Below are 57,096 nucleotides of genomic sequence, written 5' to 3'. Positions count from 1 at the left end.
TCATAGCCGGGCAGATCATGCCCCGCAAGCCGCTCGCCAAGGAACGGGAAATCCTCGCACTGCGCCGTGACCTGACGCAGACGCTTATGCGCCGCAAATGTCGTCTCACTTGGCAGATAGCCGAATCCCGCAATCTCATCGTGCTCCGACTCCGTATGCAGCGGATCGCGTACCTTGCGCCCGAGCATCTGATAGCCGCCGCAGATGCCAAAGAGCGGCGTCCCGGCGGCGACCGCGCTGCGAATCGTCTCTTCCAATCCGCATTGACGGATATAGAGTAAATCCTCCGTCGTATTCTTCGAACCGGGCAGGAGGATGAGATCGGGACTGCCCAGCTCCGCAGGCGTGCTCACATAGTAGAGTGCGACATCCGGCTCGTCTGCAAGCGCGTCAAAATCGGTGAAATTCGACAACTTCGGTGTGCGAATCACAGCGATGCGGATTTTATCCGAATCCCCCGCGTCCGCATGGCGGCTCTTTTCGTCAAGCGATACCGAGTCCTCTTCGTCGATGCCGAGCTGCTCGATGTGCGGAATGACGCCGAGGACGGGTTTGCCCGTCTTTTTCTCTAGGAACTTCAGCGCGGGTGTCAGGAGCGTGACATCCCCGCGGAATTTATTGATCACAAGCCCCTTGACAAGCATGCGTTCCTCCTCGTCGAGCAGTTCGAGTGTCCCGACGAGGGACGCGAGCGCGCCGCCGCGGTCGATGTCCGCAATGAGGAGTACGGGTGCGTTCAGATGTTTTGCTACGCGCATATTGACAATATCGTTCGCCTTGAGATTGATCTCGGCGGGACTGCCCGCGCCCTCGATCACGATCAGCTCGTACTCATCCTGCAATCGTTTGAGAGCTTCTTCCACCGCGCCCCACGCCTTCAACGAGTATCCCGTATGATACTCGCGCGCACTCATATTGCCGACCGGCTCACCCATGATGACGACCTGCGACTGCGCGTTGCCCGTGGGTTTCAGGAGGACGGGGTTCATGTCGATCATCGGCGCGAGCCCCGCCGCCTCTGCCTGCGCGACCTGCGCGCGTCCCATCTCGCGCCCGTCGAGTGTGACATAGGAGTTCAGCGCCATATTCTGCGCCTTAAACGGCACAATGCGCCGTCCCTCCTGCAGGAAGATACGGCAGAGAGCCGTCGTCAGAATGCTCTTGCCCACATGAGAACTCGTTCCCATCAGCATGATCGTCTTTGCCATACTAAATATCCTCCGCCAATTTCTTGATGTCCACGGGAATGCCGCAGGTCACGAGATACACCTTATCCGCGGATGCGGCGAGCCGCTGATTCGCCAGCCCCGCCATATCGCGGTAAAGGCGCGCGAGCTTGTTCTCCGGCACAATGCCTGTCCCCACCTCGTTCGTGACAAAGACGGTCACGGCGTCGACGGACTGTGCGGCGTGAATCAGATCGTCCATCCGTGCGCGCACATGCGCGGCAAACGAATCCGCCTGCTGCTCCTCCTCCGAATACTGCAAAATATCATTGCTGAGAAACATTGTAATGCAGTCAAAGAGAATGACGCCGTGCCGCTCCCCCGCCTCTCGCAGAGCCTCGGGCGCCTCATAAGGCGCCTCATAGGTCATCCAGTCGGCGGGGCGGCGGGAGCGATGGAGACGCACGCGCTGCTGCATCTCGTCGTCATAGATTTGCGACGTTGCGATATAGGCAACGGACGTGCCATGCTCCCGCGCAGCGTGTGCCGCATAACGCTCCGCAAACGCGGACTTGCCAGAGCGCGCGCCGCCCGTGACGAGGATTATTTGTCCCATGTACGGCACGCCTCCACGAACGAAGCGGCAGCCGCGGGACAGCCCGCAAAATGCAGGTGGAGGTAACTGCCGAGCGTCCTTTGAACAATGCGCCCCGCAGGATACTGCGCCCCGTTGCGCATCTTGGTAAAGATAAAGGGACGCGCGGTCTCCCCGACGTCCGCTTCCTCCACGGAAAAATGGAACTCGTGCCCGTGCAGAGGAAGCCCTGCCGCACCAAATACGGTATCCATCGCCTGCACGGCGTCCACATAGCCGACCATCTGAAGTTTCTCAGTCATACGCGCCGTACCAGGGAATACGCCCGCCATCTCATGCGACGTTCCGGCGAAATCTACAAGGTGAGACATCAGATACATATAGCCGCCGCACTCGGCATAGATCGGCATTCCCCGCTCCGCCGCTGTGCGAATCGACGCGCGCATAGACGTGTTTGCCGCGAGCTGCGCGGCAAACATCTCCGGGAATCCACCGCCGATGATCAGTCCGTCTACGTCCGGAATCTCGGCGTCATGCAGGGGGCTGAACGGGACGAGCTGCGCCCCGCAGCCCTCGAGCTCGGCAAGACTCGCGGCGTAATAAAAGGAAAACGCATCGTCGCGCGCAATCCCGATGCGGCAGGACGCCGTCACATCCCGATGCACCGCCGGCACATATGCGAGTGGCGGCGCACTGCGCGCCAGTTCCAAGATGCGCGCGATGTCAAGTCTCGCCTCAACCTGTGCACCGATGGCGCGCACCGTCTCCGCCGCCTCGTTCTCCTCCACGGGCGTTAGCCCGAGATGTCGCTCAGGGAGCGCGAGCGCGGCATTGCGCCGGAGCGCGCCAAAGACGGGCATATCGATGCCCGCCATTGCCGTTCGAATCATCTCTTCATGCGTCTCGCTGCCAAGGCGATTGATGAGAACGCCCGCAAGACGGACGTCCTCGTCATACACACGAAAGCCGAGCGCGGTTGCCGCGGCAGATGCTCCTACCGACTTTGCATCAATCACGAGCAATACGGGCGCGTCGAGAGCCTTTGCAATCGACGCCGTAGAGCTGATGCCTTTGCGCCCGCCGTCGTAGAGCCCCATGACGCCCTCGATAACCGCAACGTCCGCGCCCGCACATTCACGCGCAAATATCTCCGTGAGCCGAGATTCGGGAACGAGCCAAGTATCGAGATTGTGTCCCGCACGACCGCTCGCCATACGGTGATAGCCGAGATCGATGTAGTCGGGTCCCACCTTGAACGACTGCACGGTCAGCCCCTTGGCGTGCAGCGCCGCGAGGAGCCCCGTGACGAGCGTCGTCTTGCCGCCGCCCGACTGCGTTGCCGCAACGACGATGCGCGGGATATTCCACTCCATAAGCGCTCCTCTCCCCGATCAGGGACGCGTATTGTCGATCAGATACATCATCGCATTGACCGCCGCCGCCGCAATGGGGCTGCCGCCCTTCGTTCCCTCTACCGTGATATAGGGAACGATACCGTTCGCCGCGAGCTCCGCCTTCGACTCCGCCGCACCGACAAAGCCGACAGGGATGCCGACGATGCAGGCGGGACGAATCCCCTCTTCGCGCACCATGCGAAGCACTTCAAAGAGCGCCGTCGGCGCGTTGCCGATGGCAATAATGCTGCCGTTCAAATCCTTACCGAATTGACGCATCGCGATCATCGAGCGTGTGATGCCCTCCTGCTTCGCGCGGACGGCGACGTCCGGATCGGCAACGAGGCAGTGTACCTCTCCGCCAAAGGACGCGAGCTTCTTCTTATTGATGCCCGTGCGCACCATTTCAACGTCCGTATAGATGTGCGCCCCCTTGCGCAGTGCGTCCATCGCAACCGCGATCGCCTCCGGATGCACGCGGATGATCGGCGCATAGCCGACGTCGCCGGACGCGTGGATGAGACGCGAATACACCTTCGTCGCCGCCTCGTCGAGCCCCAGCTCCGCAAGATGCGGTGCGATCAGCTCCATACTGCGGTTCTCAATAGCCATCGGCTCTTTGATAAAATCCATTGTGATTCTCCTATTCTTTCTTACGATTCGCACTTGGAATCGACAAATTTCAACACTTCCTCAAATGTATGCGCCAAATGCGGATAGTCCAGTACGGGGCGGTCGATGACGACCACGGGCAGACCGAGATCCTCCGCCGCTTGGAATTTCTCATCCGTACCGCCGACCATACCGCTGTTCTTAGTCACGATCACGTCGGCATCGTATTTTTCATACATACTGCGGTTCATTTCCCGCGAAAAAGGCCCCTGCATCGCGATGATCTGCGCGGGCGTCAGCCCGAGTTTTTCGCAGAGCTCCACGACCTCCGCCGTCGGCAGGACGCGCGCGATCAAGGTGCAGTCCTTCAGCGCCGGCGCCTTGACGAACCGCTCGAGATTACGGCTGCCCGTCGTTAAAAACACAGTTTTCCCAAGACGGGCGCACGTCTCGCACGCCTCCTCATAACCGTGCACGAGATGCACGTTCTCGTAGGAAATATCGGTCACGTCGCGCTCATAGCGGATGTACGGAAGCCCCGCCGCCGCACATGCCGTCATCGCGTTGCGCGACACATTGACAGCATAGGGATGCGTCGCATCGACAAAGATGCGAATGTCATGTTCCTTGAAAAAATCCAATAAGCCCTGCTCGTCAAGCGGCGTGTCGTTGATGATGAGCTTTCCGCCGCCCTCAGTGCGCTGTGCGGCAAGAAGCTGCTCGCCATAGGAACTGACGACGGACGCCGCTACATCATGCCCTGCGGCGCAGAGACGGCGCACGAGTTCGCGCCCGTCCTGCGTTCCCGATGCTACAAAAATCACAGTCCAGGCTCCCTCTTTTGATAGCCGCGCGGCGTAATCATCCAGTCGCCGATGGAGCGCGTCTTAGAGTTGCCGATGATGACGAGCGAGAACATATTGATGTCCTCATTCGTGAAATGACCAAGCGTCGAGATGAGCACCGCCTCATTGTCGCGGCTCGCGCCCGTCACGACGCCGACAGGCGTCTCCGGCGAACGATAGCGCAGGAAGATGTCCTGCACGGCGTTGATCTGACCGACGCGCTTGTGGCTGCGCGGATTGTAGAGCGCTGCGACAAAGTCGCCCTTTGCCGCAAGCTCCGCACGCTCCTGAATGATCTCCCACGGCGTCAGGAGGTCGGAAAGGCTGATGACGACAAAGTCGTGCATGATGGGCGCGCCCAGCAGCGCCGCCGCCGCACTCATCGCCGAGACGCCGGGAACGATCCCACCGAACTCGGGGCGCTCCGCCTCGTCGATCTTGACCAGCAGCTCGAGCACGAGCCCCGCCATACCGTAAATTCCGGCATCGCCGCTCGAGATGACGACGACCGTTTCCCCATCCATCGCTTCCTTGAGCGCCGCGCGGCAGCGATCGATCTCCTGCGTCATGCCCGTGTCGAGGACTCTCTTATCCTTGATAATATCCTCGATCAGCTCCACATAGCGCTTGTACCCGACGACCACCGTCGCCTCCTCAATTGTGCGCCGCGCGCGGTACGTCATATCGTCCAGACTGCCGGGGCCGATGCCCACAACGCTTATTTTTCCCATAAGAGTGCCACCGTCACTTTCCCTAATACCGTTCTGCCGAGCGCCATGCGCCCGCCGCTTTTTCCTGCCGCACAGAGCGCCGCCGCCTCGGAGACATTCCCGACGCCGATCGTCTGCTTGACAAAATTAGACTCTTTTAGTCCATATTGTTCCACCATCTGCGCGAGTTCTTCGCGCGCGTAAAAGATAATCTCGCGGTTCAGTGTGCGCGCCGCCGCGAGGAGTCCCGGCTCGTCACGTTTGACCTCGGTACTTGCGAGCACTGAGATCGCCGAGACCTCACGTCCGATCTGCGCGCACGCTTCGGTCAGCGCACGTATAATCTCCTCCTCCGGCACACCCGCGCGGCATCCGACGCCCGCAATCAGGCGGCGCGGCACGAGATAGAGCGTCCGCATAGGCATCTCCGACGCGTCCGGAACACGCTCCGCCGCAGTGACAACCACGCGGTACTGTGCCTCCTCCGGAGGCGGAAGAATCCCCTCAAACGGTGCAGCCGAAATCCCCTCGCCGCACAGTCCTGCCTCATAAAATTCATGCTGCGCTACCGCCCTATCGAGGAAGTAATCGAGCCATTTACCCTCCAGCAGTGCACTGTTCAGCACCTGTATCGCCGCCTTTGGCTCGGGGCGCAGTGCGAGCCGTGCCGCAATCGCATCGGGGGCGCGTACGCCTGTCACGTCCGTCGCCGTCGTGATGACGGGATCGGCGCCGATTACTGCGCAGAGCCGCTGCGTATACTCGTTTGCCCCGCCGACATGCCCCGATAACAGGCTGATTCCGTGCCGCCCCTGCTCGTCAAAGACGAGAACGGCGGGGTCGTACAGCTTGCTGTTGATATAGGGCGCGATCATGCGGACGACAATTCCCGTCGCCATTACACAGACAAGCGTGTCATAGCGTCCGAACGCGTCCTGCATGACATCTGCAAGCCGAACGAAATACCGTACCTTGCGCTCGGCAGGTACCTGCTCCCGCATCCGCTCAGGGAAAAAAAGCGTCCCTTTGCCGCCTTCAGCATCGTGGAGACGCAGTGCCAAGCGTACACCGCCCTGCGTCAGCGCAAAGAGCGCAGTTCTCATTTCTTTGCGTCCCGGAACATGTGCGAGAAACCGGAGTCATAGAGCCGTGAAAGCTCATATTCCGTATTGAGACAGTCGCCGACAACGATCATCGCCGTGCGGTCGATCTCCTCTTCCGCCACCTGCTTGGCAATCGTCTCGAGCGTACCGCGCAGAATCTTCTGCTCCGGCCACGTTGCCCGCTGAACAATGGCAATCGGCGTCGTGATTTCGTAGCCGCCTGCCGTGAGTTCCGCGACGACCTCTTCGATCATAGAGATCGAAAGGAAAATGCACATTGTCGCATGATGTGCCGCGAGACTGCGCAGCTTCTCACGCTCCGGCACGGAGGTACGCCCCTCGTTGCGCGTAATGATAACGGTCTGTGAGATACCGGGCAGCGTATACTCCTGCCGCAGCGCCGCCGCCGTGCCAAGGAAAGAACTGACGCCCGGCGTGACGTCGTATTCGAAGCCGCGCTTTTTCCACGCGTCCATCTGTTCCTGTATCGCACCGTAGATCGCGGGGTCTCCCGTATGGAGACGCACCGTCATTTTCCCCTCGGATTCCGCACGGGCAATGACCTCCACGACGTCGTCGAGGGTCATATGCGCCGAGTTATGAATCTCCGCGCCCTTTTTGCAGTAATTGAGCAGGGCAGGATTGACCAGCGAGCCCGCATAGATCACCACATCCGCCTCAGCAAGATAGCGCGCGCCCTTGACCGTGATCAGCTCCGGATCTCCGGGCCCCGCTCCAACAATATGAATCATCTGCTCTCCTCACTTTCTCTCTGCCGTAATGATATAGATGGGATTGAGCGCCTTTGCCATATCGTAGGGACCAACACGCTCCAATCGATTGATCTGCACCTGTATTGCCTCATAAGAATAGTCGTCCTTATGCGCGTGGAAATAATCGAGACACGCTGCAACCGTCTGCATCGTGATCGCATTCGCGACGATGCGCCCCTGCGGACGCAGACGTGCGCCGATGATGTCGAGAATGTCCGCAAGTTTCCGCCCGCTCCCGCCGATAATCGCAGCGTCGAGCGCCGGCAGATCCGCGAGCACATCGGGTGCCGTCCCCTCCACAACGGTAATATTTTCTGCGCCGAATTTCTTAGCATTCTCCGCGATGAGCGCGATCCCGTCAGGATTCTTCTCAATCGCATAGACGTGTCCCTGCGGCGCCATGCGCGCCGCCTCGATGGAGATCGATCCTGTCCCCGCACCGACGTCGTAGACGACGGCATCCGGCGTGATACGCGCCTTGACCAGCGTCAGGATACGTATTTCTTCCTTCGTCATGGGAACTTTCCCACGCACGAAGTCTTCGTCTTTGATTCCAATATTCATTCTATGTTCTCCTCATTTGCACAGACAATAATGACGCCGTGTCCAACGGCAGGCTCGCACACCGCCGCGCCGAGCGTCGTCGCAACGATGCGCTCGTCCTCGTAGGAAAGGCGCGTACAAATATACATGTGATCCGCACCGTGCCAGCCGTGTTGCAAGAGGCGCGCCGCAATCGTCTGCGAGTTATTTTTCCCGTCCGTCAGCATACCCAGCACCGCCGCCGGTGCATATGTCAGTTCCGCAGGCAGCGGTTTGCGCCCGTGAAAACTCAGCAGACGCGCGCCGTGCCACGGCAGTGCGAGCCGCGCAAAGGCAAGCTGAAGTGAGCTGATGCCGGGGACGACCTCGATCCGGTCGATCGGAAATGTCCGGCGCAGCGCGTCCAGCAACGAATAATAGCCTGGGTCTCCCGATACCATCACCACAACGTCGTCCTCAGAGAGCGAAGTTCGAATGAACTCCAGCACGGCGGGGATATCCGCGCCAATCGAACATTCCTTTGCGCGCCCGTCCGAATAATCCGCAAGCGCACGATGACCACCGACGAGTATACGCGCATTTTCGATATAATTCTGTGCTTTTGGCAAAAGATAGGAAGAATCCCCGGGCCCTATGCCCACCACAATGATCCGATGTGTCATCGTCAAAGTCTCCATCCGTGTTCCCGCGCAATTGCGCGCGCCGCGGCATCCACACCGAGAATATCCCCGGCAAAATTCACCATGATCGCGCCGACGCGCACCTTGCCAAAGAGGTACCGCTCCGCACGCACATGAACGCGTTCGGCGATCGCGGCACAGACCGCATCCGCGAGCCCTGCCGCCGCGATGCACTCCATCGCGTCCTCCGTCGTGTTCGAGGCGAGGATCGTCCGCACGCCCTCGGTGCTCATCCCCTCCGCCGCCGCATACGCCGCCAGTGTCTCAAGGCGCGCGTCCGCGACGCGGTTGTGCGTGTGGAACACGCCCGCCGCAATCTTCACGAGTTTTCCCGTATGTCCGAGAATGACCACATTTTTAACGCCGCGCTCCGCCGCGCTGTCGAGCATGAATCCAATAAAATTACTCGTCTCGACGGCAGCCTCCTGCGGCACGCCGATAGCGAGCGCGATGCGCTCGCCGATCTTGCCCGGCACGAATACCAATGTGTCAAGCCCTGCGGCAAGAGCGACGTCGATCTGCGGCACGAGGGAATCCTTGAACGCCTCCTCGGACATCGGACGGAGCACGCCCGTTGTGCCGATGACGGAGATCCCACCCTCAATGCCGAGCACGGGGTTGAGCGTTTTCTTTGCGAGCTCGACCCCGGCGGGAATGGAGATGGTAACAACGGCGCCGAAGTCCGCACTTCCTGTCATCTCCTCTACGACGCGGCGAATGAGTTCGCGCGGCCCCTTGTTGATGGAGGGCTCTCCCACGGGGAGACTCATGCCGCGTTTTGTCACCGTGCCGACGCCCTCACCCGCACGAAATTCGATGCAAGATATATCATTGCGCAATGTCAGCGTCGTGAACACGGATGCGCCGTTCGTGATGTCCGGGTCGTCCCCCGAGAACTTTACCACCTCTGCGCGTATGCCGTCCGGGGTCTCTTCTACCGCCTTCACAGGGATCGTCAGCGGCGTGCCGTCGAGCGCCATGAGTTCCACCTCATGCCAGTCCTCGCCCGCACGAAATAAAAATGCTGCCTTTACCCCTGCCGCCGCACACGCACCGGTCGTATATCCGCTGCGAAGTTCCGCCTTTGCCATAGTTCGCCTCATTCTGTCAGAAAAACAGAGATATTATAACATTCTTCCCTGAAAATGAAAAGGGAGCGCCGCGCTTTTCGCGCAACGCTCCCTCACACATCCTATATATGGCGGTAAAGTCCGATGACCTTACCCATGATCTGCACATCCGTCTCGTAGAACGGCTCCATTGAGTCGTTCTCCGGCTGAAGGCGAATGCACGTCTTTTCACGATAGAACCGCTTCACCGTCGCCGTCTCACCGTCGATCAGCGCAACAACAATATCGCCATTGTTCGCCGTCGGCTGCTGGCGTACCAATACGAAATCGCCGTCAAAAATACCAACGTTGATCATACTGTCGCCCTGAATCCGCAACATGAACACATCCTCCGCCGTGCCAATGAGTGCACGCGGGAACGAGAAAATCTCCTCCACGTTCTGCTCGGCGAGGATCGGCTCGCCTGCCGTCACCGTACCGACAAGCGGGATGGGAATCGTTCTCCCCCACGGGTTCTCTCCCATGATGTCGATGGCGCGCGGCTTTGTCGCATCACGGCGAATCGCACCGTTCTCTTCGAGCATGGCGAGATAGCGGTGCACCGTCGAGCTGGATTTGAGTCCGACCGCAGTGCCAATCTCGCGCACCGACGGCGGATATCCCTTGTCGACCAGGAAATCCTTGATGTATTGCAGGATCTCAGACTGTCGTCGTGTGGATATTCTTGTTTTCTTCACTGCCATACCCCCTTGTAGACTGACGTGCATACGTTTGAATCTATTGTATCATATGTACGTTCTAAAAAAAAGAGGTTTCCTGCAAAAAATTCAAAAAAACCTCAATTCGTATCAAATTTTTGCCCGGCATCGTGCAGAATACTGTCGCGACGCTGTTTTGATGCTGTGAAATAATCGTAAATTGCCACACGATCTCCCCGCTCGACCGCATCCGCGACCGTCCCGAGAATCGCCTGCATCTCATGCAGTGCGTCGACGATCGGCTTGCGGTTCGTCATGCAGATATCTGCCCACATGTCCGCGTTTGAGGAAGCGATGCGCGTCGTATCCTTGAACCCCCCGCCGATGAGCTTGAGACAGGAATCCAGATCGTCCCCGCTGCGGTTGAGCAGGGTCACGAGCGCCGCCGCTGCAAGATGCGGTACATGGCTGATGACCGCAGCACAGCGGTCATGACGCGCAAGATCGAGCGTCGTGAAGTTCGCCTCCGTGTACCGCAGGATACGCATCAGTCGTTCCATCACCTCCGGCGGCACTGAGGGATCCTCGATGATCACATACGCCTTGCCGCGAAAGAGATCCTTCGTCGCCGCCGTTACCCCGCTTTTCTCGCGCCCTGTCATGGGATGCCCTGCGATGTAGTAAATGGAGGGCGGCAGAATTTTTTTCAGTGCCTCGCACAGGAATCCCTTCGTACTCCCGGCATCCGTGAGAATCGTCCCCGGCTTTAGAGACGGCAGAATGCGCTCGACCATCGGGACGATTTGGAGCACCGGAGGGCTAAGGAACACGATATCCGCATCACCGACGACCGCTGCAATATCGGCGGTCGCCTCGTCTACGGCACCCATCTCCACCGCCCGCCGCATGGATTCTTCCGTGCGGCAGAGCCCCGTGATATGAATCGCATCGCCGAGTTTATTCTTCAGGCAAAGCCCGAGCGATCCGCCGATGAGTCCAACGCCGATGACGGCGAGGTTTATCCTGCTCATACCCTGCGTCCAACCGCCGGAGCGATCTGACGCACCTCGTCCATGAGTATCTCGAATTTCCGCGGAATGAGACTCTGATCGCCGTCGGAAAGAGCCAATTCGGGGTGACAGTGTACCTCAATGATGAGCCCGTCGGCGCCGACCGCGACCGAAGCGCGCGCGATCGGACGCACCATCCGCCAACGCCCCGTCCCGTGACTGGGGTCTGCGATGACCGGGAAATGCGTCAGCTCCTTGAGCGCCGCGACCGCGTTGAGATCCATCGTGTTGCGCGTGTAGGTCTCAAATGTGCGGATACCGCGCTCGCAGAAGATGATGTTCTCGTTGCCGCCCGATGCGATGTACTCAGCCGCGTTCAGCCACTCGCTGATGGTCGCCGAGAGACCGCGCTTAAAGAGAACAGGCTTCTGCGATTTTCCAATCGCCTTGAGCATTTGGAAATTCTGCATATTGCGCGCGCCGATCTGCAGGAGGTCGGCATACTCCGAGACCGCCTCGAGATCGTCCTTATCCACGATCTCCGTGACGACGCGCAGTCCCGTCTTGTCCGCAACATCACGCAGAATCTTGAGCCCCTCAAGCCCCAGTCCTTGGAAATCATAGGGGCTTGTCCGCGGCTTGAACGCGCCGCCGCGCAGGAACTGTGCGCCCGCCGCCTTAACCGCAACCGCGATTTCATAGAGCTGATCGTAGCTCTCGACTGAACAAGGACCCGCCATGATTGCAAGCTGCTCGCCGCCGACCGGAAAGCCTGCAACATCGACGATCGTATTTGCAGGATGGAAATCACGACTGACCAGCTTATATTTCTCCGTGATGCGGACTGTTTTTTCAACGCCTTCCATCATGTTCATCTCCAGCGCCGAGATCGCCTTCTTATCCCCGATGACACCGATAATCAGACGATCCTCGCCGCGCGACGGGTGAATGTGCAGACCTGCCTGCTCGATTTTTGCCATGACACGGTCAACATTCTCCTGTGTCGCACGGGGACTCATAACAATAATCATAATAGATTCCTCCTACTACCTTATCACAGCATATGCCGCGCAGAGGGGCAGCTCCCCCCTGTTAGGCGGCACTCGGACACACAGGCGCGATCGGGCACTGCCCGCACAGCGGCTTGCGCGCCTTGCAGAGACGCCGCCCGTGCAGGATCAGCCAGTGATGTGCATCACTCCAGTCTGCACGCGGGATCACCTTTTGCAGCCCCTTCTCAACCTCAAGCGGTGTCTTTCCGACAGCGAGATGCAGGCGGTTCGATACGCGGAACACATGTGTATCGACCGCGATGGCAGGGATGTGAAACGCCACGCTCATAACGACATTCGCCGTCTTGCGCCCGACGCCCGGGAGCCTTTGCAGCGCCTCAAAGTCCGCCGGAACCTCACCGCCGTATTCCCTCAGCAGGATATCGCAGGTCTCAATGATATGCTTTGCCTTCATGCGGAAAAATCCGCAGTCATGGATCGCCTCTTCAAGCTGCGACTGCCCAAGTCCCGCGATCGCCTCAGGTGTGTTCGCACGGGGGAAAAGCCGGCTCGTCACGATATTGACGCGGGCGTCTGTGCATTGTGCGGATAAAATCACCGCGACGAGGAGTTCGAACGGGGTGGCAAAGTGAAGTGCCGGCTGCGCGTTTGGATACGTCTCGCGGAGGATGCGGAGCTGTTCCGCCTTGATTGCTTTCGTTACTCTCATAAAATCACAGTCTAATATATATTAGTTCGTTAAGGAGCGCGTCGGCGCCGGAATGCGCCCGCCGCGCGCGATGAATGCCGCGGAGCTGAACGCACTCCGCACGGGCACGATCGGCGAATAACCGAGCAAACCGCCGAACGAGACGCCCTCGCCGACCTTCTTCCCCGGCACGGGGATCACGCGCACCGCCGTGGTCTTGTTATTGACCATGCCGATCGCCGCCTCGTCCGCGATGATGCCCGCGATTGTCGCTGCGGGCGTATCGCCCTCAATCGCGATCATATCGAGCCCGACCGAGCAGACGCAGGTCATCGCCTCGAGCTTTTCGATGGAAAGACTGCCGCGCTGCACCGCGTCGATCATACCCTCGTCCTCGCTCACGGGGATAAACGCCCCCGAGAGTCCGCCGACGTGGGAGCTTGCCATCAGACCGCCTTTTTTCACCGCATCGTTCAGGAGCGCGAGCGCCGCCGTCGTCCCCGGTGCGCCGCACGCCTCGAGCCCCATTTCCTCAAGGATGCGCGCAACGCTGTCCCCGACCTCCGAGGTCGGCGCAAGCGAGAGATCGATGATGCCGAACGGCACACCGAGACGGCGCGAGGCTTCGCGTGCAACGAGCTGTCCCACACGCGTGATCTTGAACGCCGTGCGCTTCACCGTCTCGGCGATCTCGGTGAAGTCCGCACCCTTGAGATCCTCAAGCGCATGTTTGACCACTCCGGGACCGCTGACGCCGACGTTGATCACACGGTCACCCTCGGCAACACCGTGGAACGCGCCCGCCATGAACGGATTATCCCCCGGTGCATTGCAGAACACAACGATCTTCGCACAGCCGATCGCTTCCTGCTCACGCGTCAGCTCCGCCGTCCGCTTGATCATATCGCCCATCTCGCGCACCGCATCCATATTGATGCCCGCCTTCGTCGAGCCTATATTCACCGACGAACAGACAATATCCGTCGCCGCCATCGCCTGCGGAATCGAGTCGATGAGCACGCGGTCACCGTGTGTAAATCCCTTCTCCACGAGCGCAGAGAACCCGCCGATGAAGTTCACGCCGACCGCCTTTCCCGCGCGGTCAAGCGCCTCAGCAACCGGCACGAAGGAATCTGTTTGACATGCGTCCGCCGCAATCGCAATCGGCGTCACGGAGATACGCTTATTGATGATGGGAATACCGTATTCCGCCTCGATGTCCTCGCCCGTCCGCACAAGAAACTCTGCCGAATGCGTAATCTTTTCGTACACGTTCCGGCAAAACTGTTCGATGTTCGGATGCGCACAGTCCCGCAGCGAAATGCCCATCGTGATGGTTCGCACATCGAGACGGTTCTCCGTAATCATTCGGTTGGTTTCCCGAATATCCTCAAAAGTAATCAATCTGCCGCTCCCCACCTAGATGCTGTGCATTACTTGAAAGATTTCCTGATGCTGCAACTTGATGTCAAGCCCGTACTCTTCACCCTTTTCTCGCAGCAGAGCTTGCAGTTCCTTCAGACGCATCCCTGCATCGTCGGGCATCTCGGCAATCATCACCATATTAAAAAAACCGTCCATGATATTTTGATTCACATTTACGATATTCACACGCTGCTCCGCGAGAATCCCGCTCACCATCGCCACAATACCGACTTGATCGCGTCCGACGATCGTTACAACCAGCTTCATGCGATTCACTCCTCATCAACAAAAATATGTCCCATTATAACAAATCCGCCGCATAAAAGAAAGATGTACAGCGCTAGAACACAAAAACCGACGCCCAAAGACGTCGGTCATTCATCGGTCATATTCTTTTTTTCGCCGTTCATTGAAGAACCGCTGCATGATCGCATGACATTCGTCCGCCATGACCTGCCCGTATACCTCCGGTCGATGATTGAGCGTCATGCAGCCGGGGATATTGAACAGAGACTCACATGCGCCCGCCTTGCTGTCGGCAGCGCCATAGACAACACGGCTGATGCGGCTCATCACAATCGCCCCTGCGCACATGGGACACGGCTCGATCGTCACATAGAGCGTCATCCCCGTCAGACGCCAACGCCCCAGTGCACGGCACGCACGACGGATGGCGATGAGCTCGGCGTGTGCTGTGGCATCATGTTCCGATTCGCGCAGATTATGCCCCGTCGAGACGATGTTCCCGGCGCCGTCCATGACGACCGCACCGATGGGCACCTCACCGAGCGCATAAGCACGCTCCGCTTCGGCAAGCGCCAGCCGCATTCCTTTCACGTCATCCGGCATTGGGGAGTTTTTCCTTTATACCGGAGAGGTCAACTTGCCCTTGATAAAAGAGAGATTGTGTCGCGCGCCCTACCTCAAGCGTATATGCGTCACTTTTGGGCTGCACGTCATCGTCCGATTTTTTTCGCTTTTTTTGCATCTCATCTTCGAAGATCGAAGCGAAAGCTCCACGTTCCTCTTTTTCCTCAAAGCCTTTTCTCCTCTCAAAAAGCTCATCATTGTTGAATTTCACCCGTTTGATCCCCATCACCCGCTCAACACGTTCAAGCACGATTCACACCTCCTTTTTACTATTAACAAACTATTCTCTATAAAGAAGATCGGTTTGTATTTCAAAAACTTAAATAAAAATGACCCCTGCAACACATGCAAAGGCCATTTTACCTCAAATTTTATGCAGTTTTTACTTCAGAGCATCGCCGAGCTGCGCGTTGACTTCGCGTGCCGCGACAACGCTCTCGTCGAACTTCGCCTTCTCTTCGCCCTCGAGCTTGACGTCGACAACCTTTTCGAAGCCATCCTTGCCGAGCACGATGGGAACGCCGACGCAGAGTTCTTTCTCGCCGTACTCCCCTTCGAGGTAGACACAGCAGGGAATGACCTTCTTCGCATCAAGTGCGATTGCCTCGACGAGCGCGGCTGCCGATGCGCCGGGCGCATACCATGCGGACGTGCCGAGCAGCCCCGTTAGTGTTGCACCGCCGACCTTCGTCTTTTGCACAACGTCGTCGAGTACTTGCTTCGAGAGGAGCTGCGTCACGGGGATGCCGCGGAGCGTCGCAATGCTGACGAGCGGAACCATCGTCTTGTCGTTGTGACCGCCGATGACCATACCGTCGACGTCCGTCGGCGTCGCGGGATGTCCCGCCTTGTTGAGCGCTTCCGACAGATAATAGCGGAACCGGCTGCTGTCGAGCATACCGCCCATGCCGATGACGCGGTTGCGCGGGAGCCCCGTAGCTTTCAGCGTAAGATAGGTCATCGCATCCATCGGGTTCGAGATGATGATAAAGATCGCATTCGGGGAATGTTTCAGCGCCTCTCCGACAACGCTCTTGACGATTTTTGCATTGACGCCGACCAGTTCCTCACGCGTCATGCCCGGCTTGCGCGGGAGACCGGACGTCACAACAACCACATCCGAACCTGCCGTTGCCGCATAGTCGTTCGTCACGCCGCGCACCGTCGTATCATATCCAAGGGCATGTGCCGACTGCATCATGTCCATTGCCTTACCTTCGGAGACGCCTTCCTTGATGTCGATGAGGACAATTTCACTTGCAAACTTCTTGATCGCGAGGACATTTGCTACCGTAGCGCCAACGTTGCCGGCACCAACCACAGTGATTTTCATAAGTATTTCCTCCTTAAGAAAGTACTCCTGCCGCCCATTTCATCAATAAGCGACATGATATAGAATGGACTATAATAATAGACATCATCTATTGAAATATTATAGCATTCTCATTCAGAAAAATCAATTATATTTGTGAAATTATTCACGAAAATTGCCCTAGGCAATAAAAAACGGAGCAAGAACATACTGCTCCGCCCGGTTCATCCAAAACATTTTTCGACCAGATCCGCGAGTTTCCCCTCCTTCGACGCCTGCGCCGCATCCGCCTCGACGAAATGCTGCGTCTCATCTTTTAGCATCTTGTCAAACCCGAGAATATAATTCGTCGCAATCAGATAGATGATCCGCGTCGGCGCCATCCCGTACACCTGATGCTGCAATATATGCCGAATGCGCGCCTTGTCATCCGGATATAGCTCCTTCATGCGCTGCGAGCGGAAGAGCCGCTTCACGACCTCCGTGATATACAGCCCCGACTTCATGTAGAGATCGGCGAACGTCGCCTCCGGATTGTCAAAGCATCCGGGATTGTTCTCCTCCAGCGCATCCGCCATCTGCACGACGACGCGCCGCGGCGTGAAGATCTGATTCGTCTTTTGCGGCGGGATATAATCGAAAATATCCTCCGTCTGCGTCTCGTCAAAATAATCCGCGAGTTCTTCCTTTTTCTTCAGAAATTCCCGAACAGCGTCGTTGAATACGGTTTCGTCAAATAGATGCCCGGCAAAGCGCTCTGTCTCCCCCGTCTCCGGATTCACATAGTCGCCGCCGTCGCGCAGGAAACGAAAATCCTCCTCCGTAATTCCCGTGACCTCGGCGAATACATCGTCCTCCGTATAATCGTCAATATTTTGCAGCGTGAGATTCTCATCCCCATATGCCATGATAAAGCTCGGAATCGTCCGTGCAAAACCGCGTAAATGCGCACGCACGCTGTCTTCGGCGGATTTTTTCACCGCCTCCGCCCTGTCCCGCTCCATCCGTTCGACCAATTCCTGCGGCTTTTGCGCGATCGTCTCCTGCACAACCGTCTGCACCGCATCCTTGAACTCTTGCAGCGCCTCTTCGATTCCCGCATGATACGCCGCATCGGCGGCATCCGTTTCCGACTGTGTCTCAGCCGTTCGACGTTTTTCATTGAGCTGTGCCGTAACGATATTTGTCTTCCGGTTGTAGTCCGCACGGATGCGGTCGATGCTGCGTTCGACGTCGCTCTCCACTTGGCGCTCCACTTTTTTCAGCGCGCCCTTTTTTACCGTATAGGCATCTGCGAGCGGCGCAACGACACGCTCCTTGAGCTGTGCCTTCATCGCCTCCGCGAGCCTGTCCACCGATTGATTCACGGCGGCATAGTCGCTTGCCGTATCCGCGATTTCTTCCATCTCGGTGGAAAGCTGTGCCTCTATCTCCTCATAGATCTTCTTGCCGAAAATATCCTGCGTCTTTCCGATGACGATCTCGCCCGGAACCTCTACCGCGCCGTCCGCATCCACGGACACCTCCGACAAACGCTCTAATCCGACTTGCCCCTTCCTTTTCGGCTCTTCCTGCGCGGGGGCGAGCTTTTCTACAATCTCGTTCACGATCCCCGGGGCGCCGAACACATTGGCAATGTTCTGAAAGAGGAAATTCGACATAAAACCGCGCCGTACAACCTCCTCGCTCTTCAATTTACGCGGGATCGAGAGCACCTGCGCGGCGTCCAGCTCCACCATGCGCCCCTCGTCGTCCTCGCCGAGCACGGGGAAGAAGTTCAGCAAGCGGCGTATATTTTCCTTCCGATCATCGCTCGTTCCCCCGCCGTCCGCCGTGCGGGGCGACAGATTATTCGCAAACGCATCAAAGATGATGAGCGTCCGCGCGGGATCAAAGTCGAATACATACGCCGTCTCCTTGCGCAGGCGACATCCGTTTTTCGTCACGGCACAGGGATTTTGCGCGCGGAACGCCGCCTGCATATAGGACGAAGCGCTTTGCAGATTGCACAGCATCAGCACGCCGCTCCACTCCGGAATCGTAACACCCACCGTCAACTGCCCCACGCTCAGCGTGATCGTCTTATCGTGGTCGCGTATGGCATCCTTTACACGGTCAAACGCAGCCGTGCTCTCGTCATCCGACTCGATGATCCCATCTCCCGCCGCCAGTACGACCTCGTAATCACAAAATACGGGATCTTCCTTGAGGAGTTTCGCGAGCGCCTTCGCGCTCGCCACACGATTCAGCAGCCATAGCGTGTGGCACAGCTCCTCCCGCAAGTCCTGTGTCGAATACGGATATTTCTCATTCGTTACGAGCGCCCGGAGGAACTTCTTGACCTCCTCCTCGTGAACAAAACGCTTTGCCTCATTCGTGGCAAAGAACTCATTGAGATCGAACGCATAATCGACACGCTCGTCCTCCCCGGAGAGGTCAATCCCGCGCGCCGCTTCCTCGGCGATCATCGGCGAGAGACGATAGGTATACATCGCCATACGCGGCAGACGCTCGTACGGATTATATTCCTCTCCCTTCCATGCCTCCTTTGCCGCCTGCTCGTCCGCATATGACCAGTTAAAAATCTGCTCCGACGTGAATTGATCGCTCGCAAGCGCCTTGAACGGCGTCCCCGAAAGATAGAGCGTGTACTTGCGGTTGATAAACTCAAACGCCCGATCCGTACGGAACGTATCGACGCCCTCCTGCGCCTCATCCACAATGAGAAGGTCAAACGTCAAATCGCTGATCCATTTGAGCTTATCATGTTCCCCGCCAAAATAAATAGAGCCTTTGAGCCCCTGCAGGGATTCAAACGCCACCATGCACGCGGGCGCATCGTCCTCATCATCGAGACGATTCATATACTGCGCGCGCGAGAGTACGCCGGGCTTTCCCGCGAGCGCCGCCGTGTCCGAGACAAAGAAGTAATGATCGCGCCATCCGAAAAACGTGCGAAAATCATCTGCCCACGAGTTTGCGATGCTCGGACGATTCGTCACGACAAGGACGTTTGTCAGCTTCATGCGGCGAACGAGGTCATAGGCAGTCAGCGTCTTGCCAAAGCGCGGTTTTGCATTCCATAGGAATTTACTGCCGCCGCCGTGGAAATATGCCGCCGTCATCCGTACCGCCTCCGCCTGCTCGGCGCGCAGCGTATAGTCGCGGCGTTCCGCAGCAACCGCCTGTTTGCGTGTGGCAAAGCGGTTAAAATGAATCAGCAGTGCATCCCCATCCGCGTGAAACCACTCCGTCCCCGGCTCGCGCTCCACATCAATTTGTTCGAGATAGTCATGGAAATGACGATCCGTAAAGTATTCGCCCGATCCGTCCTTGAATATCGCGTTGTCCGTCCACGCGAGTTCCCATCGGATATTTGCCGTATGCGTCTGCTGTGCGATGCGATGCTCGACGGACTGCCGCTCCGTATAGCCGACCTTCGTCCAGCCGTCATGATAGGGAATCCCCGGCGTATTGTAGGCGTAGATCATCGGCACAACGCGCCGGAAACTTTGAATCTGCACCGCCATCATGCCATCTCCTTCACATGCGACTCGATAAACAGGGTCTCTTCCTCCGTCAGCCCGTACTTCGCATAGAGCTGCTTATCGATCTCCGCCACGGATACCGACCAGTCAATATCCGAGGCGGACGTAAAATCTTGCAGAGGGACGTATTTCCATTTTTCGGGTGTTAAATCCTGTGTAGTTTTCAAAACACCTAGCAAAGATCTAGCAAATTTGGACTTGATATACTTAATAACCGCCTTTATCTCAGTTTCCATATCGAACATTCCAATGCTCAAAAATGTTTCTGTTGCGCCTATCCCCGGCTCTGCTGTAATAGGCGATGTTAGAACTTCACCAAAACGCCCTGTTCCGTTTGCTTTTGGAATAAACACTTTATATTTATCAAGATTTTTTACCTTACTAACATAATCTCTGCGTAAATACTTATACACACGCTCATTATTTTCTCTTCCAAGAATCCGAATATAGCTCTTTCCGTCTGTCGGCTCCTCCTCGAAGAAAATCTGCGGCAAGCGGTCAAAAATATTCGTCGACATATCGTAGGCATGACCTTTGCTTAATTGCCGGATTGCTTCCGGATGATCTTTATGCATCGCGTCCGTCAGCCTGTATGCCGTTCGTGTCACAACAATATCGCTCATGCTTTTGAAATCAGCGGCGTTCATGACCTTATGCAAAATATCATTCAGTTCGCCGTACTTTGTAAATACTTCAATCGCGCCAAAGTCCCGGCTCCGGTCACGATACGAGATCGCAACACCTCCTTTAATATCCGTATTGGGGAATATCTTGCTTGCATCCGCTTCATAGTGCAGAATCTTAAAATGCGCATCGTTTAATATCTTTTGGTTCCACGCCTTCGGCGTACTTCCCGCATTGAACAGGAATCTTGCGGGATGAATCAGCTCGACGACATTGGCAACTTCGTAGGACGCATCCATGAACTCATGATAAATCGGCGGCGCAAAGCCCTTGTTCTCCCCGAGCGTCTCATCCTGATACGGCGGATTCCCGATCACAACATCGAACTTCATATTCCTTCCTCCTGTATTTGCCCTGCGATATTCTAAACTGTTGACGCGCCGCCAATCGTAAACGCGGCAATACGGCTGTAGATTTCTGCACGCGGTATCGGCAGGTTCGAAAAGCCCGCCTTGCACGGCATATCCCGTCGGTTCCGCATAGGGGATCATTCCCGTCAAGCCGTCCATCTGCCATAGATTCCACACAATCGTCTTGATGAATACTCGATACTCACGCTCGTGCGGCTTTCGCTTCCACCGTGCATAGAGATATTCTTCGAACGTCATCAAGAGATTCACGCGTGCGATCAGCAGGTTGTCCCCCTGAAACTCGTATCCGTACGTCGCCTGAAACGCCCGCAGCGCCCATTTCATCCATTCGTCTTCGCCACCGGTGTTTTCATTCAGAATGCGCAGCTTGCGATCGATTATCCCGTGCCGCTCCTCAAGGGGGATGATCTCACCCGTTGAGACATCGTAGCGCTGCACGAGATATGGCGCCTCGCCGCAGGTGATCTCCAGCCGCCGCGCATCGACATAATGCTGCCATTTACGCCGTTTCGGGAACACAACGCGTGCCGGCTCTAAAAAAGGATCGTCCCTGTCAAAATATGCCGCATCCGCCGCCCCGACCATACGCTTGCAGATGCCGGGCGACGTAAAGACCTCCGCGTGCTTGCGCGTGCGCGCCGACTGTTCCTCCATCGCCTTGCGCGCCCGCGTCTTGATGACGTCCGACTGCGCCCCCGTCATCAGCGACGGCAGCATCTCATCGTCACGCCGATAGACATCGCCGCGCGCACGATAGGCATCGGTTGCCCATATGATATTGCCGCGCGTCGTCTTATCCGCAAGGAGGTCATTCAAACGCCCCATCGCATGAAGGCGCAGAATCTCATCCTGTATCCCAACAATCAAAAAGGCTCCTCCTCTTGTGACCTTGAGTGAGCAGCCTTTTTTGAGCGATTTTCTATTACAATATCGTGTAGTATATTATTTGTTTCCGTATCATCTATAGTTCAAGATATAAAACGAAAGATTTCGTTATAGAATATCCTCTCTTTTTGTAGTATTATAAACTCGAAACGAATAGTGACCGGCCTATAAAATACTACACATTTATGCAAAAACAATTTACAATTCTTCTCTTTTTCCATAGATTGCCGCACGATAACGAAAGGTGGCAAGCGGCATATTGCACTCCTTTGCCGCTGCCGTCCCCGTTACTTTTGCGTTTTTCCAACGCAGATACACCTCGGGGAAGTTCTCCGGCAGCGGGCGGCGCGGTCTGCCGAATCGTACGCCCCGCGCCTTCGCCGCAGCAATTCCCTCCGCCTGCCGCTGCCTGATGTTGACACGCTCGCTCTCCGCAACGAAGGAGAGTACCTGCAATACAATATCGCTCAAAAACGTCCCCATCAGATCCTTTCCTCGCCTCGTATCGAGGAGCGGCATATCAAGCACCACAATGTCAATCGCTTTCTCTTTTGTCAAAATACGCCACTGCTGCAAAATCTCCGCATAGTTCCTGCCAAGTCGATCAATGCTCTTGATATACAGCACATCGTCCCGCCCCAAACGCCGCAGCATCTTCCGATAGGCAGGGCGTTCAAAGTCCTTCCCGGACTGTTTGTCCACATAGATATTTTTCCGAAGAATCCCTAGCTCCTCAAGCGCTATCATCTGCCGTGCCTCATTTTGATCGCGGCTACTAACACGAACATATCCATAAACGCACCCCATATATCCTCCTTTATTTTCTCATAAATAACGTCGGTATCATTATAAGACTTTTTATCCTTCCCTTGGTAGATTATGCTGTTTCTTACGCCTAAGAGAGGATTGTCAGAAATACCAGGCAGCACGATACGAAGACAACAAAAATCCCCATCCCCGGCATAGTAAAATGTAGGGGATGGGGAATCCTGTATGAGGATTATGAAGGCCGTTATAGACATACCAATTCATTTTTGTTAAACTATAAATTAAGTTATGGAAGGGAGGAATGTCATGCGCGCCATCGGCATTATCGCCGAATACAATCCCTTTCATCATGGACATCGCTATCAGCTAACGGAGCTGCACCGTATGTTCCCTTCATCAGATGGGATTATCATCGCTATGAGCGGCAGTTTTTCCCAGCGCGGCACACCGTGTATACTCGATAAATGGACACGGGCACGGCATGCCGTCGAGGGCGGCGCCGATCTTGTTCTCGAACTGCCCTTTGTCTTTTCCTGTCGAAGCGCGCAGGACTTCGCACGCGGCGGGGTGTCCCTGCTTGCAGCGCTCGGTATCGTCGAACGCCTTGCTTTCGGCACCGAGACACACGACATTGCGCCGTTAAAGTACATCGCTGCATCGATTGATACGCCGGTCGTTCAGGGACGTCTGCATTCCTACATAAGTGCAGGCGATTCCTATGCCGCAGCTCTGTCACGTGCTGCAGCCGATAAAAGTATCCCCGAAGAAATGCTGCGTTTACCAAATAACATCCTTGCCATAGAGTATTTACGTGCCCTTTGCCGGAGTACTTTCGAAATTTCCCCCATTGCCATCCCGCGCAGCACAGCAAGCCATAACGATACCGCACTCTATCCGGGTATTACAAGTGCATCCTCGATTCGCAGTGCGCTCTATGAGAGTATACCACCGTGGGAACGACTCGCCGACAGCGTCCCCCCCTCGGTATACGCCGATCTTCGTACAGTGTACGAGACAAAGCTCCCCAACGAAAATAAGCTGCTCTCACTCTTGCGCTACACCCTCCTCACATCGAGCAACAGTGAACGGGAGGAGATCCTCGGTGTTACAGAAGGGATCGAAAATCGTCTGATCCGCACACTCCAAAAAGTGAACGACTATGACGACCTTCTCACGGCTGCGGCAACAAAACGCTATACACGCAGCCGCATTGCCCGTCTTATCCTCCATCTCCTGATCAAATTCAAAAAGGCGCAGGCAGCACGTTTTGATACCCATGGAGCGACCTATATTCGCCCGCTCGCTTTCAATGTACGTGGACAAGAGCTGCTGCGTGCAATCAAAGAGCATACACACCTCCCCATTATCACACGAACGGCAAAGTTTTTAACCTCAAACAACCGATCATTTTCGGGACGGCTCTCTCTCCTGCAAGAGATGCTTGCTTTTGATACGTTGGCAACAGATCTTCGTCTGCTGACAGTGCTTCAACATACAAATCAAACTTCGGATTTCATCACGCCGCCATGCGTGATTCTCTCTACACCGAAAGGATGAATATCATGTGTCAAAATGTCAATCTGTCTGATCTCCTCGTGCTTGACGTTCTGCGCGACGATCCTGTTCTTTCATTTCTCGCTGCTCCTGAGGATGAACCGACTGCCAAAAAGTACTGTATATCCGCCCTTATTGCCGCAGCAGAAACGCACGGGCTGAGCGGCAACCTGCTGCCCCGTTATTTGCTTCACGTCCTGACGAGCCGGGCAAATCTCGTCTCTGAGACAATGGAACGCACGGATCTGCCCCCCGGTACAAGTCTGCGGGATGTTTTTTACCATGACATCAGGTTGCTCTATCCATTGCTCACAGCACCGACGAGTATATTTCTCGGTGAAACGCTCCTGGATAATTACGAGCCGACCCGGAATATATATGGAAAAACGGAAGATTTTCTGCTCCCGGGCGTTGCCGGCGCAAGCTCGCCGGAAGAATACGCAGAAATTCTTCTTGCTTTCTATGCCAAATACGGCTATGGCGATCTTGCCGCCTACGCAGCCTTCTGTTGGGATATCGCCGAAAATACACTGCGCGGAATTGTAGACTTTGAGCGACCGCGCATGAGCGACCTCGTCGGATATGAAAGGCAAAAGGAGCAGCTCATCCACAATACGCGCTCTTTTGTTGAGGGAAAGCCATCCAACCATGTGCTCCTCGTCGGCGCACGCGGCACGGGAAAATCGACGGCAGTCAAAGCGCTTGCCGGCATGTATGACGATATGGGGCTGCGGCTCCTTCAGGTCACAAAGGATCAGCTTTGGCTGCTCCCGGATATCATGGCACAGCTGCGGCGCTTTGCAAGTAAAAAATTCATCATTTTCCTCGACGATCTTTCATTCGAGGATTCTGACGCCGAGTTCAAGACGGTCAAATCCGCCATCGAGGGCGGCGTCTCATCCTGTCCGCCGAACGTCCGCCTCTATGCGACCTCTAACCGCCGCCATCTCGTACGCGAGACATGGCGTGACCGGCAGCAAGATGAGCTCTATCGTGATGACGCCATGCACGAAACCATTTCTCTCGCCGATCGGTTTGGACTCATCATCCAATATCATACACCGGATCAGGAAGAGTATCTCGCGATCATCGACTATCTCCTGCGACAAAAAGGAATTGCACTGACAAAAGAAGAGCTGCATCTCGCGGGACTTCGCTGGGAGCTGACACACAGCGGACGCAGCGGACGCACTGCGCAACAATTTGTCGCACATTATTTAGGGACACATTAAACGCATCTATAAAACGTTCAGCAATAAACGGAAATAGCCAGCGGTACGGTGTGAACACGCAGCGGAAGTACCGGTCCGCACTCGCCGTCAAGATCGCTGCATAACTCCTGCTCCGTTTGAATTTCAAACGATCGTGCGCGGATATGCAGGATGCTCTCTTTCTCCGTAATGGATTTTCCGGAAAACAGGTCTGCCGCAACGGACATAAACTGCGGCAGACTTATTTTTTTTACCGCAAGCAGGTCAAGCATTCCATCGTCAACGGAAATATCCGTACCAATACGTTTCATCCCTGCAACGACAGGACTGTTCGCCACGACAAAGAGAAAAATGTCCTCTTCATAGGTCGCACCATCCGCCAAAATACGCACGGGAAATGAGTGCAGGCGCGGGATTTCGCCAAGCCCTTTCAAGTAATATGCCACCCTGCCGAGTGTATTCTTATAGGTAGATTTTACCTCGTGCGCGATACCCGTGAGCATTCCCGCGCTGACTACGTTGACGAAATATCGCTTGCTGTCCTCAAGGACTCCTAAATCCACACGGCGCGACTCCCCTGCCGCAATGCGCTCAATATAGCTTTCCCAATCATCATGAATCCCAAGATAGGTGGCAAAATCATTTGACGTACCGCTGCCAAAAATACCGAGCGGGATATCCGCATCCGCCTCGATCATTGCGTTTACGACCGTGTGCACGGTGCCGTCACCGCCCGCGGCAATCACACCGTCCGGATGCAGATCAATTAGGAACCGGCTGATATTATCCAAAGTGCCGCCGCGCGTCCGGTACGGACAAAGTACCATCCCATGCCGCTGAAATGAGTCAATCAACCAATCCAGTTTGACCTTGAACAGCGCATTCCCTGAAACAGGATTATAGATTAACGCAAGTTTTCTCATGCCTTAAAAACCCCAATTCGCTGCAAAAACCGAATACCCACTGAACCGATCATCGGCAGGCGGCGCAGATCATCCTCGATCAATCCGCGCAAGAGAATCATCGCAGCAATATAGACGATGCATCCAACGAGCACCGCACCAAACGTCGATATCGCCGCAATGCCCCACCATACAAGCGTCCATGTGTAAAATCCGTAGACCGACGCCCCCATAATTCCGGCGGCGCAGATCGTCTTAAACAACTGCAGCAACTCGATGCGGTACCCGATAAACCGATAGATAAAATACAGATTAATGAGTGCAGCAACGCCCATATCGGCAGCCGTCGCCCACGCAGCGCCCATGATGCCAAGCCACGGAATCGCTGTGAGCTGCCAATTCAGGAACACCTTTGCACCTGCCGCAAGAATCATATTCACCATGGGAATGGTCGGATGCCCCAACCCCTGCAGTATCCCTGTCGATACCTGATGCAGTCCGAGCAGGATAATACTTACCGCCGAGATCATAACGGCGGGACCCGCGCCCGGCGCATTGTAAATCAGGCTCGAAATCGGGGTCGCCAGTATGAATACAATGACAAACGCTGGAAAACAGACAAAATTCGAGATGCGCACCGACGCCGCCGTCTGATCATAGACACGCACCTGATCGCCAAGGACGCGCGACTCCGAAATCGCAGGCACAATGCTCATCGCCATTGACGCCGTGAGTATCGTTGCGAGATTGACAAGCGGAACCGCCATGCCGTTCAGGTAGCCAAACAACTCCGTCGCCTCGCTGATGCTGTAACCTGCTGCCTCCAGACGCTGCGGAACAATCATGAGATCAAGGTTTGATACGACAGGAAGCATGATGCTTGCCGCCGAAACGGGGAGCGCCAGCTTAAAGATGCGCTTGATAATTGAGCGGCGCGACTCATATGCCGCTCCCGGCAGAGGTTTAAGATCCGTACCGTAGTCGCGCGCAATGTCACGTTCCAATTTGATGTGAAAATAGACAAGGACGATTAACCCTGTCACCGCCCCTGCAAGAGCGCCAAGTGAGGCTCCCGCAGCGGCATAATCCAGCCCCCACGGCATGAGGAGGCTCGCCAATACGATCATCGTTACCACGCGAAAGATCTGTTCCACGATCTGTGAGACTGCCGTCGGCGTCATCCGCTGCCAACCTTGCAGATAGCCGCGGGAGCTTGCGAGCAGGGTCACGAAAAAAACTGTCGGTGCGAGCACCACAACAGCCTTATACGCACGCGCATCACGGATGAACTGCCACTCGATAAGCCAGTCTGCCGCCAAATATGTCAATATCGAAAAGAAAAGCCCCGTCAGCAGCATGAACATCATAGAAATACGAAATACACGCTTTGCCCCATAGATATCCTGGAGAGCCACACGCTCCGCCGTAATAATGGAAATCGCAACGGGCACGCCTGCCTGCGACACTGTCATGGCAAAAAAATAAATGGGAAAAGCCATCTGATACAGCCCGATGCCCTCGCCGCCGAGGATGCGGGAAACAAAGATCCAATTCAGCGACCCGATGACCTTGACGACGAATCCTGCTATCGTCAGGACAAAGGTTCCTTTAAGGAAGGATTCGCCCTTGCTGCTTTTCCCTCCGGAAACATCTATCTCACGAATGAGAAACACCGCCTCAATGATATTTAATATGACTATATTGTGATATTTACCAATAAATTATATCATATGGTACTCCCGCTAGCAATGTGAAGAATCACAGATCGGCAGACTTTTCTCAAAATAAAACCCTCCCGGTGTATCTATGCTACACACAGGAGGAACTAAAGAATAATATAATTATGTGCGTGCCGCCTTGACCGCTGCGAAGCCTTTCTCTGCCGCGGCGATCGTGCGGTCAATGTCCGCATCGGTATGTGCGCCCGACATGAATACGGTTTCGAACTGCGAGGGTGCGAGATAAATGCCCTCGTCCAGCATGGTCTCGAACCAGATGCGGAACGCGTCTTGGTCGGCGGCGACGGCATCGTCGTAGTTATAGACTTCGCGATTAATGAAGAAGATGCCGAACATTGATCCCGCCTGATGCGCGCAAATGGGAACGCCGTATTCTTTGGCGATGCGCTGCCAGCCGAGGAGGAGATTCTTCGTCTTGAGTGTCAGCACGCGGCTGTAATCCGGTGCGCCGTCCTCCGGCTCTGCCGTGATGATCCGCAGCGTCTCGATGCCCGCTGTCATGGCGAGCGGATTGCCCGAGAGCGTCCCCGCCTGATAGACGGGACCCGCGGGCGAGACGCGCTCCATGATCTCGCGGCGTCCGCCGTATGCGGCGACGGGAAGCCCCCCGCCGATGATCTTGCCGAGACAGGTGAGGTCGGGGCGAATGCCGTACGCCGCCTGTGCGCCGCCGAGCGAGGCGCGGAATCCGCACATCACCTCGTCAAAGATGAGGAGCGTCCCGTGCCGCTCCGTCAGCTCGCGCAGGAGTGAAAGGTAGCCTTGCCGCGGGAGGACGAGCCCCATGTTGCCCGCGACCGGCTCTACAATGACGGCGGCGACGACATCGCCCTCGCGCTCCATCACGGAACGAATCGCCTCCTCGTCGTTATACGGCACGGCGATCGTATCCGCCGCCGTGCCCGGCGTCACGCCCGGCGAGCTCGGCACGCCGAACGTCGCCATGCCGGAACCGGCGCTCACGAGCAGACTGTCGCTGTGCCCATGGTAGCAGCCGACGAACTTCACGATCTTATTGCGCCCCGTATATCCGCGCGCAAGGCGCAGTGCGCTCATCGTCGCCTCCGTCCCCGAGTTCACCATGCGGATGACCTCGATGGAGGGATAGACGGTCTGCACGAGCTTTGCAAGCTCCGTTTCAAGGAGCGTCGGCGCACCGTAACTCGTACCGCGCCCCACCGCCTCCCGGAGGGCGGCGACGACCTGCGGATGCGCATGACCGACGATCATCGGTCCCCACGAACCAACGTAGTCGATGTATTCGTTGCCGTCGATGTCATAGATTTTATCGCCCTCTGCGCGCGCGATAAAGAGTGGGTTGCCGCCCACGTTTGCAAAGGAGCGGACGGGACTGTTGACCCCGCCCGGCATATATTGTTTTGCCTCGTCAAAAGCCGCCTTGGACTGCGCTGTGTTCCGCATATTTCATCTCCTCACTCATTCAGCCATGCGGCGGCGTCGAGCGCATGATAGGTGATGATGATCGTCGCCCCCGCACGTTTCATACTCGTCAGGCTCTCCAAAACAATGCGCCGCTCGTCGATCCAGCCGTTTGCGGCGGCGGCTTTTACCATCGCGTACTCGCCGCTGACATTATAGACCGCGATCGGGCGATCCGTCGTATCGTAGACGCGCCGCACAACGTCGAGATAGGCGAGCGCGGGCTTCACCATGATGATGTCCGCGCCCTCGTCACAGTCGAGCTGGGCTTCCTTGAGCGCTTCGCGCACATTCGCGGGATCCATCTGATACTGTCTGCGGTCGCCAAAGGAGGGCGCGCTGTCCGCGGCATCGCGGAAAGGTCCATAGTAGGCGGATGCATATTTGACCGCATAGCTCATGATGCTCGTATTGACAAAGCCCTCGGCATCAAGCCCCGCGCGAATCGCCGCAACGCGTCCGTCCATCATGTCGGACGGCGCTACGATGTCCGCGCCCTCACGCGCCTGACTGACCGCCGTTTGAACGAGATGCGGCAGTGTCGCATCGTTGTCCACGTATTTGCCGTGCAGTTCGCCGCAGTGCCCATGACTGGTATATTGGCAAAGGCAGACATCCCCGACGACGAGAAGCTCCGGAACGGCTTCCTTGATCGCGGCAATCGCCCGCTGCACGGGGCTCGCGGGATCCCATGCGCTCGATCCGATCTCGTCCTTATAGGCAGGCAGTCCGAACACCTCGACGGCGGGGATGCCGCAGGACGCGACGAAGCGCGCAAGCTTCGCGGCGTTATCTACAGAGTAGTGAAAACAGCCGGGCATACTCGGAATCTCTTCCTTGATGTACTCGCCCGGCACGACGAAAATCGGATAGACGAAATCGCGCGGCGACAGTTCCGTCTCGCGCACGAGATCGCGCATTCCCGCGGATATGCGCAGTCGGCGCGGACGCTGAATCATATTCATTGTATATACTCCTTGATGCTGCGCACAAGCCCGTCAATCGTATACTCCTTTGCCACGATGTCGGGTTCGAGCGCAAACGAACGCGCCGTATCCGCCGTGACGGGACCGATGCAGGCGATTTTGACCTGCTGCAGGGGCGTGATATTGCCGAGCATTTTGACAAGATTTTTAACGGTCGAAGAACTGGTAAACGTCACCATGTCTATCTCGCCGCTCGCGAGACGCTGCGCAATCGCGGCGTCCTCGATCTCCGGCACAGTCTCATAGGCGGCGACTACATCCACGATCGCCCCGTGCGCGCGGAGCGTATCGGGCAGGACGTCCCGCGCTTCCTGCGCACGCGGCAGGAGAATGCGTGCGCGGGGCGGCAGGAGCGGGCGCAGCTCTTCTGCGACGGCTTCGGCGCGGAACTCCGGGGGAACGAGATCCGCCCGTATGCCGAACGCGCGCAACGCCGCCGACGTCGCCGCGCCGATCGCCGCGACCCTGGCGTAGCCGAGTGCGCGCGTGTCCTTTCCCGCCGCATGAAGGCGCGCAAAGAAATGCTCCACGCCGTTGACGCTCGTGAAAATCAGCCACTGATACGCGTTCAGCTCCGCGATCGCACCGTCGAGCGCCGCATAGCCGTCCGCAGGAGGGGCGATGCGGATGACGGGCGCCTCGATGCAGGCGGCGCCGAGTGCCGTGAGTTTTTCCGTCAGCGCCGATGCCTGCGCGCGCGCGCGCGTCACGAGAATCCTCTTGCCAAAGAGCGGACGCGTCGCCGGGCGGTCAAACCAGCGCAGATTGTCGCGCAGTTTGACCACATCGCCCACGATGAAGATTGCGGGCGGACGTATCCCCGCGCGCACGACCGTCTCCGCGGCTTCGCCCACCGTCGTGACATAGGTCTCCTGCTCGGGATGCGTCCCCCAGCGAATGAACGCCGCGGGCGTGTCGGCAGGGCGGCCATGCTCGATGAGTTTTTTTGTAATCACGGGGATATTTGCAACGCCCATGAGGAATACCAGCGTGTCCACGCCCGTCGCAAGGTGCTCCCAGCGAATGTTCGAGTGTGCCTTCGTCGGATCCTCATGCCCTGTGACGACGGCAAATGACACGGCAACGCCGCGGTGCGTCACGGGGATGCCCGCATAGGCGGGAACGCTGACCGCAGAGGTCACGCCCGGCAGAATCTCAAAGGGAATCCCGCGCTCCAGCAAGAGCAGTGCCTCTTCGCCGCCGCGCCCAAAGACGAAGGGGTCGCCCCCCTTGAGCCGAACGACCGTCTTTCCCTCCGCCGCCTTGTCGGCGAGGAGCACATTGATGTCCTCTTGGCGCATCGTGTGCTTGGAGGACTGTTTTCCAACGTAGATGAGCTCGGCATCCGCCGGCGCATAGGAAAGAATGCTCTCGTCGGCGAGATGATCATAGACGACGACCTCCGCGCGTTTCATACACTCCATCGCACCCACGGTCAAAAGGCGCGGATCCCCGGGACCCGCGCCGACAAGAAAAACTGTTCCATTCATACGTTAATCCCTATCTCTTTCAAAATCTCACGTCCGCCCATATCGAGCAGTTCCTCCGCAAGCGCGACGCCGATCTGCGCCGCCTGCGCCGGACGTCCCGACGCACGGGAGCGGCAGACGCGCATCCCGTCCACGGACGCAATCATCGCGTCCACATAGAGCATATCGCCGTCGCCGATCTCCGCATAGACACCGACGGGAATCTGACAGCCGCCCTCCACCCGACCGAGGAAGGCGCGCTCCGCCGCCGCCGCCGCCGTCATGTCCGCATCGCACATGAAACCGATCGCCGCGCAAATCTCCGCATCGTCCGCACGGCACTCAATGGCGAGCGCCCCCTGCCCTACGGCGGGCAGCATCATCGCCCGCGGCAGAACCGATCGGATGCGATCGCCGAGCCCGAGCCGCCGCAACCCCGCCGCGGCGAGCACAACGGCGTCAAACTCCCCCGCGTCGAGTTTTTCAAGGCGCGTATTCACATTGCCGCGCAGATCGAGGAGGACGAGATCGGGACGCACTGCGAGGAGCTGCGCCCTGCGGCGCAGGCTTGAGGTCCCGACCCGCGCCCCTGCGGGCAGTTCCTCAATCGCTGCATATTGATTGCTGACGAAGGCATCGCCCGGGTCAAGGCGCGCGGTAATGGCGCCGATAATCAGCCCTGCGGGAATCTCTATCGGCATATCCTTCAGACTGTGCACCGCAATATCGATGTCCCCCGCGAGCATCGCCTGCTCGAGCTCTTTGGTAAAGAGCCCCTTGCCGCCGATTTTGGCGAGTGGCGCATCGAGGATCTTATCCCCCTTTGTCGTCATCTTTTTCAGCACGACCGTGACCGAGGGATGACACTTTTGCAGCTCTCCCGCGACAAACTTCGCCTGCCACAGCGCAAGCTTACTTGCCCGCGTACCGATAGTGATTGTGCCGCTGTTCACTTGTTCCCGTCTCCCCTATCGCATCCAACTTAAAGAGCGAACGCATCGCCGCGATGTAAAACGCCTCGTCCGCAGTGCCCGCAGACGCGCGCAGCTTCATCATCGGGATCCGCAAAATCTTGCGCACGATCATACGGCTCATATGTTCGACCTGCCGCTCCTCTTCCTCCGAGAGATCCGGAAGCTTTGCGCTCACGCGCTTGATCTCGCGTTCCCGAATGCGTTCGCAGCGTCCCGAGAGGAGCGCCATGAGCGGCTGGAAGGACAGATATTTGAACCGTTCGAGGAGCGACGCGACATCCTCCTGCACGATCCGCTCCGCCTTCACCGCCTCCTCCCGGCGCTCGCCGAGATGTTCATCCACGACAGCCTCGAGCGCGTCGATATTATAAAGCTCAATCCCCTTGATATTCGTCACATCCGGATCCACATCGCGCGGCACGGCAATATCGATGAAGAAAATTTTCTTCCCATGGCGGCGTGCCATCAGTCGGCGCGCCTCCCATGCCTTAACCACATAATGCGGCGCACCGGTCGAGGTGACAACAACGTCCACGCCGACCGCATACTCCATCGCGCGATCAAAGGGAATCGCCTCCCCCCCAATATGCTCTGCAAGGCGCTCCGCACGCTCAAGATGTCGATTCGCCACATAGATGGTCTCTATCCCGTGAGAACGCAGATGCTCCGCCGTCAGCTCCGCCATCTTGCCTGCACCGAAGATCAGTGCGCTACAGCCGCCGAGTCCTCCAAGCGACGCCGCCGCAAGCTCGACCGCCGCATAGCTGACCGATACGGAACGATATGCGATGCGTGTCTCCGTACGCACGCGCTTGCCGGCCGCGATCGCGCGGTGAAAGAGCAGGTTGAGCACCGTGCTCGTCGCCCCTGCCTCGCGCGCGATCGCATACGCCTCCTTGACCTGCGAGAGAATCTGCCCCTCGCCCAAAACGAGGGAGTCAAGGCTCGCCGCCACGCGGAAGAGATGCGTCACAGCCTCCTCGTCCGTATAGGTATAGAGGTATTCGTCAAGATCCTGCCCGCCCTGCGTCAGGTCGTTCAAAAATTGGCGCAGTGCCTCCGCACCGCGTTCGTGATCCTCCACGGCGGCGTAAAACTCCGTTCGATTGCATGTCGAGAGCACGACTAAACCGCTCAGCCCGTCGTACTCCCCCAGATTTACCAGTCCCGAACGCAGCTCCTCACGCGAGAACGAAACCCGCTCGCGCACCTCCACAGGCGCCGTTCTATGATTGAGCCCTAATGTTAAGAGCCGCATGTCGTAACTCAGCCTCCGCTTTCTCTAACTCTCCGTCTCGAACCATCGATAAAATATCGTCTCGTACCGCCGTCCGCCAAAACGCCGTGCGCTCCCTGCTCGTCGGAAGTGCCTCCCGCATCTCTGCACGCAGTACCGCCACATAATCCAGCCACATCTCAAAAGAGGGCGGATAGAATTGCTCAAGCTCCATCCGTATCGCCCGCGCGAGTGCCGGACTATCGCCGCCCGTCGAGACGGTCAGCAGCAGATCACCGCGGCGCATGAATGCGGGCACTTGAAAATCCGAACGCGCCGCATCGTCGATTACATTCACGAGCGCTCCAATTCCCTCCGCCTCCGCTGCAGCAGCGGCGTTGGTTTCACGCGCATCCGTTGCCGCATAGACGAGGAACGCGCCGCACAGCATCCCGTACGCATAACACTCACGCCGCCACGTGATGCGCCCCGCCTCTGCAAGGGCGTGCAGCCCCGCGGTCGCCTCCGGCGCAATCACCAAGATGTTCGCCGTCGCATCCGCTGCGAGAATGCCGTGTACCTTACGCTCCGCCACCATACCACCGCCAACAACGACAACGCGCCGTCCCGTCAGATCAATATTCAGAGGATACAGCAAGGTACTCCCTCCCATAGAAAATATGAATACTGTTCATATTCGCATATTATACCGCAAAAACCTACAAAAAAAAAGAGCAGAAGACACAAACTCCGTTCTTTATAGTAATTATCAACAAACATATCAATATATGTTCATTTTAATTCTTCTTTTTCAAATCGTATAAGCTGCGGATAATCCGTCATATCTACACCGAGCGGCGTCACGGCGATGTATCCCTGCTCCACAGCATAGATGTCCGTACCTTCGCCCTTGTCCGTGTCGGAGACCTCACCCGCGACCTTGTAATGCACACGCCCGCCCTCCTCAATACGCTCAAAAGCGTTGATGTAGTCGCGCCCGCCCTGCCGGCAGAACACGAATTGCGGCGTGGCGTCCGCAAGTTTTTGCGGAAAGTTAATATTGAGCAGAAACGGCTTACGATACGAGATCAGCATACGCTCCATGAACGGCTCAAAATATGCCGCCGCCTCCGCAAACGAAATCTCGCTCCCCTCCGGCAGCGACAGCGCAAAGGAAGGAATCCCGTGGAAAAGTCCCTCGAACGCCGCACCGACCGTTCCCGAGTAGATCACATCCGTGCCGAGGTTTGCTCCGTGATTGATACCCGAGAGTACGACGTCCGGCATCTCCTCCGCAATCGCATCGAGATAGAGCTTGCCACAGTCCGCAGGCGTCCCGTCAATCGCCCACGCCTTGATCCCATGCACCGGATCAAACGTCTCATCCGCACGCACCTCAATCGCACTGCCAATCGTGAGCGCGTGGGACGTCCCGCTCTGCTGATGCATCGGTGCGGCAACGGTCACACGATGCCGCGCGGCAAGACTCCCCGCCAGCGTCCGCAGCCCCTCTGCCGCCACACCGTCGTCGTTGAGGATCAAGATCTTCACAAAGTGCCCCTCCAATGATGCCGTCATATACGAAAAGCAGGTTGGCTCCGCCAACCTGCTTTCCCCCAAAACCGCCGCAGCGGGAATCATGCATGGTGACCCACCACGGAATCGAACCGTGAACCTACTGATTAAGAGTCAGTTGCTCTGCCAGTTGAGCTAGTGAGTCCTATCGCGCATATGCGCAGAGCTATTATAGTGCAAGCACACTGCCGATGTCAATACTTATTGCCACGGAATCGTATTGACGATCGCCTGTACGGCTTCGACGGAGACAGGTTCTTCAAACGAGATCGAAAAGGTGTAGCCGGCACGTGCCCAAAGTGCAAGACTAACGAGTTTTTCCGTTCCCTTGACACGGATATATTGACGACCGACCTGGACGACCTGATTCACCTCGTAGATATTGCTGTCGCCGCTGATGTCGGAATCCCCCTTTGCCATGCGGAATAAAATTTCCTTCCCCGCATCATTACGGTAGAAAATCTCTGCGATCCGCCCATCAATGACGATGATATCCTTTTGCATATATCCAACGGGCAGGAGCGATGGAGTATAAACGGGAAGTCCAACAACCGCCCATGCGTCCCGTACGCTCGTATATTCTACGAGCGGTGAAGGGGCGGCGTCTGCATTCTCACTTCCCATGAGAAGCACTGATCCCATAATTGCCGCCAATAGAAAATACCTGAACCGATATTTTTTCATCGCTTTCTCCTTACTTTCTGTGTACAGTTTTCTTCCGAAATTCCACCTGTTTCTTTTGCGCGTTCGCGAGCATCTCGCGCGCATTTGCAAGCGCCGCCTCAGTCACGTCGTCCCCCGATGCCATACGGGCGATCTCGTGCATACGCTCCTCCTCGCTGAGCAAATCTACCTGCGTGACGGTCGCATCTCCCTTGACGGATTTCGAGATGTAGAGGTGTTCGTCCGCCATGCACGCGATCTGCGGCAGATGCGTGATGCAGAGCACCTGCTTGTACCCGGCGACATAGGCGATGCGCTCTGCGACCATCTGTGCCGTCCGTCCGCCCACGCCGGTGTCGATCTCGTCAAAGACCATGCTCGCGCCCGAGGTGTCGCGTGCGGCGACGATGGTTTTAATCGCGAGGGCAATACGCGAGAGTTCGCCCCCCGAAGCGATCTTCTCGAGCGGCTTTTCCGCTTCGCCGATGTTGGCGGAAAAGAGCATCCGCAGGCTGTCAGCACCGTTGCTCGTATATTTTTCCTCGGGCGTGACTTCGATGTGAAACCGCGCTTTGCTCATGCCGAGCTCCTGCAGTTCGCGTTCGATCTCGCCGGAAAGCTGCGCGCCGATGTCGCGGCGGCATGCGGTAAGCTCTGCCGCGCGCTCTGCAAGGTCACGAGCAAGGGCGGCAATCTCCTTATCGAGCTGCGCCATGTCCGTATCGTAATTGTCGATCGACTCCAGCTCCGCACGCACGGATGCGAGCCGTTCGAGCACGGCGGATACCGTTCCGCCGTATTTCTTTTTCAGGCGGTCAATCACGTCCATCCGCGTTTGGAGATGATCCAGATGCGCGGGATCGGCGTCGAGACTCTCGCAGTAGTCGCGCACCTCATAGGACGCCTCCTGCAGCGAGATATACGCTTCTTCGATCATGCTCTGCGCATTCGACAGCCCGGCGTCGTACCGCGCGATCTCGCCGAGATCGCGACGCACGACCGCAAGCGCGGTCAGCACCGCCGCACCTGCGGAACCGTCCTCGCTGAGCCGCGCGCTCGCTTCGGATGCATGATCCACGAGTTTTTCCATATGCGAGAGACGGCGAATCTCCGTTTCGAGTTCTTCGTCCTCTCCCTCCTGCAGGTCGGCATCGCTGATCTCCTGCTCCTGCCAGCGCAGCATATCCAGGCGCTCGCCAATTTCCTGCACCGTTTCCGCGCGTTCTTCACGCAGCGCGCGCTTTTCTCTCCACGCATCGTATACGCCGCGATATGCCGAAAGAAGTTGGGCGAGCGTGCCGTCTCCGTCCTCGAGCAGACGGCGCTGGCTATCCTCGCGCAGGAGCGCAAGGTTCTCATTTTGTCCGTGGATGTCCACGAGAAAAGGGGCAAGACTGCGTAAAAAGGTAACGGTCACATGACTGCCGTTGACGAGGACGGAGCTCTTGCCCGCGCGCGAAACCTTACGCACGATGATCAGCTCTTCTTCCTCGCAGTCAATTTCCTGCTCCGCAAGAACTGCGGCAAGTTCCCGGGCATCCGCATGGAGCGAAAAGACCGCCTCCACACGCAGCGCATCGCATCCGCTGCGGATCGCATCCGTTGAAATTCGCTGCCCGAGGATCGCGCCGAGCGCATCGATGAGGATGGACTTGCCGGCACCCGTCTCGCCCGTGAGAATGTTAAGACCGGCGCCAAACTCGACGGAGACGTCCTCCAGCAGAGCAAAGTTCCGAACGTGCAGACTTTTCAGCAAGACGCTCCCTCCTCTCAGTGAAGCAGTTCATGAATGCGTTCGGCGACGATCTCCGCCGCCTCTTTGGGCTTTACGAGTACGAAGATGGTATCGTCGCCCGCGACCGTGCCGAGCATCTCCTTCCAATCCGTCGCATCGAGCGCCGAGGCGACGGTGTTCGCGCCGCCGGGTACGGTTTTCACAAGGACGATGTTTTCGCTGAAATCACAATGCACCACGTTGTCCTTAAAAAGCCGCTTCATGCGCGTCTCGGAGAGCTGCACATGCTCCGGCGGGGATACGGCGTAGCGATAGCGTCCGCCGCCTGCGGGCACCTTGATCAAAAACAGCTCCTTGATGTCACGCGAGATCGTTGCCTGTGTCACGCGGACATGGCGTGCGCGCAGCGCCTCTGCAAGAGCTTCCTGCGTCTCGATGACGTCCTCTTCGATGATCTTCTTAATGAGGTCATGGCGCCGATTTTTCATTGCTCTCTCTCCTAGCAATTTCTCCACAGCTTTGTGCGTAGGGTTTGATAGTAATCCTTATCCGCAAATTTGATGATCCCCGCCCTCAGATCCGAACATTTCACCGTCACAGTATCGTCGGGGAGCACGGGAAAGGTTTCCTGCCCGTCGAGCGTGACAATGATGCTCTGCCGCATATCCACCAAATGAATATGCACGGCGTCCTCCTCGCGAATGACCAGCGGGCGGATATTGAGCGTGTGCGCGCAGATCGGCGTGAGGAGGTATCCTTTCACCATCGGGTTCATGATCGGCCCGCCCGCAGAGAGGGAGTACGCGGTCGAGCCCGTTGGGGACGCCACGATGAAGCCGTCCGCCTTGCACTCGAGCAGCGGCGTATCGTTGACGGCAAGTCCGAGCGCGATGATGCGCGCCACATCCCCCTTCATGACAACGATGTCGTTGATGGCATGACCGAGGAACTGCTCTTCTCCCGTCGGCTTGGTCACATATCCCGCAAGGAAGGGACGCTGCTCGACATGGTAGTCCCCACTGCAAAGCTGCTCCAAACGGCGTTCCAGCTCGTCCTGCTCGATGTCTGCCATGAATCCGAGCGTCCCCATATTGATGCCGCAGACGGGCACGGGATTCTCGGCATAGCGGCGGCAGATGCCGAGGAGGGTGCCGTCGCCGCCGAGGCTCAGGGCAAAATCCGCAGGAATCCGTTCAATATCGTCGACGCCGCAGTCCGGCATGTCAAATTCGACGGCGCGCTCGCGCGGCATCATCACGCGTGCGTCCCGCGCCGAAAAAAAATGTAAAATACGCCGCAGTATCTCGCGTGTCTCCGGCTTCATCAGATTTGGAAAAACGGCAATCGTCAGCATAGAGTTCTCAGCACCTCATCCATCCAGTGCGGTATGCGCCTGTGTCACAATATCGTGCACGAACGCGGCATCCATGGCGCTCCCGGCTCCCTTGAGAGAGAGGTACAGGAGATATTCGATATTTCCCTTCGGCCCCTTGACCGGCGAATAGGTCAGCCCCATCGGAATGAAGCCGATCTGCTCCGCGACGCCCACAACGGAGCGAACGACGTCCTCGTGCACGAGGGGATCGCGTACGACGCCGTTCTTTCCAACGCGCGCCTTCCCTGCCTCGAACTGCGGTTTAATCAGGGCAACGACCTCTCCTCTCTCGGAGAGAAGCGTCCGCACGACAGGCAGCACCTTATCCAGCGAGATGAACGCCACGTCGATCGAGGCAAAATCGAGCGGTGTGCCGAGTATCTCCGGTGTCACATTGCGGATATTCGTACGCTCCATGTTGACGACGCGTGCGTCCGTACGCAGTTTCCAATCGAGCTGACCGTAGCCGACGTCGATCGCATAGACCCGCGCTGCGCCGTTTTGCAGCATACAGTCGGTGAATCCGCCCGTCGACGCGCCGATGTCCGCCGCCGTCTTGCCCGTGAGCAGGATGCCGAACGTCTTCATGCCCTTGGCGAGCTTGATCCCGCCGCGGCTGACGTAGGGCAGATCCTCGCCTGTGACGCGCAGCCGGGCACCCGCGTCGACGGTCGTCCCTGCCTTGTCGACACGCCGCTCGTCCACGAGCACCTGTCCCGCCATGATGAGCCTTTTCGCGCGTTCCCTGCTGGGCGCGAGCCCCTGCGCCACGAGCAATAGATCCAAACGCTCTTTTTTCAACTTCTCTCCTACTGCTTTCGCCGAACGAGATACAGAACCAGTTCGCGCAGAAACGCCGCCTCATCGCCAAAGATATGAAGCGCATCCACCGCGCGCTCAACCGTCTGCCGGGCGAGCGACTGTGCCTCGTCCAGTGAGGTCAGCGTCACATAGGTGGACTTATGATTCTTCTCATCGCTGCCGACCGGTTTTCCGATGTCCTCGGCGGTGCCGATCACATCGAGAATATCGTCCGTGATTTGGAACGCCAAACCAAAGTGATCCGCATATGCCGTGAGCGCGGCAAGCTGTTGCTCCGAAGCGCCCGCAAGTATGGCACCGCTGCGCAGCGCCGCGCGGAAGAGCGCCCCCGTCTTGCCCATGTGGACACGCCGCAGTTCTTCCATGGAGATGCGCCGATTCTCCGCCTCGAGATCGAGCATCTGACCTCCGACCATGCCCTCCGCTCCTGCTGCGCGGCTCATCTCATCCACGACGCGCAGCAGACGCTCGGCGGGCACATCCTGCTGACGCAGAATCATGGTAAATGCAAGCGTCAGGAGCGCATCTCCCGCGAGAATCGCCGTCCCCTCATCATATGCCTTATGATTCGTGAGTTTGCCGCGCCGATAGTCGTCATTGTCCATGGCGGGCAGGTCATCATGGATGAGCGAGTAGGTATGAATCATCTCGAGCGCGCACGCCGCCGTGATGAACTTCGTTCCGTCCGCGCCGACCGCATCCGCCGCCGCCATCAGGAGAATGGGGCGCAGACGCTTTCCGCCCGCCATGAGACTGTATGCCATCGATGCGCGGAGTTTATCGTCCAAAATATCGGTGCGGTCGAGTTCCGCCTGCAAGGCGCGCTCCACAAGCGTCCGGCGCGACTGCCAAAGTTCCTTCATCTCAGCCCCCAATCCGAAGCTCCTCTTCGCGCACGCCGTCCGCCGTCTCGGTTACAAGTAGATCCATCGTCTCCTCGGCACGCTTCAAGGATTTTACGCAAAAATCGGACAGCTTGATACCCTCCGAATACTTTGCCATGAGATCGGCAAGAGACATCTCCCCGCCCTCGATCTCCGAAACGATTTGCTCTAACTGCGACAACGCTTCCTCAAAGGTCTGTTCTTTCTTACGCGCCATGCTGCGCCTCCTTTGCTCCATCCGCCACAACGGCGCTCACTTTTCCGTCTGCAAAGGTGATGCAGACGGCGTCCCCCGGGGAGAGTTCCTTTGCTCTGCGCACCGTTTTTCCGTCCTTTTCCACAACGCTGAATCCGCGATAGAGGAGCTGCACGGGGTTCAGCAGCTCCAGCCGCCGCAGCGTCAACTCCAGCCTGTGCCGCAGGTCGCTGCGCCGGCGATCCGCAGCGTCCGAAAGCCGCTGTGTCATACGATCCGTACGCTGCATATAACGCGCGAGGAGCAGTTTTGGATTCCTACGCCACGGGTGTTCGTGGAGCGTCTGCAGACGCATCTGCGCCTGCGCGAGATACCGTTTTCGCGCAGTGTCCAAACGAGTAGACAGTCCCGCGATCTGCCGTGCGATCTCCGCGCCGTCTGGAACGGCAAACTCCGCCGCCTGCGACGGCGTTGCCGCCCGTCGGTCGGCGGCAAAGTCCGCCAGCGTCGTGTCCGTCTCATGACCGATGGCAGAGATCACCGGAATGCGGGAGTCATAGATCGCACGCACCACGGGCTCTTCGTTGAACGCCCACAGATCCTCGGCGGAGCCGCCGCCGCGCCCGACGATGAGCACGTCCACGGGATATTTCTTGTTGAAGAATCGGATCGCCGCGGCGATCTGCCCCGCCGCTTCCGTTCCCTGTACGAGGACGGGGTGCAGAACGAGCCGGACGCCGTTCCACCTGCGCTTTGACACCTTGTAAATGTCGCGCAGAACTGCGCCCGCCTCCGAGGTGACAATGCCGATGCGCTTCGGAAAGCGCGGCAGCGGCTTCTTGTGCGCCTCGTCAAAGAGACCTTCGGCGCGCAGTTTTTCTTTGAGCTGCTCAAAGGCGAGCGCCAACATGCCCGCGCCTTCTACGTTGATGCTAGTTGCATACAACTGATAGGCACCGTCGCGCTCATAGACGGAGATATTTCCGCCGACGATGACCTGCATCCCGTTTTCCGGCGTAAACCGCAGATTGCGCGCATAGCCGTTGAACATCACGCATTTCATGCTGGCCGCGGCATCCTTGAGTGTAAAGTAACAATGCCCCGAGGGATACCGCTTGAAGTTGGAAAGCTCGCCGCGTATCAGGATGTCCGAGAGAATCGCTTCTCCCTCGAACATACTCTTGATATAGCGCGTTACGTCGCTGACACTATGAACCGTCATAATTACCTTCTATGTACAGATTTGATAAAAAAAGACCCGGTGCGCGAACGTATCGCGCAACGGATTTTCTTCAAGACAGCGCCTTTTGCATCGCCGACAAGATGCCGTTCACATAACGACCTGCGTCTTCCGCGCCGTATTTTTTTGCAAGCTCCACAGCCTCGTTGATGGCGGTGCCGGGATCGATGCGCTCCTCTTGATAATACATTTCGTAGAATGCCATGCGGATGAGATTGCGGTCAACGCCCGGCATACGCTCGAGCTTCCACTCTTTTGCCGAACGCGCGATCGCGGCATCGATCTCCCCGAGCGCGGCACGCGTCCCTCGGACAAGCCCCTGCGCATAGGGAAGATCCTTCTCTTTCAGCCCCTCAACCGCGCCGGCGGCAATTTCGCTCACATCATGAAGCGATGCCTCATTCGCAGAAAAATCCATCTGAAACAGCGTCAAAAGAGCAGCTTCCCGTGCGTGTCTCCGACTCATCTAACCCTCCGAAACAGTCGCTGCACAAAAGCACTCTCCATCATATCCTCACGTATCTCCGCCCATGTACCTCTGCGCTCCGCCCATCGACCGATATACATGCCGACGAGTGCGCAGACAATACAGAATATCGTCCGCCAAAACCCAAATAGGAGCACAAAAATCGCAAAGAGCGCACCCAGCAAAAGCCCCAGAGAGCGCCCTCTGTTATTCTGCCACTCATCCTGCAGGAAACGGATAATTTGTTCTTTCATATCCGACCTCCCACATCACATAACACGCTTTTTCGACTGCGGCGCAGCACTCGAAACATCTGTCACGCGAATCGAAATCGGAATCCCCTCAATGCCAAGCAAGTTCAGGAGTTCCTGCCGAATACGTTCCGTCATCTGTTCCGAAACCGGGGAGAGATGTGCCTGCGCCGACAGACCAAGCTCAAGATCAACCTGAAGCGGGGCGGCATTCTCATTTTTCTGCGGCGGCACACAGACGCGTGCGGATACATCTCGTACGCCAGATATGCCAAGCGCTATGCGCTCGATAATACCTCGAACGGCGGAGAGCTCCACTTGTACGGCACCTGCCGGCGTATCCACAACCATGATCTCTCCATGCGCTCTTCCTGTCTCCGAACGCCCGGAAAAGACTGCAAAGAACAGCTTTAATCCGATCAAGAATACCACCGCGCACACTGCGGGAAACTCAGGCTGCACGAGCGCAAAACGCATCTCATTGAGCCAAATGCTCTCGGGCAGCAGCCGAAGCGCCGCGGCAGCCGCAAGTGCCGCAACTGCCATGAGCAACAGGGCGGACGGCAACAGCAGCAAGCGATTCAATATACCCATGGTTCCGTGCCTCACGCGCGCTTATCGAACGCGCACTTCCTCAACCTTCGGCTCCTCTTCGGGGAATCCGACGCCCTGCACGTGTACGTTGACCTCAACGACGGTGAGTCCCGTCATCGTCTCGATCGCACGCTTGACGTTTTCCTGTGCCGAAAGCGCAACCTCAGGAATGCGGATGCCGTACTTCACGATGATGTAGAGATCGACAGCAGCTTCCTTCTCACCGACCTCAACCTTTACGCCCTTCGAGAAATTCTTGCGCCCGAGCATCTCGGCGATGCCGCCCGCAATTCCGCCGCTCATGCCGGCGATTCCCTCAACCTCCGTAGTCGCAAGCCCCGCGATGATGCTGACGACCTCGTCCGCCACGCGAATCGTGCCGAGCCCCGTTTCCTTCTTGACAGCGTCCTTTGCATTTTCCATTTTCATATCCTCCATTCCTCAGTGAACCTCTTCTTTGTATTTTTATGCGCGCTCGATGTAGTTGCCCGTACGCGTATCGATACGGAGCACATCGCCCTCATTGATGAAGAGAGGAACGCGCACCTCATAGCCGGTCTCCACTTTTGCCATCTTCGTTGCCCCCGTCGCGGTATTGCCCTTGACGCTTGGCTCGCACTCGACGACCTTCAGGCTGACGGAGTTGGGCAGCTGGATGCCGATGATGCGCCCCTTGAACTGCTGCACCGCAACCTCCATGTTCTCCATGAGGTAGTTCAGCGCGTCGCCAAGCTGCTCTCGAGTGAGTTCCGTCTGCTCGAATGTCTCCGTATTCATGAACGTGTAGACGTCGTCTGCCTCGTAGAGATACTGCATCGTATGCGTCTCGAGATGTGCTGCCGGCATCTTCTCATTCGGGTTAAACGTACGCTCAACCACAGCGCCGGTCTCAACGTTCTTGATCTTCGTACGGACGAATGCTGCACCCTTTCCCGGTTTCACATGTTGAAAATCGATAATCTGCCAAACGCCTCCATCGTATTCAATCGTGAGACCTGTGCGAAAATCGGTGCTGTTAATCATATTGTTCAGTCCTCCATACTATCAATCATCACTTGCTATTATAGCGGTTTTATATGCAGATTTCAATAAATTCTTTTGGCGCATGCGTCAGCGGCTCGCCGGCGGTCTCCGTAACGAGCACCGTATCCTCAATGCGGATGCCGCCCCACCCGGGAATATAGACGCCCGGTTCGTCCGTGATCAGCATATTTGTGCGCATCGTATCTTTGCCGAACTTCGACAGGCGCGGCTCTTCATGTATCTCAAGGCCGAGACTGTGCCCAAGTCCGTGTCCGAAATATTGATTCAAGTTATATTTCCGCAAAATGTTGCGCGCCGCCTCATCCACAGCAACGCCCGTCACGCCGGGGCGAATGGCGGCGAGCGCGGTCTTTTGTGCCGTCAGTATGGCGTCGTAGCATTCCTTTTGACGCTCGTCCGCATGTCCGATGCATATCGTACGCGTGATGTCCGAGTGATAGCCGCGGTACACCGCGCCAAAATCCATGGTCACGAGTTCGCCCAAGGCGATCTCCTTATCCGTCGCCGTGCCGTGCGGCAGACTGCCGCGCACGCCCGAGGCGAGGATCGTCCGAAAGGCGGGACGCTCGGAGCCCATGCGGCGCATATAGTCCTCCATCTCGGCGGCGACGGCACGCTCCGTCATGCCGGGGCGGATGTATGTGACGATGTGCGCAAATGCCGCGTCCGCAATCTCGCACGCGCGCCGAATACAGGCGATCTCGTCCGCATCCTTCACCTGCCGCAGTACATCGAGATTCAGTGCCGTCTCGAATGCAATCCCCGCCAGCAGCTCCTTGAGCTGCATATACGCGCTGTAGGTGAGCACATTACCCTCAAATCCGACCGTTTTCACACGGTATTCTTTGAGCAGTGCCGCCGCCTTTTGATAGAGTCCTCCCGTCTGCTCCACGACTTCAAACGCAAACGCTTCCTCCGCAGCCTGCTCCGTGTAGCGGCTGTCTGTCACGAGGGTAAGGTGATCCGCCGTCACGATAAGAACTGTGGAGTCGCCGCGAAATCCGCTGAAATAATGCAGATTGACCTCTTTCGTCACGAGCACGGCATCCAGTTCCCGCTCGGACAGCAGCGTCCGCAGACGCTCAATACGCGATTCCATGTTCATTATATCCCCTCCGGTCGGCAAAGAACAACCTCCAGCGCCGCCATATAGCTTTCCGCACCGAAGCCGCAGATCTGACCGAGTGCCACAGGCGCGATGACCGACGTGTGACGAAATTCCTCACGCCGATGAATATTCGAAAGATGCACCTCGATCACGGGAACGTCGACTGCCGCGATCGCGTCGCGGATCGCGATGCTGTAGTGCGTAAACGCCGCCGCATTCAAAATGATGTAATCCGCTTTACCCTGCGCTTCCTGTATCACATCCACGAGATCCCCCTCATGATTGGACTGGAAGAAATCGATCACCGCCCCCGCGGATTCCGCACGGCGGCGCAGGCGATCGTTTATGTCCTCCAAGGTGAGCGCTCCGTAGATGTCCGGCTCGCGCGTCCCCAAGAGGTTCAGATTCGGTCCGTTCAGTACCAGTATTCTCTTCATAGCCTGCTCCTAGTAGCGAATGGAGAAATTGCGGTCGTCCGCAAGAGGATCGCGCGGCTCGATGTCCAGCCGCTCCACACGAACAAACATATTGCCGGCACGAATGGCGGCGAACGCGGCGTCGATGTCCCGCTGCGCCCCTTGGAGCTCCATCGTCACCGTCCCGTCGGGCATGTTCTTCACCCAGCCCGCAATCTCATGCGCGAGCGCCTGCTGCCGCACGAACATGCGAAAGCCGACGCCCTGCACGCGCCCCGCCGCACATGCGGAATAACGAACGATCTCCTCCATCATAGTTCCCTCCTAGCTCTTTGCATCTCTGCGCAAAATGGTATCCGGTACAACGTCCCGGGGGATCTCCATGCGCACAATTTGACGCGGGTGCGGAGCGACCTTGATCGGTACCCCCGTATCGTCCCACATCCCTTTGAGGATGAACCGCCCCGGCGTTCCCGTAGGCGGAAAGATCTCGAGCTCCTCGCCGACGAACATCCGATTGCGCTGCTCTACCGTTGCAAGTCCCGTCGCTTCATCATAATCGTGTACCAGACCCACAAAATCGGACGACTGCTCGTAGGTTGACGTCCCGTAGATCTGATCTTGTTCCGTCGTCTTGCCGAAGAAAAATCCCGTCGTATACTCGCGGTGCGACACCTTCTCGAGCTCGTCCATCCACGCGCTTTCTACCTCATATGGTGCATCCGTCATGCAGGCGTCGAGCGCTGAGCGGTAAGTCTTGACGACGCTCGCAGCATAATGCACGCTCTTCATGCGCCCCTCGATCTTGAGGCTGTCGATGCCGCAGGCGATTACCTCATCCAGATACGGCAGGAGACACAGATCCTTGGAGTTCATGATATAGGTGCCGCGCTCATCCTCCGCGACCGGATAGTATTCCCCGGGGCGTGACTCCTCCACGAGCGCGTATTTCCAACGGCAGGACTGCGCACAGCTCCCGCGGTTCGCATCCCGTCCTGTGAAATAATTGCTGAGGAGACAGCGTCCCGAATAGGAAATGCACATCGAGCCATGGACGAACATCTCGAGCTCTACATCCGTATTCCTGCGAATCTCTCGAATCTCTTCGCGCGACAGTTCCCGCGCAAGTACGACGCGCGCTGCGCCGAGTTTGTGCCACGCGTCTACCGTCCGCCAGTTCACATTGTTCGCCTGCGTGCTGATATGGACGGCCAGATCTGGCACCGTCTCCCGGCAGAGCATAAAGACGCCAAGATCGGCAATGAGTACCGCGTCCACTCCGGCGTCCGTGAGGAAGCGCAAATAGTCCGGCAGATCCGCGATATCCTCGTTGTGCGGGAACACATTGACGGTGACGTAGATCTTTTTTTCTGACGCATGAGCAAGGCGAACGGCAGTGCGCATCTCATCCTGTGAAAAATTGCCCCCAAAGGCGCGCAGACCGAACTGCTCGCCGCCGAGGTATGCCGCATCCGCACCGTAGGCAAACGCCATGCGCAATTTCTCAGGTGTCCCCGCAGGCGCCAATAACTCAGGTCGCCGTCTCATGCATCCGCCTCCGCATCAATGAAAGTATCATCGCACCCGGTCGACCAGTGCCAAATGATCCGCATAGTTCGTCGCATAGTAGTTGTTGCCGCTGCGGTCGGCAACGAAATACAGATAATCCGTCTCCGCAGGATGAAGCACCGCCATGAGCGACGCCGTGCCGGGACTTGCGATCGGTCCGGGCGGCAGACCCGCGTTTTGATAGGTATTGTAGGGGGATTCGATCTTCGTATCGCGCAGGAGCAGATCCTCCTTCGGCGCGTCGAGCAAGTACTGCACAGTCGGATCGGCCTGCAGCGGCATCCCGAGTTTCAGCCGCTTTAGGAAAATCTGCGCGATGATCGGACGATCCTCCTCGTGATACGCCTCTTTCTCAACGATAGACGCAAGCGTCACGAGCTCGTAGATGGAAAGGTTCTCCTCCTTTGCGCGCTCCCGCATCTCCGGGGTCAGCCGCCGGTCAAAATTCTCCGCCATCATTTCGAGGATGCGCGCGGTATCAAACGAGCCGTTGATTTCATAGGTGTCCGGGAAGAGAAATCCCTCGGCGGCATAGCGTACGCCCTCATGATCCTCCACATAGTCGTAAGGGCGATAGTCCTTTGCACGCGCAATAAAGTCATCCGCATTCACGATGCCCTCATCGGAGAGCCGCTCCGCGATGTCGCGGACATTGAATCCCTCGGGAATAACAAAGCGAACGGTCACCGTATTGCCGTAGACGAGCGTTTCAAGAGCGTCGCGCGGAGTCATGCCTGCGTGCAGCGCAAAGGTACCGCTCTTGACCTTATTCTCAAAGCCGTTCAGCTTCGCTGTCCACCAGAATTTGAACTCACTCTCTATAACACCTTGCTCATGCAGTTCTTTGCCGATCTCGCCGACCGTCATCCCCGGACGGACGGTGTAGTAAATCTGCCCCCCCTGTGCAGCGGGAGGCATTTTTTGCACCGGTGTGGAAAAAAGTATGAATATAATACCTACCAAAACCAGCCCAATACCTGCGGCACCACCAAAGATCAGTTTTTTTTGCAAGGGCGTCCCCTTCCCCCTATATACGGCACGCATCGCATCCCGCACTTCGTTCACATGCAAAAGGCCGCACAGCCCCTCTAGTGACCGTTTCAAACAAATCCTCCCTCTCTGATGCAAACTGCCCCTATGAAAAAACTGTCATCCTCCCACAGATGACAGCCGCCTCCTTTTTAGCCTTCCCGGTTCTCCTCAAGCTCGCCATAAACAGCAAGAACCGCTTCAAACTCCTCTTCCGAAGGATCTACATAGACATCCTCGCCGTCCTCGACGACGATCTTTGCAATGACCGCCTCGTCTTCTTCGGGAAGTTCCTCGGTCTCCTCGCCGTCCGGATCGAGCGCCAGCCCCACGAGCACGGCGAACCGATCATCACCTACCGTGATGATGGTCTCCTCCCGATAGTACGTCTCCTCTCCGTCCTCATTTGTGAGAACGACCACAACGTCCTCATCATCCATCTCGTATGCCGCTTCCGGGGCATCTTTCAAGTTGTTATATTTTTCCTTATAGTCCTTTTCCATGTGTATACCTCTTTTTATGTTCGGTGCAGTATTCATGTGTGTAAATTCCGCTGTCGATCCAAGAATCCCTGCAAAATATAAACCGCCGCCATCTTGTCGATGACCTTGCGGCGTTTCTTCCGCGAGACGTCCCCCTCGAGCAGCGTACGGGTCGCGGCAACGGTCGAAAGCCGCTCGTCCCAATAATGGATCTTGACGCCCGGAAAGCGTTGCGCTGCCTCCGCCATAAATGCGCGTACCATCTCGCAGCGTGTCCCCTCATCCCCGTTCATATGCTTCGGCAGCCCCGCGACAAGCGCGTCGACCTCATAGTCCCGCATGAGCGTGCCGAGACGCTCAAAATCTGCGGCCGGCGTCGTTCGGCGGATCGTCTCGACTCCCTGCGCTGTCAACCCAAGGAGATCACTCACCGCGATGCCGATGGTCACATCGCCAATGTCGAGCGACATATAGCGATTCACTTCTCGTGCTCCAAGTAGAAACTCACGAGTTCGTCCAGCAGCTCGTCACGCTCAAGACTGCGGATCTTACTCCGCGCCTCCTTATGGCTCGTCACATAGGCGGGATCGCCCGAGAGCAAATAACCGACCAGCTGATTGATAGGATTGTACCCCTTCTCTCGCATGGCGGCGCTCGCCTCGCGTATCACAACGTCCGCCTTCGGTTTGTCAGCACCGAAGGAAAACATCATTGTTTTCTGTTCATCCACAATGATTCACCCCTTTACACGAAAAATCCTGCACAAGCAACTATAGTCTGCCGTCCTGCAGCGCGTCGAGCGCATCGTCGAGGGTAGGATAGATCCCGGTGCAAAGGGCGCGCATCTCCTCAGTTGCAGGCAGTGTATCCGGGATCATCACGGGACTGCATCCCGCAGCCGCCGCGCCCCGCAGCCCGTTATATCCGTCCTCAAAGACGTAGCAGTCCGCGGGCGGAACGCCGATGCGCTCCGCCGCAAGCAAGAAGATATCCGGCGCCGGTTTCCCGTGCGCAACGTGGTCTCCGCCGACAATCACATCGAAATAATCTCGCAGCCCGCTCTGCGTCAGATTTTTCTCAATCTGCACCGTCGTGGAACTGCTCGCTGTGGAAATCCGAACGCCCTCCGCACGAAAATAAGCAAGAATTTCCCGTACGCCGGGCATTACGCGAAGATGCCGCGCGGCTTCCTCCGCGACGTAAGCGAGTACGTGCTCCATATATGCGCGTGCATCCACCGTTGGATGAAACTCATTGATGATCCTGAGTGTGAGATCGCCGCAGGTACCGCAGCAGGCAGTGCCGAGTGCTTTTTTGCGCGGCACGCCGAAATCGTCGGCAACGACTGTCCATGCCGTTTGGTAAACGGTTTCCGTATCAAAGAGAAGACCGTCCATATCAAAAATCGCACCACGTTTCATGGGCGTCCTCCGATTCCGCGACCGCCGAAAAAATCACAGTCAAATATTACCACACAACGCCGCAAAAGACAATGACCGTTCAGCGACGCACAGTTCGATGCACAGTCGCCCCTGCCGCTAAATCTTATTCTCCGTACCGTGCAGGAGACGTTCGATGTTCTCCCGATGCCGCACAATCACGAGTGTGGCGGCGAGCACAGTGAAGAGCAGGTATTCGAGCGGGTATCCGAACGCTGCGGCGAGGGTCGGCGTCAGGAAACCCGCGATCACAGACCCCAGCGACACATAGCGTGTCGTATAGACGACGGCGAGCCACACGAGGAAAACGATGAGCGTCACGTTCCCCATCAGCATCGTCAGCACGCCGAGGGAGGTTGCCACGCCCTTGCCGCCGCGAAAGCGCAGGAACACGGAGAAACTGTGTCCCACGATGGCGGCAAGCCCGCAGAGCACCGCCGCGAGCGGTGTCCCGACAAGCATCAGCCCCATATAGACGCCCGCCTGCCCCTTCAAGCTGTCCGCGAGGAATACAGCGATGCCCGCCGCCTTGCCGAGCGTGCGCCACGCATTCGTCGCGCCGATGTTATGACTGCCATACGCGCGCAGATCCGTATGCCAAACGAGTTTGCCGAGAATCAGCCCGCTCGGAATGGAACCGATCACATACGCCGCGAGGACTGCCAAAATATATTCCGTCATCACTCTTCCTCCTTGCGCGCGCGCACGACGAGGCGCAGCGGCGTTCCCTCGAATCCGAAGCTCTCCCGCAGGCGGTTTTCGATGAAGCGCAGATAGGAAAAGTGCATGAGGTCGGGATCGTTGACAAAGATGATGAACGTCGGCGGAACGATGCCGACCTGCGTCATGAAGAGGATTTTGAGCTGCTTCCCCTTCTTCGTCGGCGGCGGATTGACCGACACCGCGTCGCGGATCAGCTCGTTGAGCACGCTCGTCTTGATGCGCATCGATTGCTGCTCGGCGACGTACTTGACCAGCTCCGTAACGCGTTCGACGCGCTGTCCCGTGAGCGCCGACGTATAGAGAACGGGAGCATATTGGAGAAATCCGAGCTCCTCACGCAGATCGTCGGTAAACCGGAGCGTCGACTTATCATTTTTTTCGGGGAAAATATCCCATTTATTGACGACGATGATGACGCCCTTGCCCGACTCATGTACGTATCCCGCGATCTTCGTATCCTGCTCGAGGATCCCCTCGGCGGCATTGATAACCATGAGCACGACGCCCGCACGGTCGATGGCACGCAGCGACCGCATGACGCTGTAGCGCTCGACGGGCAGCGTGATCTTGCCCTTGCGCCGCATTCCCGCCGTATCGATGAGCAGATACTTTGCTCCGTCGCGCGTAAAATGCGTGTCGATGGCGTCGCGTGTCGTCCCCGGCACATCGCTGACGATGACGCGCTCCTCGCCGAGCAGACGGTTGACGAGCGAAGACTTCCCCACGTTCGGGCGTCCCACAACAGCGATCGCGATCTCGTCCGGCTCCCGTTCCTCCGTCTCCTCCTTGGGAAAAGCCGCCACAACGGCGTCGAGGAGGTCGCCGAGATTCATCGCGTTCGACGCGGAAATGGGAATCGGGTCGCCAAGCCCGAGCGCATAGAAATCATAGATTAAACTTTCCCGTTCAAAGCTGTCGATCTTATTGACGGCAAGAATCACAGGCTTGTTCGTACGGCGCAGGAGTCGTCCGACCTCCTCGTCCGAAGCGGTCAGCCCCGCACGCCCGTCGACGAGGAAGAGGATAACGTCCGCTTCCTCCATCGCGAGCTCCGCCTGACTGCGCATCGACCGCAGAATGTGATCGCTCTCGTCGAACTCAATGCCGCCCGTATCGATGATGGTAAATTCATGGTTCAGCCACTCGGCGTCCATATAGATGCGATCGCGCGTCACGCCGGGCATATCGTCCACAATGGACACGCGCTTTTTGCCGATCTGATTGAACAGCGTCGATTTTCCAACATTCGGCCGCCCCACGACGGCGACGATCGGTTTACTCATCTCCGATCACTCCTCTCTATGCGCGCCCCGCGCCCGCAACGGGCTTCGTGTATCCCGCGTTGCTCTGCCATGTATAGCCGCCGCTTGCCCGCTGCCGGCGGTAACTCTTCCAATCCGCGAGCGCTTCCCGATAGTCTGCCCCCGTCGCGACCGGTTCGATGCGTATGGGGGAAAACATGCGGCGCATGTCGGCAAGCGACATATCGTCCAAAAAGACATCCTCCCCCTCGCGCAGCGCTGACGCCGGGATGACTACCCCGTCGGGGCTAAAATCCGTGCGGCTGAGAGCATCGACAATGTCGCTGCCCGTGAGCAGTCCCGATACGTTGACCGTCTCTCCAAACCGGCGGTTCTCAACGGCTAGGACGCGGATCCTCTTCCCGTCGGGATCGAGTTCCCGCGCCAGCTGCTCCATCACAGGCGCGATTGCCGTTCCGCTAATCACACAGAGCACAGAACCCTCGTCATGCAAAGAAAAATCTTCTGCTGCACGCCGCCACTCCTCGATAAAGTTCCGCGTCAGTCCGATCCCGTTGTCGAGCTGCGGAAAGCCATCATATACTTCGGCAGGCGGCACCTCACGCCCCGCGAGAAAATAGAACTCATCGCCGAGATAGATAAACGTCCGTCCCTCTTCCGCACGGATGCGGCGCTGCCACGCCTCGACCTGATCGATAACGGCAGCCGCCCCCGTACGGTCGAACTGCACGAGAGGAAAGGGATCATTCCGATGTTTCGTCAGACCGACGGGCACGATGGCGAGCGAGAGGGCATGCGGGCGCCGCTCCGTGATGTCGCGGATCGTACGCTCCAGCTCCTCCCCATCGTTCAGCCCGTAGCAGAGCACCACTTGCGTATGGTACTCCGCGCCCGCCTCCTCGAGCCGTGCGAGCTGACCGAGTATATTTGACGCGCCCTTATAGCGCAGCATCTCCGCGCGCAGGACAGGGTTCGTACACTGTACGGAAACATAGAGCGGCGAAAGATGCAGACGCTTAATGCGCTCAAAATCCCTATCCCCCATGTTCGTGAGCGTTACGAAATTCCCATAGAGAAAGGAGAGGCGGTAGTCGTCGTCCTTCACGGAGAGACTGTGGCGCATATCGGGCGCAATCATATCCACAAAGCAAAAATAGCAATGGTTCGCGCACTCGCGGATGCCGTCAAACACAGCACGTTCAAACTCTACGCCAAGTTCTTCATCATAATCCTTGTCAAAGGCGATGATCTCCTGCGTGCCGTCCGCATGCTCGACGAGCAGTTCGATCTCCTCCTCCGCCATTGCAAAGCTGAAATCGATGATGTCGCGCATCGCCGTGTCGTTGACCTTGAGGATCTTATCCCCCGGAACGAGCTCTAATTCCTCTGCTATGCTGCCCTCTAGGACACGCAGGATAACGCCCGGATAAATTCTTGCCACAATTCCCCTCCTTTCCATGAAAAAGGAGTGACATTACATCACTCCTTCGTTTTTTATGAAGTTATGTAAACGCTCCGCGTTCTTACTTCAGCCAATCGAGATGCGCCTCGACCTGACCTTCCGTATTCTCGCTGGATTCGGCCTTCTCAGCCTGTTTTTCGTCGACATATTTCTTGATGTCCGCATTATCGGCATCGCGCTTCGCCTTGGTGATCGAAAGCGAGATGCGCTTGCGCTTCGTGTCGATGCGGAGCACCTTGACCGTAACGATGTCGCCCGTGTGGACAGCCTCGTCCGCACGCTCGATGCGCTTTTCGGCAAGCTCGCCCATCGGGATGAGACCGTCAAAGCCCGGCTCGATCTCCATGAACGCACCGAAGTCCGTCAGCTTGATGATCTTGCCTTCGATGAAGTCGCCCTCGGCATACTGCTCCGCCTTCTCCACCCACGGATCCGGCAGCGTGTCCTTCACCGAGAGAGAGATGCGCTTTGCATCACGATCTACGCTCTTAACGTAGACGTCGAGTTCCTGACCGACCTCAAGCACCTCGGACGGATGCTTGACACGGTGCCACGCGAGATCGGAGATATGTGCAAGACCGTCCACGCCGCCGATATCAATGAATGCACCGTAATCGACGAGACGCTTGACCGTACCGCGCACGACCTGTTCCGGCTCGATCGCAGAGAACACCGCCTCTTCCTTCTCGGCGCGATCGCGCTCGAGGAGTTTGCGGCGCGAGAGCACGAGACGGCGCTTTTGAACGTCCACTTCGATGATCTCCGCTTCTACCGTCTGATCAACGTAGACCGAGAGATCCTTGACGAAATGGAGCTCCATCTGCGAAGCGGGAATGAATCCGCGCAGTCCCATGACATATGCCACGAGTCCGCCCTTGACTTCCTTCGCGATCTTCGCTTCGACCGTATCGCCGTTCGCCTGAATGACCTCGATGTCCTTCCACGCAGCCATCTTATCGGCTTCCACCTTGGAGAGACTGCCGCCGTTGTCGCCGCCGAGAGACTTAATGTAGACGTCAATCTCGTCGCCGACCTTCACGACATCGCGCGCATCATCCGGGGCGGGCACGGCAAGATCCCTCTTAGACACAGGAATCTCCTGCTTATACCCGATGTCGACATACGCCTCGTCGCGGGATACCTGTACGACAACCCCTTTGACAACGGTACGCTCCTGGAAATCGGGCATTTCTTCCTGTTCCAAAAGTTCTTTCATGCTCTGTTCTGACACTGTTTATAAACCTCCTTGATAATCCAGTCCGGCGTTGAGGCGCCAGCTGTAATACCAATTTTATTAACATTTTTAAACCATTCGTCCCGCAGTTCCTCCACGGTTTCGATATGGTATGTTGCGCATTTGCTTTCGCATAATTGTGCAAGGCGGGATGTGTTCGCGCTGTTCTTCCCGCCGACGACAATCATCATATCCACCTGCTCGGCAAGCGCGAGCGCCGCCGATTGGCGCATATCCGTCGCCGTACATATCGTGCGGAGAATCTTGATGTCGCGGGATTTTTCGAGCAGACATGCGGCGATGTCCCGGAACCGATCGCTCGAGAACGTCGTCTGACAGACGACGCCGAGCCGCCCGAACTTCGGCAGCGCCTCCGCCTCCGCCTCGGTCTCGATAATATGCGCGCCGTGTCCCGTCCATTCGAAGATGCTCTTGACCTCCGGATGGTTCTTCTCTCCGACGATGATGACCGTATAGCCTTCGTCGGACAGCAATTTCGCCGAAAGCTGCGCCTTTTTGACGTGGGGACAGGTCGCATCCACCAGTTCTAAACCGCGTGACTCTGCCTCCTCGTATACATTGGGACCAACACCGTGTGAGCGGATAATGACGAGCCCGTCATCCATCTCCGAGAGAGAATTGACCGTGCCGACGCCTTCCTTTTTAAGACGCTCCACCATCTGCGGATTGTGGATGATCGGTCCGAGCGTACTGGACGTACCGTCTGTGGAGGCATTCTCCCGGGCGATCTCTATGGCGCGCTTCACGCCATAGCAGAATCCCAAATGCTCTGCTAAGATGACCTCCATATACCTCACCGTAATTTGTAACGATTCTCAATAACCGTTGACAAACATAATCCCACTCATACAATCTGTGTAACAGTATAACACGACAACACCGCCCGCGCAAATGAAATTTATTTTTTTTTATCTCTCGGCTTCATCACCTAAATTGCAATAGCAAGTGGGACAAGTAGGGAAAAAGTTACGAGGCAGCGAATTGAGCAACATATGAATCGAAACGCTCTTTGGGTGTATCGTATCCGAGGATTTTCCTGGGGAGGTTATTCATCCAGTCCTCTACCTGTTGAATTGTGTCCGGCGTGAGGCAAGCAATATCGGTCCCCTTTGGGATAAAGCGTCGTACCATGCCGTTTTGGCGTTCATTAGTTCCGCGTTCACTTGGCGTATAAGGATGAGCGTAGTATACGGGAATATCCCCAAAGACTTCCTGGAGTTTACTGAACTCGCTTCCATTATCCGAAGTAACG

Annotated in this window: 62 protein-coding genes and 1 tRNA gene (1 of these 63 only partly in view); 2 read left to right on the top strand and 61 right to left on the bottom strand. The window is 57.2% G+C overall.

Annotated elements, in window-relative coordinates; all coding sequences use genetic code 11:
* The 23 genes from HMPREF1147_RS08160 to HMPREF1147_RS08050 all read right to left on the bottom strand — a co-directional run.
* Window positions 1–1,208 carry the 5' portion of a cobyric acid synthase gene (locus tag HMPREF1147_RS08160; protein WP_009658449.1) on the bottom strand. The gene continues 334 nt to the left of window position 1, outside the view, so 1,208 of the gene's 1,542 nt are visible here — the first part of the coding sequence; the start codon lies at window positions 1,206–1,208; the stop codon falls past the left edge of the window.
* A gap of 1 nt (window position 1,209) precedes the next feature.
* Window positions 1,210–1,782, bottom strand: coding sequence for a bifunctional adenosylcobinamide kinase/adenosylcobinamide-phosphate guanylyltransferase (gene cobU, locus HMPREF1147_RS08155; protein ID WP_009658429.1), 573 nt, complete (start codon window positions 1,780–1,782; stop codon window positions 1,210–1,212).
* On the bottom strand, window positions 1,770–3,134 hold the full coding sequence (locus HMPREF1147_RS08150; protein ID WP_009658407.1) for a cobyrinate a,c-diamide synthase: 1,365 nt from the start codon (window positions 3,132–3,134) through the stop codon (window positions 1,770–1,772). Before HMPREF1147_RS08150 ends, cobU begins: the two co-directional genes overlap by 13 nt.
* Before the next feature lie 18 nt (window positions 3,135–3,152).
* Window positions 3,153–3,788: a precorrin-8X methylmutase gene (locus HMPREF1147_RS08145; protein WP_009658437.1), complete on the bottom strand. Its 636-nt coding sequence runs from the start codon at window positions 3,786–3,788 to the stop codon at window positions 3,153–3,155.
* 20 nt (window positions 3,789–3,808) lie between these two features.
* Window positions 3,809–4,591, bottom strand: coding sequence for a precorrin-6A reductase (gene cobK / locus HMPREF1147_RS08140; RefSeq protein WP_009439115.1), 783 nt, complete (start codon window positions 4,589–4,591; stop codon window positions 3,809–3,811).
* Window positions 4,588–5,343 (bottom strand): precorrin-3B C(17)-methyltransferase, encoded by a 756-nt coding sequence (cobJ, locus tag HMPREF1147_RS08135; RefSeq protein ID WP_037351328.1) that lies wholly within the window; start codon window positions 5,341–5,343, stop codon window positions 4,588–4,590. Before cobJ ends, cobK begins: the two co-directional genes overlap by 4 nt.
* Window positions 5,331–6,425, bottom strand: coding sequence for a cobalt-precorrin 5A hydrolase (locus HMPREF1147_RS08130; RefSeq protein ID WP_009658422.1), 1,095 nt, complete (start codon window positions 6,423–6,425; stop codon window positions 5,331–5,333). Before HMPREF1147_RS08130 ends, cobJ begins: the two co-directional genes overlap by 13 nt.
* Window positions 6,422–7,177 carry a precorrin-4 C(11)-methyltransferase gene (gene cobM / locus HMPREF1147_RS08125; protein WP_009658438.1) on the bottom strand — a complete coding sequence of 252 codons (756 nt, stop codon included), beginning with the start codon at window positions 7,175–7,177 and terminating at the stop codon, window positions 6,422–6,424. Before cobM ends, HMPREF1147_RS08130 begins: the two co-directional genes overlap by 4 nt.
* A 9-nt stretch (window positions 7,178–7,186) precedes the next feature.
* A complete protein-coding gene (gene cbiT / locus HMPREF1147_RS08120) occupies window positions 7,187–7,762 on the bottom strand; it encodes a precorrin-6Y C5,15-methyltransferase (decarboxylating) subunit CbiT (protein WP_009658434.1) in 576 nt (191 codons plus the stop codon).
* Window positions 7,759–8,403, bottom strand: a complete 645-nt coding sequence (cbiE, locus tag HMPREF1147_RS08115) for a precorrin-6y C5,15-methyltransferase (decarboxylating) subunit CbiE (protein ID WP_009658447.1) — start codon at window positions 8,401–8,403, stop codon at window positions 7,759–7,761. Before cbiE ends, cbiT begins: the two co-directional genes overlap by 4 nt.
* A 2-nt stretch (window positions 8,404–8,405) precedes the next feature.
* Window positions 8,406–9,512, bottom strand: coding sequence for a cobalt-precorrin-5B (C(1))-methyltransferase CbiD (gene cbiD / locus HMPREF1147_RS08110; RefSeq protein WP_009658455.1), 1,107 nt, complete (start codon window positions 9,510–9,512; stop codon window positions 8,406–8,408).
* A gap of 101 nt (window positions 9,513–9,613) precedes the next feature.
* The gene (gene lexA / locus HMPREF1147_RS08105; RefSeq protein ID WP_009439129.1) at window positions 9,614–10,228 is read right to left on the bottom strand and encodes a transcriptional repressor LexA; all 615 of its coding nucleotides are present in this window, start codon (window positions 10,226–10,228) and stop codon (window positions 9,614–9,616) included.
* A 101-nt stretch (window positions 10,229–10,329) separates the two neighbouring features.
* Entirely contained in the window at window positions 10,330–11,220 is an 891-nt protein-coding gene (locus HMPREF1147_RS08100) for a prephenate dehydrogenase/arogenate dehydrogenase family protein (protein ID WP_009658448.1), read from the bottom strand.
* The gene (aroF, locus tag HMPREF1147_RS08095; protein WP_009348897.1) at window positions 11,217–12,230 is read right to left on the bottom strand and encodes a 3-deoxy-7-phosphoheptulonate synthase; all 1,014 of its coding nucleotides are present in this window, start codon (window positions 12,228–12,230) and stop codon (window positions 11,217–11,219) included. The genes HMPREF1147_RS08100 and aroF overlap by 4 nt, the downstream gene beginning before the upstream one ends.
* Before the next feature lie 61 nt (window positions 12,231–12,291).
* Window positions 12,292–12,921: an endonuclease III gene (nth, locus tag HMPREF1147_RS08090; RefSeq protein WP_009348898.1), complete on the bottom strand. Its 630-nt coding sequence runs from the start codon at window positions 12,919–12,921 to the stop codon at window positions 12,292–12,294.
* A 21-nt stretch (window positions 12,922–12,942) separates the two neighbouring features.
* Window positions 12,943–14,304 carry a PFL family protein gene (locus tag HMPREF1147_RS08085; RefSeq protein WP_026762201.1) on the bottom strand — a complete coding sequence of 454 codons (1,362 nt, stop codon included), beginning with the start codon at window positions 14,302–14,304 and terminating at the stop codon, window positions 12,943–12,945.
* 15 nt (window positions 14,305–14,319) lie between these two features.
* Window positions 14,320–14,592 carry an ACT domain-containing protein gene (locus tag HMPREF1147_RS08080; RefSeq protein ID WP_009348900.1) on the bottom strand — a complete coding sequence of 91 codons (273 nt, stop codon included), beginning with the start codon at window positions 14,590–14,592 and terminating at the stop codon, window positions 14,320–14,322.
* Window positions 14,593–14,703: 111 nt separating this feature from the next.
* Complete coding sequence (gene tadA / locus HMPREF1147_RS08075) at window positions 14,704–15,174, bottom strand: tRNA adenosine(34) deaminase TadA (RefSeq protein WP_009658436.1); 471 nt, start codon at window positions 15,172–15,174, stop codon at window positions 14,704–14,706.
* Entirely contained in the window at window positions 15,164–15,445 is a 282-nt protein-coding gene (locus HMPREF1147_RS08070) for a hypothetical protein (RefSeq protein ID WP_009658412.1), read from the bottom strand. Before HMPREF1147_RS08070 ends, tadA begins: the two co-directional genes overlap by 11 nt.
* A gap of 132 nt (window positions 15,446–15,577) precedes the next feature.
* A complete protein-coding gene (locus HMPREF1147_RS08065) occupies window positions 15,578–16,528 on the bottom strand; it encodes a malate dehydrogenase (RefSeq protein WP_009658427.1) in 951 nt (316 codons plus the stop codon).
* A gap of 203 nt (window positions 16,529–16,731) precedes the next feature.
* On the bottom strand, window positions 16,732–20,037 hold the full coding sequence (locus tag HMPREF1147_RS08060) for a DEAD/DEAH box helicase (RefSeq protein WP_232208068.1): 3,306 nt from the start codon (window positions 20,035–20,037) through the stop codon (window positions 16,732–16,734).
* Complete coding sequence (locus HMPREF1147_RS08055; RefSeq protein WP_009658410.1) at window positions 20,037–21,977, bottom strand: Eco57I restriction-modification methylase domain-containing protein; 1,941 nt, start codon at window positions 21,975–21,977, stop codon at window positions 20,037–20,039. The genes HMPREF1147_RS08060 and HMPREF1147_RS08055 overlap by 1 nt, the downstream gene beginning before the upstream one ends.
* 216 nt (window positions 21,978–22,193) lie before the next feature.
* The gene (locus tag HMPREF1147_RS08050) at window positions 22,194–22,802 is read right to left on the bottom strand and encodes a recombinase family protein (protein WP_026762204.1); all 609 of its coding nucleotides are present in this window, start codon (window positions 22,800–22,802) and stop codon (window positions 22,194–22,196) included.
* Window positions 22,803–23,069: 267 nt separating this feature from the next.
* Here HMPREF1147_RS08050 and HMPREF1147_RS08045 point away from each other — a divergent pair, with 267 nt between their 5' ends.
* Together HMPREF1147_RS08045 and HMPREF1147_RS08040 are read left to right on the top strand one after the other, a co-directional pair.
* A complete protein-coding gene (locus HMPREF1147_RS08045; protein ID WP_009658443.1) occupies window positions 23,070–24,320 on the top strand; it encodes a nucleotidyltransferase family protein in 1,251 nt (416 codons plus the stop codon).
* A 5-nt stretch (window positions 24,321–24,325) separates the two neighbouring features.
* Window positions 24,326–25,549: an ATP-binding protein gene (locus HMPREF1147_RS08040; protein WP_009658416.1), complete on the top strand. Its 1,224-nt coding sequence runs from the start codon at window positions 24,326–24,328 to the stop codon at window positions 25,547–25,549.
* Window positions 25,550–25,566: 17 nt separating this feature from the next.
* On the opposite strand, the gene HMPREF1147_RS08035 is transcribed toward HMPREF1147_RS08040, so the two are convergent.
* The 38 genes from HMPREF1147_RS08035 to HMPREF1147_RS07850 form a co-directional block, all read right to left on the bottom strand.
* Window positions 25,567–26,451, bottom strand: coding sequence for a diacylglycerol kinase family protein (locus HMPREF1147_RS08035; protein WP_009658425.1), 885 nt, complete (start codon window positions 26,449–26,451; stop codon window positions 25,567–25,569).
* A complete protein-coding gene (locus HMPREF1147_RS08030; RefSeq protein ID WP_009658430.1) occupies window positions 26,448–28,103 on the bottom strand; it encodes a polysaccharide biosynthesis protein in 1,656 nt (551 codons plus the stop codon). Before HMPREF1147_RS08030 ends, HMPREF1147_RS08035 begins: the two co-directional genes overlap by 4 nt.
* A 168-nt stretch (window positions 28,104–28,271) precedes the next feature.
* Entirely contained in the window at window positions 28,272–29,591 is a 1,320-nt protein-coding gene (hemL, locus tag HMPREF1147_RS08025; RefSeq protein WP_009658446.1) for a glutamate-1-semialdehyde 2,1-aminomutase, read from the bottom strand.
* 11 nt (window positions 29,592–29,602) lie between these two features.
* On the bottom strand, window positions 29,603–30,574 hold the full coding sequence (gene hemB, locus HMPREF1147_RS08020; protein ID WP_009658423.1) for a porphobilinogen synthase: 972 nt from the start codon (window positions 30,572–30,574) through the stop codon (window positions 29,603–29,605).
* Window positions 30,571–32,085 carry a uroporphyrinogen-III C-methyltransferase gene (gene cobA / locus HMPREF1147_RS08015; RefSeq protein ID WP_009658404.1) on the bottom strand — a complete coding sequence of 505 codons (1,515 nt, stop codon included), beginning with the start codon at window positions 32,083–32,085 and terminating at the stop codon, window positions 30,571–30,573. The genes hemB and cobA overlap by 4 nt, the downstream gene beginning before the upstream one ends.
* Window positions 32,082–33,017 carry a hydroxymethylbilane synthase gene (gene hemC / locus HMPREF1147_RS08010; protein WP_009658441.1) on the bottom strand — a complete coding sequence of 312 codons (936 nt, stop codon included), beginning with the start codon at window positions 33,015–33,017 and terminating at the stop codon, window positions 32,082–32,084. Before hemC ends, cobA begins: the two co-directional genes overlap by 4 nt.
* A complete protein-coding gene (gene hemA, locus HMPREF1147_RS08005) occupies window positions 32,977–34,296 on the bottom strand; it encodes a glutamyl-tRNA reductase (protein ID WP_009658453.1) in 1,320 nt (439 codons plus the stop codon). The genes hemC and hemA overlap by 41 nt, the downstream gene beginning before the upstream one ends.
* Complete coding sequence (locus tag HMPREF1147_RS08000; protein ID WP_009658414.1) at window positions 34,265–34,912, bottom strand: bifunctional precorrin-2 dehydrogenase/sirohydrochlorin ferrochelatase; 648 nt, start codon at window positions 34,910–34,912, stop codon at window positions 34,265–34,267. The genes hemA and HMPREF1147_RS08000 overlap by 32 nt, the downstream gene beginning before the upstream one ends.
* A gap of 134 nt (window positions 34,913–35,046) precedes the next feature.
* Window positions 35,047–35,805, bottom strand: coding sequence for a 5'/3'-nucleotidase SurE (gene surE, locus HMPREF1147_RS07995; RefSeq protein ID WP_009658454.1), 759 nt, complete (start codon window positions 35,803–35,805; stop codon window positions 35,047–35,049).
* Between the two features lie 93 nt (window positions 35,806–35,898).
* Window positions 35,899–35,974, bottom strand: a tRNA-Lys gene (locus HMPREF1147_RS07990).
* Between the two features lie 56 nt (window positions 35,975–36,030).
* Window positions 36,031–36,513, bottom strand: coding sequence for a DUF4367 domain-containing protein (locus HMPREF1147_RS07985; RefSeq protein WP_009658415.1), 483 nt, complete (start codon window positions 36,511–36,513; stop codon window positions 36,031–36,033).
* 10 nt (window positions 36,514–36,523) lie between these two features.
* On the bottom strand, window positions 36,524–38,248 hold the full coding sequence (gene recN, locus HMPREF1147_RS07980) for a DNA repair protein RecN (protein ID WP_009658452.1): 1,725 nt from the start codon (window positions 38,246–38,248) through the stop codon (window positions 36,524–36,526).
* Window positions 38,249–38,262: 14 nt separating this feature from the next.
* The gene (gene argR, locus HMPREF1147_RS07975; RefSeq protein ID WP_009658424.1) at window positions 38,263–38,715 is read right to left on the bottom strand and encodes an arginine repressor; all 453 of its coding nucleotides are present in this window, start codon (window positions 38,713–38,715) and stop codon (window positions 38,263–38,265) included.
* 11 nt (window positions 38,716–38,726) lie between these two features.
* Window positions 38,727–39,581 (bottom strand): NAD(+)/NADH kinase, encoded by an 855-nt coding sequence (locus HMPREF1147_RS07970; protein ID WP_009658461.1) that lies wholly within the window; start codon window positions 39,579–39,581, stop codon window positions 38,727–38,729.
* Window positions 39,582–39,596: 15 nt separating this feature from the next.
* Window positions 39,597–40,403 carry a TlyA family RNA methyltransferase gene (locus HMPREF1147_RS07965; RefSeq protein WP_009658450.1) on the bottom strand — a complete coding sequence of 269 codons (807 nt, stop codon included), beginning with the start codon at window positions 40,401–40,403 and terminating at the stop codon, window positions 39,597–39,599.
* An 8-nt stretch (window positions 40,404–40,411) separates the two neighbouring features.
* Window positions 40,412–41,287, bottom strand: a complete 876-nt coding sequence (locus tag HMPREF1147_RS07960) for a polyprenyl synthetase family protein (protein ID WP_037351331.1) — start codon at window positions 41,285–41,287, stop codon at window positions 40,412–40,414.
* A 1-nt stretch (window position 41,288) separates the two neighbouring features.
* Window positions 41,289–41,525 carry an exodeoxyribonuclease VII small subunit gene (xseB, locus tag HMPREF1147_RS07955; protein WP_009658411.1) on the bottom strand — a complete coding sequence of 79 codons (237 nt, stop codon included), beginning with the start codon at window positions 41,523–41,525 and terminating at the stop codon, window positions 41,289–41,291.
* A complete protein-coding gene (gene xseA, locus HMPREF1147_RS07950; protein ID WP_009658451.1) occupies window positions 41,515–42,726 on the bottom strand; it encodes an exodeoxyribonuclease VII large subunit in 1,212 nt (403 codons plus the stop codon). Before xseA ends, xseB begins: the two co-directional genes overlap by 11 nt.
* 70 nt (window positions 42,727–42,796) lie before the next feature.
* Window positions 42,797–43,210, bottom strand: coding sequence for a transcription antitermination factor NusB (gene nusB / locus HMPREF1147_RS07945; RefSeq protein WP_037351324.1), 414 nt, complete (start codon window positions 43,208–43,210; stop codon window positions 42,797–42,799).
* Window positions 43,207–43,464 (bottom strand): DUF2273 domain-containing protein, encoded by a 258-nt coding sequence (locus tag HMPREF1147_RS07940; protein ID WP_009658428.1) that lies wholly within the window; start codon window positions 43,462–43,464, stop codon window positions 43,207–43,209. The genes nusB and HMPREF1147_RS07940 overlap by 4 nt, the downstream gene beginning before the upstream one ends.
* A gap of 15 nt (window positions 43,465–43,479) precedes the next feature.
* Window positions 43,480–44,055, bottom strand: a complete 576-nt coding sequence (gene amaP, locus HMPREF1147_RS07935) for an alkaline shock response membrane anchor protein AmaP (protein WP_009658406.1) — start codon at window positions 44,053–44,055, stop codon at window positions 43,480–43,482.
* Between the two features lie 21 nt (window positions 44,056–44,076).
* Window positions 44,077–44,493 (bottom strand): Asp23/Gls24 family envelope stress response protein, encoded by a 417-nt coding sequence (locus HMPREF1147_RS07930; RefSeq protein WP_009348930.1) that lies wholly within the window; start codon window positions 44,491–44,493, stop codon window positions 44,077–44,079.
* Between the two features lie 27 nt (window positions 44,494–44,520).
* Window positions 44,521–45,078, bottom strand: a complete 558-nt coding sequence (gene efp, locus HMPREF1147_RS07925) for an elongation factor P (protein ID WP_009658445.1) — start codon at window positions 45,076–45,078, stop codon at window positions 44,521–44,523.
* Window positions 45,079–45,127: 49 nt separating this feature from the next.
* Window positions 45,128–46,204 (bottom strand): Xaa-Pro peptidase family protein, encoded by a 1,077-nt coding sequence (locus HMPREF1147_RS07920; RefSeq protein ID WP_009658433.1) that lies wholly within the window; start codon window positions 46,202–46,204, stop codon window positions 45,128–45,130.
* Entirely contained in the window at window positions 46,204–46,644 is a 441-nt protein-coding gene (gene aroQ / locus HMPREF1147_RS07915; RefSeq protein ID WP_009348933.1) for a type II 3-dehydroquinate dehydratase, read from the bottom strand. The genes HMPREF1147_RS07920 and aroQ overlap by 1 nt, the downstream gene beginning before the upstream one ends.
* Before the next feature lie 9 nt (window positions 46,645–46,653).
* Window positions 46,654–46,938 carry an acylphosphatase gene (locus HMPREF1147_RS07910; protein ID WP_009658458.1) on the bottom strand — a complete coding sequence of 95 codons (285 nt, stop codon included), beginning with the start codon at window positions 46,936–46,938 and terminating at the stop codon, window positions 46,654–46,656.
* A gap of 9 nt (window positions 46,939–46,947) precedes the next feature.
* A complete protein-coding gene (locus HMPREF1147_RS07905; protein ID WP_037351322.1) occupies window positions 46,948–48,171 on the bottom strand; it encodes a U32 family peptidase in 1,224 nt (407 codons plus the stop codon).
* A 27-nt stretch (window positions 48,172–48,198) separates the two neighbouring features.
* Window positions 48,199–49,296 (bottom strand): endolytic transglycosylase MltG, encoded by a 1,098-nt coding sequence (gene mltG, locus HMPREF1147_RS07900; protein WP_009658444.1) that lies wholly within the window; start codon window positions 49,294–49,296, stop codon window positions 48,199–48,201.
* Window positions 49,297–49,373: 77 nt separating this feature from the next.
* Window positions 49,374–49,724: a DUF1292 domain-containing protein gene (locus HMPREF1147_RS07895; RefSeq protein ID WP_009658420.1), complete on the bottom strand. Its 351-nt coding sequence runs from the start codon at window positions 49,722–49,724 to the stop codon at window positions 49,374–49,376.
* A gap of 32 nt (window positions 49,725–49,756) precedes the next feature.
* Entirely contained in the window at window positions 49,757–50,173 is a 417-nt protein-coding gene (gene ruvX / locus HMPREF1147_RS07890; protein ID WP_009658460.1) for a Holliday junction resolvase RuvX, read from the bottom strand.
* 8 nt (window positions 50,174–50,181) lie between these two features.
* Complete coding sequence (locus HMPREF1147_RS07885) at window positions 50,182–50,433, bottom strand: IreB family regulatory phosphoprotein (protein WP_037351321.1); 252 nt, start codon at window positions 50,431–50,433, stop codon at window positions 50,182–50,184.
* A 40-nt stretch (window positions 50,434–50,473) separates the two neighbouring features.
* Window positions 50,474–51,124, bottom strand: a complete 651-nt coding sequence (locus HMPREF1147_RS07880; RefSeq protein ID WP_009658403.1) for an HAD family phosphatase — start codon at window positions 51,122–51,124, stop codon at window positions 50,474–50,476.
* 117 nt (window positions 51,125–51,241) lie between these two features.
* Window positions 51,242–51,823 carry a glycerol-3-phosphate 1-O-acyltransferase PlsY gene (gene plsY / locus HMPREF1147_RS07875; RefSeq protein ID WP_009658431.1) on the bottom strand — a complete coding sequence of 194 codons (582 nt, stop codon included), beginning with the start codon at window positions 51,821–51,823 and terminating at the stop codon, window positions 51,242–51,244.
* A complete protein-coding gene (gene der / locus HMPREF1147_RS07870; protein ID WP_009658421.1) occupies window positions 51,823–53,148 on the bottom strand; it encodes a ribosome biogenesis GTPase Der in 1,326 nt (441 codons plus the stop codon). Before der ends, plsY begins: the two co-directional genes overlap by 1 nt.
* 16 nt (window positions 53,149–53,164) lie before the next feature.
* Window positions 53,165–54,568, bottom strand: a complete 1,404-nt coding sequence (locus HMPREF1147_RS07865) for a DUF512 domain-containing protein (RefSeq protein WP_009658435.1) — start codon at window positions 54,566–54,568, stop codon at window positions 53,165–53,167.
* A gap of 82 nt (window positions 54,569–54,650) precedes the next feature.
* The gene (rpsA, locus tag HMPREF1147_RS07860) at window positions 54,651–55,805 is read right to left on the bottom strand and encodes a 30S ribosomal protein S1 (protein ID WP_009348944.1); all 1,155 of its coding nucleotides are present in this window, start codon (window positions 55,803–55,805) and stop codon (window positions 54,651–54,653) included.
* On the bottom strand, window positions 55,802–56,632 hold the full coding sequence (gene ispH / locus HMPREF1147_RS07855) for a 4-hydroxy-3-methylbut-2-enyl diphosphate reductase (RefSeq protein ID WP_009658462.1): 831 nt from the start codon (window positions 56,630–56,632) through the stop codon (window positions 55,802–55,804). Before ispH ends, rpsA begins: the two co-directional genes overlap by 4 nt.
* A gap of 178 nt (window positions 56,633–56,810) precedes the next feature.
* Window positions 56,811–57,096 (bottom strand): IS30 family transposase (locus HMPREF1147_RS07850; protein WP_037351320.1); only part of this gene is annotated, 286 nt, incomplete at its 5' end.

Source organism: Selenomonas sp. FOBRC9 (assembly GCF_000287655.1).
Taxonomy (GTDB): Bacteria; Bacillota; Negativicutes; order Selenomonadales; family Selenomonadaceae; genus Centipeda; species Centipeda artemidis.
The sequence above is the reverse complement of the archived record's forward strand: the minus strand, read 5'-3'. Positions and strand labels throughout refer to the sequence as shown.

Excerpts from the sequence above, each read along its gene's own strand:
- HMPREF1147_RS07895 (WP_009658420.1), bottom strand. The coding sequence starts at position 49,724 with ATGGAAAAGGACTATAAGGAAAAATATAACAACTTGAAAGATGCCCCG.
- cbiT (WP_009658434.1), bottom strand. The coding sequence starts at position 7,762 with ATGAATATTGGAATCAAAGACGAAGACTTCGTGCGTGGGAAAGTTCCC.
- HMPREF1147_RS08035 (WP_009658425.1), bottom strand. The coding sequence starts at position 26,451 with ATGAGAAAACTTGCGTTAATCTATAATCCTGTTTCAGGGAATGCGCTG.
- cobU (WP_009658429.1), bottom strand. The coding sequence starts at position 1,782 with ATGGGACAAATAATCCTCGTCACGGGCGGCGCGCGCTCTGGCAAGTCC.
- HMPREF1147_RS08100 (WP_009658448.1), bottom strand. The coding sequence starts at position 11,220 with ATGAGCAGGATAAACCTCGCCGTCATCGGCGTTGGACTCATCGGCGGA.
- HMPREF1147_RS08065 (WP_009658427.1), bottom strand. The coding sequence starts at position 16,528 with ATGAAAATCACTGTGGTTGGTGCCGGCAACGTTGGCGCTACGGTAGCA.
- amaP (WP_009658406.1), bottom strand. The coding sequence starts at position 44,055 with ATGGGTATATTGAATCGCTTGCTGCTGTTGCCGTCCGCCCTGTTGCTC.
- HMPREF1147_RS08145 (WP_009658437.1), bottom strand. The coding sequence starts at position 3,788 with ATGGATTTTATCAAAGAGCCGATGGCTATTGAGAACCGCAGTATGGAG.
- HMPREF1147_RS08045 (WP_009658443.1), top strand. The coding sequence starts at position 23,070 with ATGCGCGCCATCGGCATTATCGCCGAATACAATCCCTTTCATCATGGA.
- cobM (WP_009658438.1), bottom strand. The coding sequence starts at position 7,177 with ATGATTCATATTGTTGGAGCGGGGCCCGGAGATCCGGAGCTGATCACG.
- hemA (WP_009658453.1), bottom strand. The coding sequence starts at position 34,296 with ATGCGGCTCTTAACATTAGGGCTCAATCATAGAACGGCGCCTGTGGAG.
- efp (WP_009658445.1), bottom strand. The coding sequence starts at position 45,078 with ATGATTAACAGCACCGATTTTCGCACAGGTCTCACGATTGAATACGAT.
- nusB (WP_037351324.1), bottom strand. The coding sequence starts at position 43,210 with ATGAGTCGGAGACACGCACGGGAAGCTGCTCTTTTGACGCTGTTTCAG.
- HMPREF1147_RS07920 (WP_009658433.1), bottom strand. The coding sequence starts at position 46,204 with ATGAACATGGAATCGCGTATTGAGCGTCTGCGGACGCTGCTGTCCGAG.
- HMPREF1147_RS07970 (WP_009658461.1), bottom strand. The coding sequence starts at position 39,581 with ATGCTGACGATTGCCGTTTTTCCAAATCTGATGAAGCCGGAGACACGC.
- cobA (WP_009658404.1), bottom strand. The coding sequence starts at position 32,085 with ATGAATGGAACAGTTTTTCTTGTCGGCGCGGGTCCCGGGGATCCGCGC.
- rpsA (WP_009348944.1), bottom strand. The coding sequence starts at position 55,805 with ATGAAAGAACTTTTGGAACAGGAAGAAATGCCCGATTTCCAGGAGCGT.
- nth (WP_009348898.1), bottom strand. The coding sequence starts at position 12,921 with ATGAGAGTAACGAAAGCAATCAAGGCGGAACAGCTCCGCATCCTCCGC.
- argR (WP_009658424.1), bottom strand. The coding sequence starts at position 38,715 with ATGAAAAATCGGCGCCATGACCTCATTAAGAAGATCATCGAAGAGGAC.
- HMPREF1147_RS08060 (WP_232208068.1), bottom strand. The coding sequence starts at position 20,037 with ATGGCGGTGCAGATTCAAAGTTTCCGGCGCGTTGTGCCGATGATCTAC.
- hemB (WP_009658423.1), bottom strand. The coding sequence starts at position 30,574 with ATGAATATGATTCAGCGTCCGCGCCGACTGCGCATATCCGCGGGAATG.
- cbiD (WP_009658455.1), bottom strand. The coding sequence starts at position 9,512 with ATGGCAAAGGCGGAACTTCGCAGCGGATATACGACCGGTGCGTGTGCG.
- cbiE (WP_009658447.1), bottom strand. The coding sequence starts at position 8,403 with ATGACACATCGGATCATTGTGGTGGGCATAGGGCCCGGGGATTCTTCC.
- HMPREF1147_RS07985 (WP_009658415.1), bottom strand. The coding sequence starts at position 36,513 with ATGAAAAAATATCGGTTCAGGTATTTTCTATTGGCGGCAATTATGGGA.
- xseB (WP_009658411.1), bottom strand. The coding sequence starts at position 41,525 with ATGGCGCGTAAGAAAGAACAGACCTTTGAGGAAGCGTTGTCGCAGTTA.
- aroF (WP_009348897.1), bottom strand. The coding sequence starts at position 12,230 with ATGATTATTGTTATGAGTCCCCGTGCGACACAGGAGAATGTTGACCGT.
- HMPREF1147_RS07940 (WP_009658428.1), bottom strand. The coding sequence starts at position 43,464 with ATGAAAGAACAAATTATCCGTTTCCTGCAGGATGAGTGGCAGAATAAC.
- HMPREF1147_RS08040 (WP_009658416.1), top strand. The coding sequence starts at position 24,326 with ATGTGTCAAAATGTCAATCTGTCTGATCTCCTCGTGCTTGACGTTCTG.
- hemL (WP_009658446.1), bottom strand. The coding sequence starts at position 29,591 with ATGCGGAACACAGCGCAGTCCAAGGCGGCTTTTGACGAGGCAAAACAA.
- cobJ (WP_037351328.1), bottom strand. The coding sequence starts at position 5,343 with ATGGGAAAAATAAGCGTTGTGGGCATCGGCCCCGGCAGTCTGGACGAT.
- xseA (WP_009658451.1), bottom strand. The coding sequence starts at position 42,726 with ATGACGGTTCATAGTGTCAGCGACGTAACGCGCTATATCAAGAGTATG.
- aroQ (WP_009348933.1), bottom strand. The coding sequence starts at position 46,644 with ATGAAGAGAATACTGGTACTGAACGGACCGAATCTGAACCTCTTGGGG.
- HMPREF1147_RS08080 (WP_009348900.1), bottom strand. The coding sequence starts at position 14,592 with ATGAAGCTGGTTGTAACGATCGTCGGACGCGATCAAGTCGGTATTGTG.
- HMPREF1147_RS08130 (WP_009658422.1), bottom strand. The coding sequence starts at position 6,425 with ATGAGAACTGCGCTCTTTGCGCTGACGCAGGGCGGTGTACGCTTGGCA.
- HMPREF1147_RS08150 (WP_009658407.1), bottom strand. The coding sequence starts at position 3,134 with ATGGAGTGGAATATCCCGCGCATCGTCGTTGCGGCAACGCAGTCGGGC.
- HMPREF1147_RS07905 (WP_037351322.1), bottom strand. The coding sequence starts at position 48,171 with ATGAGACGGCGACCTGAGTTATTGGCGCCTGCGGGGACACCTGAGAAA.
- ruvX (WP_009658460.1), bottom strand. The coding sequence starts at position 50,173 with ATGTCGCTCGACATTGGCGATGTGACCATCGGCATCGCGGTGAGTGAT.
- tadA (WP_009658436.1), bottom strand. The coding sequence starts at position 15,174 with ATGCCGGATGACGTGAAAGGAATGCGGCTGGCGCTTGCCGAAGCGGAG.
- HMPREF1147_RS07960 (WP_037351331.1), bottom strand. The coding sequence starts at position 41,287 with ATGAAGGAACTTTGGCAGTCGCGCCGGACGCTTGTGGAGCGCGCCTTG.
- HMPREF1147_RS07880 (WP_009658403.1), bottom strand. The coding sequence starts at position 51,124 with ATGAAACGTGGTGCGATTTTTGATATGGACGGTCTTCTCTTTGATACG.
- der (WP_009658421.1), bottom strand. The coding sequence starts at position 53,148 with ATGAGTAAACCGATCGTCGCCGTCGTGGGGCGGCCGAATGTTGGAAAA.
- HMPREF1147_RS07910 (WP_009658458.1), bottom strand. The coding sequence starts at position 46,938 with ATGATGGAGGAGATCGTTCGTTATTCCGCATGTGCGGCGGGGCGCGTG.
- plsY (WP_009658431.1), bottom strand. The coding sequence starts at position 51,823 with ATGACGGAATATATTTTGGCAGTCCTCGCGGCGTATGTGATCGGTTCC.
- HMPREF1147_RS07930 (WP_009348930.1), bottom strand. The coding sequence starts at position 44,493 with ATGGAGGATATGAAAATGGAAAATGCAAAGGACGCTGTCAAGAAGGAA.
- ispH (WP_009658462.1), bottom strand. The coding sequence starts at position 56,632 with ATGGAGGTCATCTTAGCAGAGCATTTGGGATTCTGCTATGGCGTGAAG.
- HMPREF1147_RS08050 (WP_026762204.1), bottom strand. The coding sequence starts at position 22,802 with ATGGGGTGCGTTTATGGATATGTTCGTGTTAGTAGCCGCGATCAAAAT.